General features: G+C 72.1%; 36 protein-coding genes and 2 pseudogenes (1 of these 38 running past the window's edge). 23 read left to right on the forward strand and 15 right to left on the reverse strand.

Annotated elements, in window-relative coordinates:
* Positions 1-380 precede the first annotated feature (380 nt).
* Complete coding sequence (locus P3T41_RS22555; protein ID WP_280691808.1) at positions 381-677, forward strand: integrase core domain-containing protein; 297 nt, start codon at positions 381-383, stop codon at positions 675-677.
* 453 nt (positions 678-1,130) lie between these two features.
* On the opposite strand, the gene P3T41_RS22560 is transcribed toward P3T41_RS22555, so the two are convergent.
* A complete protein-coding gene (locus tag P3T41_RS22560) occupies positions 1,131-2,060 on the reverse strand; it encodes an MMPL family transporter (RefSeq protein ID WP_348533683.1) in 930 nt (309 codons plus the stop codon).
* Here P3T41_RS22560 and P3T41_RS22565 point away from each other — a divergent pair.
* The 5 genes and pseudogenes from P3T41_RS22565 to P3T41_RS22585 form a co-directional block, all read left to right on the forward strand.
* Positions 2,026-2,529: pseudogene (locus tag P3T41_RS22565) on the forward strand (response regulator transcription factor); the annotation flags it as partial. The gene P3T41_RS22560 and the pseudogene P3T41_RS22565 overlap by 35 nt on opposite strands.
* A 225-nt stretch (positions 2,530-2,754) precedes the next feature.
* Positions 2,755-2,949 (forward strand): hypothetical protein, encoded by a 195-nt coding sequence (locus tag P3T41_RS22570; protein WP_280691810.1) that lies wholly within the window; start codon positions 2,755-2,757, stop codon positions 2,947-2,949.
* 298 nt (positions 2,950-3,247) lie between these two features.
* A complete protein-coding gene (locus P3T41_RS22575) occupies positions 3,248-3,985 on the forward strand; it encodes a class I SAM-dependent methyltransferase (RefSeq protein ID WP_280691811.1) in 738 nt (245 codons plus the stop codon).
* 81 nt (positions 3,986-4,066) lie between these two features.
* Positions 4,067-4,273 (forward strand): hypothetical protein, encoded by a 207-nt coding sequence (locus tag P3T41_RS22580; protein WP_280691812.1) that lies wholly within the window; start codon positions 4,067-4,069, stop codon positions 4,271-4,273.
* A gap of 895 nt (positions 4,274-5,168) precedes the next feature.
* Positions 5,169-6,257 (forward strand): alpha/beta hydrolase, encoded by a 1,089-nt coding sequence (locus P3T41_RS22585; protein WP_280691813.1) that lies wholly within the window; start codon positions 5,169-5,171, stop codon positions 6,255-6,257.
* On the opposite strand, the gene P3T41_RS22590 is transcribed toward P3T41_RS22585, so the two are convergent.
* From P3T41_RS22590 to P3T41_RS22615, 6 genes are all read right to left on the reverse strand, one after another.
* The gene (locus tag P3T41_RS22590; protein ID WP_280691814.1) at positions 6,247-7,557 is read right to left on the reverse strand and encodes an FAD-dependent oxidoreductase; all 1,311 of its coding nucleotides are present in this window, start codon (positions 7,555-7,557) and stop codon (positions 6,247-6,249) included. The genes P3T41_RS22585 and P3T41_RS22590 overlap by 11 nt on opposite strands.
* Positions 7,554-8,345, reverse strand: coding sequence for an ATP-binding cassette domain-containing protein (locus P3T41_RS22595; RefSeq protein WP_280691815.1), 792 nt, complete (start codon positions 8,343-8,345; stop codon positions 7,554-7,556). The genes P3T41_RS22590 and P3T41_RS22595 overlap by 4 nt, the downstream gene beginning before the upstream one ends.
* Complete coding sequence (locus tag P3T41_RS22600; RefSeq protein ID WP_280691816.1) at positions 8,342-10,192, reverse strand: dipeptide/oligopeptide/nickel ABC transporter permease/ATP-binding protein; 1,851 nt, start codon at positions 10,190-10,192, stop codon at positions 8,342-8,344. The genes P3T41_RS22595 and P3T41_RS22600 overlap by 4 nt, the downstream gene beginning before the upstream one ends.
* 7 nt (positions 10,193-10,199) lie before the next feature.
* Positions 10,200-11,168: an ABC transporter permease gene (locus P3T41_RS22605; RefSeq protein WP_280691817.1), complete on the reverse strand. Its 969-nt coding sequence runs from the start codon at positions 11,166-11,168 to the stop codon at positions 10,200-10,202.
* Positions 11,169-11,181: 13 nt separating this feature from the next.
* Complete coding sequence (locus P3T41_RS22610) at positions 11,182-12,765, reverse strand: ABC transporter substrate-binding protein (RefSeq protein ID WP_280691818.1); 1,584 nt, start codon at positions 12,763-12,765, stop codon at positions 11,182-11,184.
* An 87-nt stretch (positions 12,766-12,852) separates the two neighbouring features.
* Positions 12,853-13,887 (reverse strand): ketoacyl-ACP synthase III, encoded by a 1,035-nt coding sequence (locus P3T41_RS22615; RefSeq protein ID WP_280691819.1) that lies wholly within the window; start codon positions 13,885-13,887, stop codon positions 12,853-12,855.
* Positions 13,888-14,240: 353 nt separating this feature from the next.
* Between P3T41_RS22615 and P3T41_RS22620 the strand changes: the two genes are divergently transcribed.
* The 10 genes from P3T41_RS22620 (at position 14,241) to P3T41_RS22665 (ending at position 46,781) form a co-directional block, all read left to right on the forward strand.
* Positions 14,241-15,947, forward strand: a complete 1,707-nt coding sequence (locus tag P3T41_RS22620) for a DUF885 domain-containing protein (RefSeq protein WP_280691820.1) — start codon at positions 14,241-14,243, stop codon at positions 15,945-15,947.
* A gap of 291 nt (positions 15,948-16,238) precedes the next feature.
* On the forward strand, positions 16,239-16,574 hold the full coding sequence (locus P3T41_RS22625; protein ID WP_280691821.1) for a DUF5132 domain-containing protein: 336 nt from the start codon (positions 16,239-16,241) through the stop codon (positions 16,572-16,574).
* A 239-nt stretch (positions 16,575-16,813) separates the two neighbouring features.
* Positions 16,814-19,060, forward strand: a complete 2,247-nt coding sequence (locus P3T41_RS22630) for an ABC transporter ATP-binding protein/permease (protein WP_280691822.1) — start codon at positions 16,814-16,816, stop codon at positions 19,058-19,060.
* A gap of 107 nt (positions 19,061-19,167) precedes the next feature.
* Positions 19,168-43,089, forward strand: coding sequence for a non-ribosomal peptide synthase/polyketide synthase (locus P3T41_RS22635; protein ID WP_280691823.1), 23,922 nt, complete (start codon positions 19,168-19,170; stop codon positions 43,087-43,089).
* 5 nt (positions 43,090-43,094) lie between these two features.
* The gene (locus P3T41_RS22640) at positions 43,095-43,310 is read left to right on the forward strand and encodes an MbtH family protein (protein WP_280691824.1); all 216 of its coding nucleotides are present in this window, start codon (positions 43,095-43,097) and stop codon (positions 43,308-43,310) included.
* Between the two features lie 10 nt (positions 43,311-43,320).
* Entirely contained in the window at positions 43,321-44,580 is a 1,260-nt protein-coding gene (locus P3T41_RS22645; RefSeq protein WP_280691825.1) for a cytochrome P450, read from the forward strand.
* Between the two features lie 30 nt (positions 44,581-44,610).
* On the forward strand, positions 44,611-45,354 hold the full coding sequence (locus P3T41_RS22650; protein ID WP_280691826.1) for an SRPBCC domain-containing protein: 744 nt from the start codon (positions 44,611-44,613) through the stop codon (positions 45,352-45,354).
* A 12-nt stretch (positions 45,355-45,366) separates the two neighbouring features.
* On the forward strand, positions 45,367-45,567 hold the full coding sequence (locus tag P3T41_RS22655) for a hypothetical protein (RefSeq protein WP_280691827.1): 201 nt from the start codon (positions 45,367-45,369) through the stop codon (positions 45,565-45,567).
* Positions 45,561-46,340 carry an alpha/beta fold hydrolase gene (locus P3T41_RS22660; protein ID WP_280691828.1) on the forward strand — a complete coding sequence of 260 codons (780 nt, stop codon included), beginning with the start codon at positions 45,561-45,563 and terminating at the stop codon, positions 46,338-46,340. Before P3T41_RS22655 ends, P3T41_RS22660 begins: the two co-directional genes overlap by 7 nt.
* A 306-nt stretch (positions 46,341-46,646) precedes the next feature.
* Positions 46,647-46,781: a hypothetical protein gene (locus P3T41_RS22665; RefSeq protein ID WP_280691829.1), complete on the forward strand. Its 135-nt coding sequence runs from the start codon at positions 46,647-46,649 to the stop codon at positions 46,779-46,781.
* Between the two features lie 216 nt (positions 46,782-46,997).
* On the opposite strand, the gene P3T41_RS22670 is transcribed toward P3T41_RS22665, so the two are convergent.
* The 3 genes from P3T41_RS22670 to P3T41_RS22680 all read right to left on the reverse strand — a co-directional run bounded on the left by P3T41_RS22670 (position 46,998) and on the right by P3T41_RS22680 (position 49,341).
* Positions 46,998-47,885, reverse strand: coding sequence for a DUF1963 domain-containing protein (locus P3T41_RS22670; RefSeq protein WP_280691830.1), 888 nt, complete (start codon positions 47,883-47,885; stop codon positions 46,998-47,000).
* Positions 47,886-47,926: 41 nt separating this feature from the next.
* Positions 47,927-48,730, reverse strand: a complete 804-nt coding sequence (locus P3T41_RS22675) for a hypothetical protein (RefSeq protein ID WP_280691831.1) — start codon at positions 48,728-48,730, stop codon at positions 47,927-47,929.
* Positions 48,731-48,801: 71 nt separating this feature from the next.
* The gene (locus tag P3T41_RS22680; protein WP_280691832.1) at positions 48,802-49,341 is read right to left on the reverse strand and encodes a DUF6368 family protein; all 540 of its coding nucleotides are present in this window, start codon (positions 49,339-49,341) and stop codon (positions 48,802-48,804) included.
* Positions 49,342-49,475: 134 nt separating this feature from the next.
* On the opposite strand from P3T41_RS22680, the gene P3T41_RS22685 reads away from it, so the two are divergent.
* Positions 49,476-50,000, forward strand: a complete 525-nt coding sequence (locus P3T41_RS22685) for a DUF2199 domain-containing protein (RefSeq protein WP_280691833.1) — start codon at positions 49,476-49,478, stop codon at positions 49,998-50,000.
* Entirely contained in the window at positions 49,997-50,530 is a 534-nt protein-coding gene (locus P3T41_RS22690) for a CbrC family protein (protein ID WP_280691834.1), read from the forward strand. Before P3T41_RS22685 ends, P3T41_RS22690 begins: the two co-directional genes overlap by 4 nt.
* 369 nt (positions 50,531-50,899) lie before the next feature.
* On the opposite strand, the gene P3T41_RS22695 is transcribed toward P3T41_RS22690, so the two are convergent.
* Positions 50,900-51,538 (reverse strand): GNAT family N-acetyltransferase, encoded by a 639-nt coding sequence (locus tag P3T41_RS22695; protein WP_348533684.1) that lies wholly within the window; start codon positions 51,536-51,538, stop codon positions 50,900-50,902.
* A gap of 265 nt (positions 51,539-51,803) precedes the next feature.
* Here P3T41_RS22695 and P3T41_RS22700 point away from each other — a divergent pair, with 265 nt between their 5' ends.
* On the forward strand, positions 51,804-52,496 hold the full coding sequence (locus P3T41_RS22700) for an SMI1/KNR4 family protein (protein WP_280691835.1): 693 nt from the start codon (positions 51,804-51,806) through the stop codon (positions 52,494-52,496).
* A 137-nt stretch (positions 52,497-52,633) separates the two neighbouring features.
* On the opposite strand, the gene P3T41_RS22705 is transcribed toward P3T41_RS22700, so the two are convergent.
* Complete coding sequence (locus P3T41_RS22705; protein WP_280691836.1) at positions 52,634-52,789, reverse strand: hypothetical protein; 156 nt, start codon at positions 52,787-52,789, stop codon at positions 52,634-52,636.
* Between the two features lie 1,592 nt (positions 52,790-54,381).
* On the opposite strand from P3T41_RS22705, the pseudogene P3T41_RS22710 reads away from it, so the two are divergent.
* Positions 54,382-54,492: pseudogene (locus tag P3T41_RS22710) on the forward strand (ISAs1 family transposase); the annotation flags it as partial.
* Positions 54,493-54,676: 184 nt separating this feature from the next.
* A complete protein-coding gene (locus P3T41_RS22715) occupies positions 54,677-54,856 on the forward strand; it encodes a hypothetical protein (RefSeq protein ID WP_280691837.1) in 180 nt (59 codons plus the stop codon).
* A 193-nt stretch (positions 54,857-55,049) separates the two neighbouring features.
* On the opposite strand, the gene P3T41_RS22720 is transcribed toward P3T41_RS22715, so the two are convergent.
* Complete coding sequence (locus P3T41_RS22720; protein WP_280691838.1) at positions 55,050-55,562, reverse strand: RICIN domain-containing protein; 513 nt, start codon at positions 55,560-55,562, stop codon at positions 55,050-55,052.
* Between the two features lie 162 nt (positions 55,563-55,724).
* On the opposite strand from P3T41_RS22720, the gene P3T41_RS22725 reads away from it, so the two are divergent.
* The gene (locus P3T41_RS22725) at positions 55,725-55,892 is read left to right on the forward strand and encodes a hypothetical protein (RefSeq protein ID WP_280691839.1); all 168 of its coding nucleotides are present in this window, start codon (positions 55,725-55,727) and stop codon (positions 55,890-55,892) included.
* Between the two features lie 2 nt (positions 55,893-55,894).
* Here the strand turns inward: P3T41_RS22725 and P3T41_RS22730 are convergent, their stop codons facing one another.
* On the reverse strand, positions 55,895-56,161 hold the full coding sequence (locus tag P3T41_RS22730) for a hypothetical protein (RefSeq protein WP_280691840.1): 267 nt from the start codon (positions 56,159-56,161) through the stop codon (positions 55,895-55,897).
* 287 nt (positions 56,162-56,448) lie between these two features.
* On the reverse strand, positions 56,449-57,327 hold the full coding sequence (locus P3T41_RS22735; protein WP_280691841.1) for a helix-turn-helix transcriptional regulator: 879 nt from the start codon (positions 57,325-57,327) through the stop codon (positions 56,449-56,451).
* A gap of 105 nt (positions 57,328-57,432) precedes the next feature.
* Here P3T41_RS22735 and P3T41_RS22740 point away from each other — a divergent pair, with 105 nt between their 5' ends.
* A protein-coding gene (locus P3T41_RS22740; RefSeq protein ID WP_280691842.1) for an SDR family NAD(P)-dependent oxidoreductase crosses the window boundary here: on the forward strand, positions 57,433-57,671 show its 5' portion. 460 nt of this gene lie beyond the right edge of the window; 239 of the gene's 699 nt are visible here — the first part of the coding sequence; the start codon lies at positions 57,433-57,435; its stop codon lies off the right edge, out of view.

The following is a 57,671-nucleotide window of genomic DNA, read 5'->3' on the forward strand; positions in this document are numbered from 1 at the left end:
CTCGTCGACCAGCTCCGGAGGAAACGCCCGCGTCAGCACTCCCAACGCGATCCGATCCGAGAACCGATCAACCCCCGACGACTTCAACTGACCCGGCCTTGGCATACCCCACCCAACGACCAGAACCCACCAAAGTCACCGGTATTGCCCTTAGCTCGGCGGTGAACCTCACGATCGGGTGCGGGGTGTTCGTGCAACACGAAACTCGCGGGCAACTTGATGCCCGTCTCCCTGCCCGATAGCGGGCGACGTCGGGCAGACCCAGAACGTACGACAACCGCGCGCAGAGCGAAGGACCTGTTCACGGTGAAGCGGCCCCTCCGGTGTCGGTCTGCACAGCAAGCCTGTTGTGCTCCCGCCAGCACGCCGGCATCCAGGTCGTGCTCTCCGGTATCCGCATGCCGCGGATGAACTCCATCATGGAGCGCTGGGTGCAGACCTGCCGCCATGAGCTGCTGGATCGGACCTTGATCTGGAACGAGTGCCACCTGCGGCACGCGCTGCGCGAGTTCGAGCACCATCACAATGCGCACCGGCCCCATCAGGCCATGAACCAGGCGGCGCCCCTACGCGCGGTCCCCGAACCGATCACCGATCCCAGGCGAATCGCCCGTCTGGACATACGCCAACACGACCGACTCGGCGGAGTGATCCACGAGTACCGGCATGCCGCCTGACCTGGGCGGATGAGATATTCGGCAGGCGCAGGGTGGGAAACGGTGAACGCCCGCTCCTTGCCGAAGGCCAGGAACAGGCGCCGATGACCGCTGCCCGGAAAGCCGGCAGCGTGTACAAAGAGTGTGTCCGAGGCCGGAGTTGTCCCATTGGCCAACCTGGAGCGGGCGTCTGCGGTGCTGGGACTGGATTGATGAGCTCGCCGCCGATCCCTTCACGGGCGAAGCCACCTCTGGTAGGGCGCCGTCAGAGCTCATGAAATCGGACTGGAGTACTAGGCGCACCACGCTGCCGGGCGCCCCCGTGAGCTGCTGCACAAGAGCGCACGCCTGCGGCGCCGATTCCTGCGGGAAGAGCCCTGGGATCCCTGTCCCGTCAGCGGGCCGGGTACGCGCGATTCATGAGGTGCGCACGCGGAGGAACGCCCCGTTGGGCCGGCACGTGTTGTCGGTCGCTCACGAGTGGCGCACAGCCCGCTTCTGACGGATGGTCAGGAGCTGGCTGTGCGGTGCCCCGGGGGTGTCAGCGGTCGGTGGTGGTGATCCAGTAGGGGTCGGGGTCCGCGCCCGGGGCGGGTGCGCGGCGTACTCCCGGTGCGGCGCCTGCTCCCGTGCCGGGGGGCGGGCTGCCGGTCGGCCCGAGCGGACCGGCCACCAGAGGCTCCGGCCGAGCAGGACCGCCAGCGAGGGCACCAGCACGATCGAGAGCAGGAAGGCGGAGAGCAGGATGCCCAGCGCCATCGCGAAGCCGACCTGCTGGGTCGACGACGACGGGGTGACCGCGAGGGTGCCGAAGGAGCCGGCCAGCACCACGCCCGCCGTCGCGATGGCCGGCGCGGTGTGCCGCACGGCGCGGGCCACCGCGGTCCGGGCCGGCACCGGCTGCTCCATCTCCTCGCGGATCCGGTCGCTGATCAGGATGTTGTAGTCGGTGCCGAGGGCGACCACGAAGAGGAACAGCACCAGCGGCAGGGTGAAGTCGACGCCCGGCCGGTGCATCGCGTGCTGGAAGAGCAGGGCGGCGGAGCCGAGGGTGGCCGCGAAGCCGAGGCCGACCGAGATCATCAGGATCAGCGGTGCCAGCAGGCTGCGCAGCAGCATGAACAGGATCAGCGCGATCAGCACGGCCGCCACCGGGAAGACCAGTTTCAGGTCGTGGTCGACGGCGGCGGAGACGTCGGCGAAGATCGCCGGGGTGCCGCCCACGTGCGCCACCAGCCCGGCCGGCGTCGCCTTGGCCACCGCCGCGCGCAGCGGGCCGGAGACCAGCTCACGGGCTTGCGAGGACTGCGAGTCGGCGGTCAGGAAGACGTCGATCCGAGCCGCCTGCCCGCTCTGGCTCAGCACCGGCCAACTGCCCGGCTGCCGCGTGCTGGCGCTGAGCACGTTCGACCTGGACGAGTACGTGGTCGCCGCCCTGCGCGCGGGTGCCTACGGGTTCCTGCCCAAGGACGTCTCACCGGAGGAGCTGCTCGCCGCGGTGCGCACCGTGCACACCGGTGAGGCCGCCGTGGCGCCGCGCCTGCTCACCCGGCTGATCTCCACCTACGTCACCGCGCCGCACCGCACCCGACCGCCGGCCCCGGTAGCGGGCACGGGCGCCGGACCGGGCGAGCTGACGCCCCGCGAGGTCGAGGTGTGGCGCCTGCTCGCCACCGGACTGGACAATGCCGAGATCGCGCGGGCGCTGGAGCTCAGCGTCTCCACGGTGAAGAACTACATCACCAGCATCTTCGGCAAGTTGAGCGTCCGAGACCGCGCCCAGGCGGTGATCGCCGCCTACGAGTCCGGCCTGGTCGCGGCCCGCCCGGCGGCCACGGCGGCTTCTGCGGCTCCGACAGCTTCGCCGAACTGACGCCCGCCGCCGCGGGAACGGTGTGCCTGCCGAGAATGCCATCCATGTAGCTCAGAGCCTGCTTGGTGGCTGCGGCAGGATGATCACTCATGCTGCTTCGCCTGGCACTGCGGGTGCCGATAAATCATCCGGCCAGGTGGGGGCTTTGATCACTGGTCTCTGGCCGTACTGGTTGGTCGCCCGCTGTCTTCCTCTGGACACGGCACGGCGGCATCATGATCCGTCGTGCTGCTGCGCCTGGCCTACCTCGCCGTGACCAACACCTTCACGCTTCTACGGCTGCTGCCGATGAGCGAGCGGGACAAGGACATCGAGATCCTCGCGCTGCGCCACCAGTTGCTGGTCCTGCAGCGCCAGGCATACACCCGTACCGACCGGCCACCCGGCCTGATCAACTCCACGCTCAGCAGTGCGAACTGAGGGAACAAGACGGCCAGAAGGTCAGCGACAGACACCCATCATGATCGACAACTTTCAAGATCCACGGGCGGCTTCCACGGAACTCGCGCCAGAGCCTAGGACGTCTGGGTGGGCGGACAGCTCATCTCCCTGGGCGGTGTGATCAATCGTCACCCGAGAGGGCCAGTGGGGTTCGGTCTGGCCGGGTGCTGGAGCGTGGCTTCCCCAACTGTCACGGCTCTGTCTCAAGCCCGGCCCGCTTGTCACAGCTCCGTCCCGAACCCAGGACGCCGGGGCAAGGCATGCCAGGGTGAACCGCATGCCTAGTACCACTTCTGAGAGTCCTGCCGGGCCGGAAAGCCGGGCCGTGGCCAACGACTACGACAGCTTCGCCCAGGCCTATGAGACCGGCACCGAGGCGAACCTCATCAACGGCTACTACGCCCGGCCCGCGATCCTGGACCTGGCCGGGGACGTGACCGGGCGGCGGGTCCTCGACGTCGGCTGCGGATCCGGCCCCCTGTTCGCGTCGCTGCGCGACCGGGGCGCGATCGTGACCGGCTTCGACTCCAGCGCCGGGATGCTGGAACTGGCCAGCAAGAGGCTCGGCCCCGATGCCGCCCTGCACCTCGCGGATCTGGGCGACCCACTGCCGCTCCCCGACGGTGCCTTCGATGACGTTGTCGCGTCCCTGGTGCTCCACTACCTCGAGGACTGGACGGCACCGCTGGCCGAGTTGCGGCGCGTGTTGAAGCCCGGCGGCCGGCTGATCGTTTCCGTCAACCATCCCTCGGCCTTCAAGATCATCAACCCGGCCGAGGACTACTTCGCGACCGTCCAGTGGTCCTACGACTGCGACTTCGCCGGCCAGAAAGTCGTCCTGACGAACTGGCACCGGCCGCTGCACGCCATGACGGACGCGTTCACCGCCGCCGGCTTCCGGATCGCCGTCATCAGCGAACCGCCCGCTGCACCAGGTGCCGAGGAGCTGTTCCCCGAGATCGCGGCCAGGCCGAGGTTCCTGTGCTTCCTGTTCTTCGTCCTCGAGGCCGTCTGACCAGTGAGTGAGCTGGAGTGACGGCCCGTTCGAGTAGCCCCGCGCCCGCCTGTGGAGCAGGCGCCGCCGGTGGATCCTGCGGTGCCGGCCGAGCAGGCCGTCTCGAAGCTGGAGTTGCCGAAGCCGGTGGTCCGGATGTCGCCGTCGGAGCTGGCGAATCAAGTGGTCGGTGTTCCCGTCTGGTTGTGGGTTGAGGGGTCCTCCTGGGCGCCGGTGAAATCCAGTGCTGCGGTGCTGGGAGCCCTGAGTGTGGCCGCCGGTCAAGCCGGTCAGCTGGTGGGGGACTAGGAGCCCGCTGTCGTGCTGCTGGGCTCCGAGCAGCGCGGGGGCGGGAGCTGATGGCCGTGATGGTGGTGGGTTCGGCGAAGGGCGCGGCCGGGGCCAGCACGACCGCCCTGGCTTTGGCGGCCGCATGGCCGGGCGAGGTGCAGCCGCTGGTCCTGGAGGCTGATACAGGGCAACTGGTCCTACGGCGAGGCGTACTGTCGCTGCCGCTTCCCCGCCGAATACGCCCTCGCCAACCGCATCCAGCACCCCCGCAACGTCTACCTGCGCGAGAAGGACATCCTCGGCCCGCTCGACCACTGGCTCGCGGAGATGTTCGCCCCGCACCGCCTCGACGACACCATCGACCTCCTCGCCGCCGCCCTCGAAGCCGGCGCCGACCCCGCACTCGTCACCGAGTGGGGACCCAGACCCAGGCCACCCGCACCCGCGCCGAAGCCGAACTCCGCACAGCCCAGCTCGCCCGCTCCACCCAGCTCACCCGCGACGACACCGCCGCCCTCGCTCGGGCCAACAGCGACCTGGTCGCCGTCCTCCGCGACGCCGAACCCGCCGACCGAGCCGTGCTCTACCAGCAGCTCGGGCTGATCCTGACCTACGGTTCTGGAAAGCAAGAAGTGCTGGTTGAGATGAATCTCAACCAGCACTTTTCCGGAACCCGTGGGCTCACTGCCGGTGTCCGAGGGGGGACTTGTGCCACCGTCCATCCTGGAGTGCGCTTCTGCGGTGCTGGATCTCGACGGCCCTTGAATGTTCGCGGCGCGGCCTTCTGGAGGGCCGATGGCTCTGCTGATGCGCTGCGTCTCGCGGAGTCGTGGCGCGCGAGCCCGCGTTCGGAGGTACAGATGAGTGGAAGGCATGGGTGGCGGTAGGTTTCGAGTGCTGCGCTGGAGGGCCGATGCGCCGGGACGGACGGGTGGCGAACTTCCTGCTCGCGCTGCTGAGCCGTGACTGGGCGGGAGTGCCGGTCGCACTGGCGGTGGCAGGGGTGGGCGGCGGTCTCGTCGGGTTCGGCTCGGACTGGGTGGTGGTGCTCGGTGGTCTGCTGGTGACTGTCGGTGTGGTGCTGCTGGCCGGGGCTGTTCGGCACCTGGTGCTGGTGACCCGTCGCGCGGAGGCTGAGCGGCCGCCGGGACGGCTGGTCGACGTGGGCGGCCACCGGATCCACGTCCTCGCCGAGGGGGACGCCGGGGGCGGGCTGACGGTGGTCTGGATGCCGGGTGGACACGCGCCCGGAGAGGAGTTCGGGCAGCTGCACGCGATGCTGGCGGCCTCGACCCGCTCGGTGCTGGTCGACCGGTTCGGCACGGCTTGGAGCGATGTCGGGCCTTTCCCCAGGACGACGGCGGCCGAGGCGGAGGAGCTGCTGGCGGCGCTGGAGGGGGCGGGGGAACGGCCCCCTTATGTGCTCGTAGGCCACTCCCTCGGCGGGCTGCTGGTCGCGAACGCAGCCAGACGGCGGCCCGACCTGGTGGCGGGAGTCGTGCTGCTGGATCCGACGCCCCTGGAGGTCATCGCGTTCGCGCCGCCCAACCCGATGGTCGCGGGCATGCGCGGGGCGCTCCTGCTGACGGCGCTGCGGCACCTGTTCGGCATTCACCGGAGCCGTGGCCGTGGCAGCCGGACCGGCCAGTACTGCGCGGCCGCGTCGATCTTCACGGAGCTCTCGCCTGCCGGCCTGGCGGGAGTGGGCTGGGAGACCGTGGTCTATGACGGGGACCTCGGCGACCTGCCACTGGTGCTGGTCATACCCCGTGACCTCACGGGTGGCGAGACGGTGCTGGCCGCCGCCCGGGACGCGGCCGAGGCCGAGCGGATCGGCCGCTTCTACCTCGGGGCCCGGACCCGCTACCTCGCGGCGTCGACCGCGTCCCGGGTGGTGTACACGCCGGCGGGCACCGGCCACGACTTCCCGACCGAGGCGCCCGGGTTCGTGGTCGGGGTGGTCGCGGACCTGGTGCGGGAGCTGCGCACGTTCAGCCCATGACCGTGCGGGCGGAGCCGGGCCGGGCCGGGCGCCGGCGGGAGAAGGCGCCCAGGTCCACGACGTTGCCGGTGTGCTCGCAGCGGTAGCGGACCGGGTCGCCGTCGTGGTCGTGGCCGGCCTCGACCAGGTCGACCAGGGTGGCGAGGAAGCGGCCCACCAGCGGGGCGTTCTTGAACTGGTTGCCGCTCGTGCCCATGGCGACGTAGTAGCCGCCGAGGGCGGTGCGGTCGTAGATCGGGGTCCAGTCGTCGGCGACGTCGTACACGCCCGCGACGCCGACGGGCCGGTTCGGGATGCCGATCTCCGGGAAGCGGCGGGCTGCCCGGGTGACCTGGGTCCGGAAGCGGTGGGCGGTGGGGCGGGGGTCGGCTTCGTCCGGGTCGTCGATCCACTCCGGCAGGTCGCAGGGTGGCTCGGTGCCGCCGACCAGGAGGTGGCCGCTGGAGGCCGCTCGCAGATAGGTGCCGAGGTCGAGGTCGGCGACGACGGGGCCGAGACCGGGACCGGCGGTGTGGCCGCTCGGTGCGACGATCTGGTGGACCTCCTCGCGCAGCGGGCGCACGCCGATCGTGAAATCGTCGCCGACGCCGGACAGCCGGTTGAGGCCCCCCGACCACGGGCCGGCGGCGTTGACCACCACCGGGGTGGCGATTCGCGTTCCGTCGGCCAGCCGGATGCCCGCCACCCGGTCCGCGTGCCGGTCGACGGCCACCACGGTGTGGTGGAACAGGAAGCTCGCGCCCAGCTCACCCGCCGCGTCGGCGAGGTTCTGGGCGGCGAGCTGCGGGTCGTCGACGAACCCGGCGTCCGGGGTGAAGAGGGCGCCGAGCTCGCCGGTCGGTGCGTCGAAGAAGGCGTCGTCGTCCACCGGCTTCGGCGGCCAGTACCGCCCGGTGTCGATCCCGGGGAGGCGCCGGCACAGCGTAGGGGCGTCCCACCGTTCGTACTGGACGCCGGCGCGGTCGAACAGGGCGGTGACCCCGGACGGTGTGACGGCGGGGGAGTCGAGCAGCACCGCGCCGCTGCGGTGGAAGGCCGCGAGCGGGCGGCGGCCGGTGAGCCGCAGGTGGTCGGGCCAGGACGTCCAGAGGTGTTGGGCCTCCCAGGCCGTGGCCACGCCGTCGAAGGTGGAGTAGTTGAACCGGATGATCGCACTGGAGGCGCTGGTGGAGCCGTGGCCGGCGGCGCCTGCCTTGTCCACGACGACCACCTGCCGCCCGGTGCGGGCGAGTTCGAGGGCGATGGCGGCGCCGATCACCCCGGCTCCGACGACGACCGCGTCCGGTCGGTTGGTGCTCATGACGGCCCCTCATCGGGCAGGGAGGTACGCAGGCTGGGCACGGAGGCGAGCAGCGTTCGGGTGTAGGGGTGCCGTGGGTCGCGCAGCAGGGCCTCGGTGGGGGCGGTCTCGACGATCCGACCGTGCCGCATGACCGCCACCGCGTCGGAGACGTAGCAGACCGCCGGCAGGTTGTGGCCGATGAAGAGCATGGACAGGCCGAGCCGCCGCTGGAGGTCGCGGATCGTGTTGAGGACGGCGGCCTGCACCGAGACGTCGAGCGCCGAGGTGATCTCGTCGGCGATCAGCAGTCCGGGCTCGACGGCCAGGGCACGGGCGACGGCGACCCGCTGGCGCTGGCCGCCGGACAGGTGCCGAGGCAGGCGGTCCGCGAACCGATGGTTCAGGCCGACGAGTTCGAGCAGGGCGGTGACCCGCTCGGCACGGGCCCGCCGGTCGAGCCGGTGGAAAACGGTCGCCGCTTCGCCGAGCGTCTGGTGGACGGTCATCCGGGGATCCAGCGCGGTGTCCGGGTCCTGGAGGACGATCTGGACCAGGCGGCCGAGCCGACGCCGGTCGCCGACGGTGCGGGCCCGGACCTCCCGGCCGTCGAGCAGGACCCGACCCCCGTGCACGGGGGTGAGGCCGACGATCGCGCGGGCCAGGCTCGACTTCCCGGAGCCGGACTCGCCCACGAGCCCGAGCGTGGTGCCGGGCGGGATCTCCAGCGAGACGCCGTCCACGGCGGCGACGGGGCCGCGCGGGCCGTGGTGGCGGACGGTGAGGTCGGTGAGCTGAAGGGCGGTCATGACGCGACCACCTCCGCCGCCACCGGGTTCCAGCAAGCCACCCGGTGGACCGCGTCGAGGCCCTCCAGCGGCGGGGCCTGCTCGGTGCAGTGGTCCCGGCGACGTGGGCAGCGGGACTCGAACGGGCAGCCCGGGGTGGGCGCGAGTGGCTCGGGCAGTGCGCCCTCCACCGTCGGCAGCGGCCGGTCGCGGTCAGCGGTGAGGTTCGGCACCGAGGCGACCAGGGCCCGGGTGTAGGGGTGCCGGGTGCCGGTCGAGAGCCGGTCGGCGGGCAGGGTCTCGACGATGGTCCCCGCGTACATCACCGCAACGCGGTCGCAGAACTCGCCCACCAGCGCGACGTCGTGGCTGATGAACAGGACGGCGGCGCAGGTGTCCCGCCGGATCTCGGACAGCAGCCTGGTGATCTGCCGCTGCACGGTGACGTCGAGTGCGGTGGTCGGCTCGTCGGCGATGATCAGACTGGGCCGCACCATCAGCCCGGCGGCGATCATCACCCGCTGGCGCTGGCCGCCGGAGAGCTGGTGGGGGCGTGCCCGCAGCACCGCTGGAGGGAGGGCGACCCGGCGCAGGGCGTCGGAGGCATCCGTCAACGCCTGGGCGCGGCTCGTGCCGCGATGGGTGCGGACGGTCTCGGTGAGCTGGGTCGCGATGCGCAGCGACGGGTTGAGCGCCGAGGCCGGGTTCTGGAAGATCATCGCCAGGCCGGTCGCGAGGTGGCGTTCGCGCTCCTTCGGCGTCATGGCGGCGAGGTCGGCGCCGAGCAGGCGCAGGGTTCGCCGGGAGATCCGGGCCCGGTCCGGAAGCAGGTCGGCGATGGCGAGCGCGGTGAGCGATTTGCCGGAGCCGGATTCGCCGACGAGTCCGACGATCTCACCGGGCCGCAGGGACAGGCTCACGCCGCGCACCGGTCGGATCACACCGGCCGGGGTGGGGAGTTCGACGGTGAGGTCCTCGACCTGGAGTACGAGACCCTCCGTGGCGGGCCCGCTCGTGGCGATCGGCGCAGCAGGCGTACGGGGTGCCGGGCTGCGCCGGGCGACGCCGCCGGCCAGCACCTCGCCGAGCAGTTGGAACGCCACCGCCGCGTAGAGGACGGCCAGGCCGGGGGCGAGGGCGGGCAGCGGCTCGGCGTAGATGCGGTCGAGTCCCTGGTTGAGCAACTGCCCCCAGTCGTAGCCGGGCGGTTGGACGCCCAGGCCGAGGAAGCTCAGCCCGGCGAGCGCGACGAGTGCGGTGCCCGCGGCCGTGGTGGTGCTCAGCAGCAGGGGTTCGGCGATGTTGGGCAGGACGTGCCGCCACAGCAGCCGGTGCCGGCGCAGGCCGAGGACCCGGGCCGAGGCCAGGTGGTCGGTGCCCGCGACGGCTGCGGCGAGCGTCTGGGCGAGCCGGGCGAATCCGGGTACCCCCGCGACGGCGAGGGCGAGCATCGCCCCGTCGGCGCCCGCGCCGAACACGACCGCGAGGAACATCGCGACCAGCAGTGCGGGGAAGGCGAGCAGGAGGTTGATCAGCCCGGTGAGCAGCCGGCGGGCGCGGCGGCCGACGACGGCGGTGGACGCGCCGAGGAGGATGCCCCCGGTCGCGCCGAGCAGGACCGCAGCCAGCGCGAGCAACAGGGAGGGCCGGGTGGCCGTCAGGACGCGGTCGAGCACGTCCCGTCCGAGGTTGTCGGTGCCGAACGGGTGTGCTGCGGACGGGCCTTGCAGCACCGCGGCGGGGTCGGGCCGGTCGGCCGCCGCGCCCCAGAGGAGCGGGCCGGCCAGCGCGAGCACGACCAGGGACGCCAGCATGGCCGCCGTGGCCCAGGCCATCGGCGAGCGCGGATACCTGAGGGGAAGGGACATCGGATCCTCAGCTCTCCCTGATCGCCGAGCGCGGGTCCAGCAACGCCAGCAGCACGTCGACCAGGAGGCCGGCGAGCAGGACGGTCGTGCCCAGGATCAGCACCATCGCCTGGACCACCGGGTAGTCCTGGGTGACCACCGACTGCGCCAGTGCCGAGCCGATGCCGGGCCAGGCGAACACCTTCTCGACCAGCACCGTGCCGGCGATCAAGGCGGGCAGCAGGCTTCCGGCGACCGTGAGCGCGGCGGTCGCCATGTTCGGCGCCGCGTGCAGCAGGTAGCGGCGGGCGGGGGACAGCCGTTTGCTCCGGGCAGTGCGCAGGTAGTCCTCGGACAGCACCTTCAGCGCCTCCACCCGGACGATGCGCACCAGGACGGCCGTGGGCGCGAGGCAGAGCGCGAGGACCGGCAGGACGAAGGACTCGGCGCCTGCCGAGCCGGCCACCGGGAACAGTTGGAGGCCGACGGCCAGGAACGCGGTGAGCCCGGCGGCCAGGACGAAGTCCGGCACTCCGGCCAGCCCGGCGGTCAGTACCGTGAACGCCAGTTCGCTGCGCGGGTGGCGGCCGTCGCGGGTGCGGACGGCGGCGAGCAGTCCGCAGGGCAGGGCGACGGCGAGGGTGACGAGGAAGGCCAGGCCGGCGATCTCCAGGGTGGCCGGCAGCCGGGTGCGGACCAGCTCGGCGACCGGGGTCCCGGTGACCAGCGAGGTGCCGAGATCGCCGTGCGCGAGGCCGCTCAGGTAGCCCCGGTACTGGGACAGGAACGGCGCGTCGAGCCCGAGTTGGTGTCGGCGCGCGGCCACCAGGGCGGGGGCGGCGTCGACGCCGAGCGCGGCGCGGACCGGGTCGCCGGGGACGAGGCGGATCATCGCGAACGACGCGGTGAGCACGACCCCGAGGGAGAGGAGCAGCCGGGCCGTGCGGCGGGCGAGGAACGCCGTCCAGGGATTGCGCAGCAGATGGGGCAAGGACACGGTGGGCCCCCGGTCACTGGTGGAGGCGGATGCTGGTGGGGACGAGCCGGCCGCCGAAGGTGGTGGCGAAGGTGGTGCTCCGGCCGTACACGGTGCTCCGGCCGTCCGCGATCGGCAGGGCGTCGACCGAGCGGAAGAGGGCGGCGGCGGCCCGGTTCCAGGTGCCGCAGCCCTCGGTGTCCGGCTCCCGGAGGGCCTCGGCGACCAGGGCGTCGTACTCGGGGTCGGCGACGCCCGCGAAGTTGAGGCCCTGGGCGGGGGTGGGGCCGGAGAAGAACGGGATGAAGCCGACCGGCAGGGCGAAGCCCGGCGAGGTGCCGACCACCACGTCGAAGTCGCCGGTCTGGTACATGGCGTTGACGAGCGCGGGCAGGCCCTCGGTGACCAGCTTGACGTCGGCGCCGAGCGCCGTCCAGGTCCGGGCCATCAGCTCGGCGGCGGGCGGCAGGGTCGGTCCGAGATCGGGGCTGGTGATCAGGCGCAGCCGCAGCGGTCGGCCGTCCTTGGTCAACCGGCCGCCCGGGTCGCGGGTCCAGCCGGCGGCGCGCAGGGCCTCGGCGGCGTCCTGCGCCGGCAGGTTCGCGGCCGCGAGGTCGGCGTGGCAGACGGCGCCCTCGGCGCCGAAGTCGGTGGCGGGCCGACCGGTGCCGCCGACGGCGACGTTGGCGAGGCCCTGCCGGTCGAGCGCGGACACCAGGGCCCGGCGCAGTGCCGGGTCGGCCAGCGGCCGGCCGGGGCGCTGGTTGAAGAAGGTCAGCCCGACGACGGTCGCCACGTCGGTGGTGGACAGGCCGTGGCCGGTGAGCCGGGCGCGGTCCGGCCCGTTCACGTATCCGATGTCGACGCCCCCGGTGAGCAGCAGGTTCGCGGTGGTGGACGCCTGGGGCACCACCGAGATGACGAGGCGGGCCGGCAGGCCGGGCTCCGCGGTGGTCGCGCCGGCCGGGCCCCAGGTGTAGCCCTCGCGGACGGTGAACTCGTACGGCCCGCCGGGGGAGTAGCGGCTCAGGACGTACGGGCCGGTGCCGTGGGTGGCGCGGTCGAGTGACCGGGGTCGGTCGAGGCCGGCGGGGCAGACGATCGGCAGCAGGCCGAGGGTGCGGGTGAGGAAGGGGAAGGGGGTGGCGGTGGCGGCGGACACGGTGCGGGTCCGGTCGTCGGCGGTCGCGGTGTAGGGGACGTCGGGCAGGACGGTCTGGGCGCCGGCGAGCTGGTTGGCCGGGTCGCCCGCGTACGTCAGCGCCCGGGCCACCGCCGAGGCGGTGAGGGGGGTGCCGTCGGAGCAGGTGATGCCGGGGCGGAGAGTGAAGGTGGCCGTGGTGGTGGTGGCCTGCCAGGAGGAGGCCAGACCGGAGACCACGGTGCCGTCGGGGGCGAGGTCGACCAGCGAGTCGTAGGCGTAGCGGGCCTGGGCAGCGCCGAAGGTCGAGTACGGGTCGAAGCTCGGCGTCTCACTGGCCGCGGCGATCCGGACGGTCCCGTGCTCGACGGGCGGAGTGCTCGTCGAGGACCGCGCGGTGCCCCCGCAGCCGGCCACCGCGGCGGCCGTGACGGTGGCGGCGAGCGCACGGGCGGTCGGCCGGGTGCGACGGAGCATGGGCGTCATGGTGCCACCGAGTTCTGCCAATGGCGAGTCAACTCGCTTGTGTGATAAGAGTGTTCGATTGTGACGGGGTGATCGTGGTCAGGCGTGCCGGAGGCAGAGAGTGCCCCACTGGAAGCCCGCTCCGATCCCGGACAGGACGTAGGTGTCGCCCGGTCGCAGGCCGCCCGCGGTGACGGTGGAGTGGAGCGCGGTGAACAGGCCGGCGGATCCGGTGTTGCCGAGCCGGTCGACGGTGACGGGGACGCGGTCCTGAGGGACGCCCATGGTCTTCACGGTTTCGGTGAGGAGGTTCAGGTTGGCCTGGTGCAGGAAGAAGTGCCGGATCTCGTCGAGCGGCACGCGGGCCTGCCGGGCGGCGCTGGTGATGCTCTCGGGCAGGCGGGTGGTGGCGGTGTTCCAGACGGAGCGGCCGTCCATGCGCAGGTAGTGGGCGCCGGTGGCCAGGGTGGCTGCGCTGGTGGGCAGCCGGGAGCCGCCGGCCGGGACCTGGACGTCGTAGGAGAGCTGGGAGCCCAGGTCGTAGGAGAGCAGGCCCGCGCCGGCGGTCTCGGAGCGGGTGAGCACGACGGCGGCTGCGGCGTCGCCGAAGAAGACGCCGGTGGTGCGGTCCGTGGGGTCGGTGATCCTGGAGGCGCAGTCGGCGGCGAGGACCAGGATGGTGGTGATGGAAGGGTTCTGGAGCAGGTGGGCGGCGATCAGCACGGCCTGGACACCGGAGGCGCAGGCCGCCTGGGTGACGTCCAGGGACAGGGCCCGGTGGGCGCCCAGGGCATCCTTGACGATCAGCGCGGTGGAGGGCAGGGGCTGGTCCCCGGTGTAGGTGGCGACGATCACCGCGTCCAACTGGGTGGGGGCGGTGCCCGCCGCCTCCAGGGCCTGGTGTGCGGCGTCGACGCACATGTCGGAGGTGGCCAGATCGGGGGCCAGGCGGCGCCGTTCACGGATGCCGGTGCGGCTGGTGATCCATGCGTCGCTGGTGTCGAGGGAGCGAGTCAGCTGCTCGTTGGTGACGACGGCCGGGGGCAGGTGCACGCCGGTCCCCGCGACGGCGAACGGGGCGGGCAACCCCGCGCCGGTTTGGTGGTGCAGGGGCTTGTCCTGGGTGACGGTCATGCGACGGTGCTCCGCTCGGGCGGGATCAGGACCTCCGGGGCGGTGCGGACGCGGCCGGAGGCGTCAGGGGTCACCGAGCACGCTACGTCGGGCGGTCCAGGTGATGAGGGCGCCGCAAACCCGGGAACCGGCTGCGGCACACGCACACCCGACCCTCCTGGCGCGCCGGCTGGGGACGAGTAGGCTCACCAGAACGTCCGTGCGCACGGTGACATCCCGGCGCTCCGGTTGATGCGGTGGCCTTCTGTACGGGTCGGGGGCGAAGCCCGTCGCCGCATCCGTTCGAGGGATACGGTGGCTGCTGTTTCGTGGACCGGGCGGGGCGGCCGGCCCGTCACCGGCACACTGGCCACATGAGCGCGAGGACGAACGAGCCGGGCGGGGCGACGAGCCATCTGGCGGACCGCTACTGGGAGTTCCTGCTGGAGCGCGATCCACTGCTGAGAGTCCGCCAAGGGCTCCCGGTCGAGACGCTCCCCGGAGCGTCGGCCGCCGAGGCCGAGGAACGGGCGCGGTTCGCCGAGGAGGTGCTGGCCCGGGTACGGGCGCTCGACGGTGCGGAGCTGTCCGGTACCGATGCCGACACCGCCGCGTTCCTCACGGGGTTGGCCGAGCAGGAGCTGCGGTCCCACCGCTGCTACTGGCTGACGCCCGCGGCCACGCCGTACCGGCTGTTCCCGCTGTCGCAGTACGTCGACGCGGTCCTGTGCCCGTTCCGCTTCGCCGAACGACCGGATATCGAGCGGTACTTGTCGCTGCTGCACGAGCTGGCCCGGGTGGTCGGTTCGATCGCCGACAAGGCGGCGGAGCAGGCTGTACGCGGTTTCCGGGTGCCAGCCCCGGCCCTGGCCGGGGCGCGCGCCACCGTCGTCGGCCTGCGGGCGTCCGTGGCGCGCCGGGTGGAGGTGGACGACGACCGGCTCGGCGGACTGGGCCGCGCCGACCGCGGACGGCTCCGCGACGGGGTGCATCGGCTGGTGGAGGCGGAGTTGACCCCTGCCTTCGACGTCCTGCTCGCCGTCCTCGACGACCCGGACTACCTGCGCGAAGCGCCGGGGGCCGTCGGCTGGGCACAGTACGCGGGCGGGGAGGAGGCGTACCGGGAGTTCGTCCGGATTCACAGTGGGGGCGACACGCCGCCCGAGCGGCTCCACGAGCTCGGCCGCGAGCAGTGCCGGGAACTCGCCGAGCGGATGCGGGAGGTCCGCACGGCCCTCGGATTTCCGGGCCCCGAGGGCGCGTTCCACGAGCGGCTGCGCACCGAGCCCCGTCTGTACGCCCGGACCCCCGAGGAGGTCGAGGCCCGCTACCGCGGCTACCTCGACCGGCTCGCCCCGCTGCTGCCGCGCTGGTTCGCGGTCCTCCCGGCCGCGCCGTACGGACTGGCGCGGCTGGATCCGGCACTGGAGGCGGGGATGACCTTCGGGTACTACGAGCAGCCGACTCCGGACGTCCCGGTCGGACGCTACCGCTACAACGGCTCGGACCTGGATCGGCGCTCGCTCCTGGGCTCGGCGTCCCTGATCCACCACGAGCTCGCGCCGGGGCACCACTTCCACCTCGCGCGGCAGGCGGAGAACCGCGCGCTGCCGCAACTGCGCCGCGAGGTGGCCGAGTTCGGCGCGTTCAACGAGGGCTGGGCCGAGTACGCGGCCGGCCTCGGCTGGGAGATGGGCCTCTACGACGATCCTTGGGACGCCTACGGGCGTCTCGCGCAGGAGCGGTTCACCGCACAGCGCCTCGTCGTCGACACCGGGCTCAACCTAGGGACGATGAACCTGGAGCAGGCCCGGGACTTCATGCGCGCCAACTCCACCGAGGCGGACGGCCAGATCGCCTCGGACCTGCTGCGCTATGCGACCGACCTGCCCGGGCAGGCGCTCTCCTACCGGGCGGGCTACCTGGAGTTCACCCGGCTGCGGGCCGACGCCGAGGCCCGCCTGGGCGTCGGCTTCGACGTACGGGACTTCCACGAGGCGGTGCTGGGAGGAGGCGGGCTGCCGTTCCCCGACCTGCGCGAGCGGGTGGTACGAGAATTCGGCAATCCCAATAAATCATAAAAGTCGGACGAGATGCCCACGTGATAAGTAGGCATGCGGCACTCCGTGTCACCGAGACCGTTCAAGAGCACTCGCATGAGTGAAAATCGCCGGAACTGTTTGGCCTCGATGCACATGGCTCGACTACGGTGGCGGAAGAGCGGGCGGTGGACCCCATCGATGAGGAATTCGGGCCGATGGCCGAATTGCGAATTCCGGAAATGGGTGCTTCCGTCCGCACGTTGTGCGCGCTCCGGAGTTCGCAGTACCGGGGTCCCCTGTCATGCGTCTGCGTAGAGAGGTTGGAGCATCATGCCGCCCGTAGTCCCGCCCTTCCTGATCGGCCTCATCGTCGCGCCACTGGCCAAGCGTCTCCTCAAGCCGCTGGTGCGCGGCGTCGTCAAGACGTCCGTCGGCATCGCCATGGAGGTGAAGAAGGCGGCCCAAGAGGCCGGAGAGAACATCCACGACCTCGCGGCCGAGGTGGCTGCCGACGTGGTGGCCGCGCAGATCGTCGCCGGCGACGGTCACCCGGTCGCCGAGAGTTCCACCCCGAACGGCGAGAAGGAGGGGACCGCCGACCGGGCCGAGGGCGAGGCGAGGACCCCGAAGATCCGCGCGACCGCAGGCGTCGGCAAGACGCACTAGCGTTCTGTCCTGCGGTCCGACCCACCGCCTGGGTGCATGTTTCGACCGATCTCGAAAGATGCGTCCAAGCGGCGGTCGGCCGCCTGTCAGCTGAATCGTTCTCCCGCCAGATATTCCACTCCGTCGCAGTGTTCCGCCATGCCCGATGACGGATTTCCAGCGACCCCCGCAAACAGGTGATCGTACACATGCCATCTCTGCTGAGTGCCGCAGCCGGGAATCGTTTCGTGGATTCGGATGTGCGCCCACGCTCGGTCATTCCGGGCCGTCAGCGCTGGGACGTCAAGCCGGTTCTCGGACGGCCCCGGACGGCCGAAGTCCTCGCTGCCACCCTGCGGCGCGTCCCCGGGATCACCGAGGCGCAGGCAAGTCCGGTCACCGGTGGGGTCCTCGTGCGGCACGACGCGCGGGTGCGTGCCGCGGATGTCGGCCGGATCGTCCGCAGAGCGGTCGCCGTGGTCACGCAGGGGCCGACCAGGACAGGACGCCCGGCGCCGGCCCGACCCGCCGCCGAACCTGCTTCGCGTCCGGACCGCGGCCTCGTCGCGCGCCCGGTCCTCGCCGTCGGCGGCGGGGTGGCCGCCGGGATCGCGCTGATCCGAGGGTCGGCGCTGAGCAGGCAGCTGGTGGCACTCGGCGGGGTCGCAGCCGCGACCGTGGCCGTCGTCCGGCAGGCATGGCTCAGAACGGCCGACACGGCCGACGAGCCGGCCGGGATCGGAACCGAACGCCACCCCTTGCTGGAAGTCGTCGGACCGCACCGGCGCCGACTCTTCCGGGCCTCCTCGCTCTCGGTCGCCTGCCAGGTCTCGGAGATGGTGCTCGCCACCTTCCTCGGCTGGACCGCGCTGGTCCTCATCAAGGGCGAGGCCGCGCCGTTGGTCCGCATCGGTCTGACCACCGCGTCCGCCCAACTCTGGGGCCTGGCAGGGCTGGTGGCCATCGCCTGTGCCGCCGTCGCGGGCCTGTCCTACTCCTCGAACCTCCAGTGGCGTCAGCTCGGCCAGGACATCGAGCACGACTGGCGGACCCGGACGTACGACCACGTGCAGCACCTCGAACTGCAGCACCTGGAAGGCGAACGGACCACCCGGATCGCCGGCGTGCTCAACGACGACGTCCGCCAGCTGGGCGCCTTCTTCACCACCTCGGCCAACGACGTGCTCCAGATGGGCACCAGCCTGGCCATCCTGGTGCCGGTGTTCCTGCTGCTGGCACCGCAGATTGCCTGGATCGCCTTCCTGCCCATCCCGGTCATCGCCTGGCTGTCGCTCCGCTACCAGGAGAAGGTCACCGCCGACTACGCCGTCTCCGGTGAGCGCCGGGCCAGGCTGCACAGTCAGCTGGTGAACACGCTGGAGGCCGGCGCCACCGTCAAGAGCTTCTGCACCGAGGACTACGAAGCCGAGCGCATCGACCAGTTGAGTGCGCAGGCCCAGGAGAGCAACGAGCGGACCGACCGGAGCACGATCCGCCACGCCGAGACCGTCCGGGTCTGCACGACCAGCTCGATGGCCGGCACCCTGCTGATCGGCGGCCGGTCGGTGCTCAACGGCAGCCTGCCGTTCGAGGTGTTCAGCCCGTTGATCGGCCTGCCCCAGATGGTGCTGCTGCGGATGAACCGGCTCGGCGGCATCGTCGACCAGTACCAGCGCACGCTCGCCGCCTACGACCGGGTCCACCGGCTGCACGCCCTGCCCGTCGAGGCCGAAGGCACCGGCGGACCGCTCGACACCGGGAAGGTACGGGGCGAGATCGTCCTCGACGACGTGACCTTCGCCTACCCCGGCCGGCCGCCGGTGCTGGAGGACCTCTCGCTGACCATCCCCGCCGGGCAGGTCACCGCCCTGGTCGGTGCCACCGGCTCCGGCAAGACGACGGTCGCCAAGCTGCTGATGCGCTTCCAGGACGCGGAGTGCGGCAGTGTGCTGCTCGACGGGCGGGACGTGCGCGACCTGCCGCGCCGGGACCTGCGCCAGGCGATCGGGTTCGTCGCGCAGGAGCCGTTCCTCTTCGACGGCAGCATCGCCGACAACATCCGCTACGGAAGCTTCGGGGCCTCGGACGAGGCCGTGGTCGAGGCGGCCATGATGGCTGAGGCGCACGCCTTCGTCGCGACGCTGCCCGACGGCTACGACACCCTGATCGGCGAACGCGGTGCCGCGCTCTCGGGCGGCCAGCGCCAGCGGATCGCCCTGGCCCGGGCGATCCTCAAGGACTCACCGGTCGTGATCCTCGACGAGGCCACCTCCGCCGTGGACAACGAGACCGAGGCAGCCATCCAGCGCGCCCTGCGGAGCTTCGCGGCCGAGCGGACCATGGTCGTCATCGCCCACCGGCTCTCCACGGTCCGCCACGCGGACCGGATCTACGTCATGGACAGGGGCGGCGTGGTGGCCGAACAGGGCACCCACGACGAACTCCTCGACCTGCACGGACTCTACGCATCCCTCTGGCAGCTCCAGGCCGGCGATCTCGCCGCCTGACCGCACCGGCCGCGCCACCTGACCACCCACTGCGTGACGTCACCGCGATCCGGTGTGCTCCGGCGCATCCTGCGACCACGCCTGCCCACACTTCTGGAGGTACCCCCTTGTCCCGTCGCGATGGCGAGGCCCTTCCCCTGACAGCTGCCCAGCGCGAGATCTGGCTCGCCGAGCAGCGGTCCAAGGCCCCGATCCCGGGCTACCGCGTCGGCGAGTGCCTGGAGATCCACGGACCGGTGGACCGGGAGCTGTTCGAGACCGCGCTGCGCCGGGTGGTCGACGAGGTCGACGCCCTGCACGTGAGCTTCGTCGACGACGGCGAGGGCCCGCGCCAGGTCCTGCGGGAGACTTGGGACTGGGCGCCGGCGCACCTCGACCTCGGCGGGGAACCCGACCCCCGTGCGGCGGCCCTGGAGTGGATGGAACGGGACCTGCTGCGCCCGCTCGACCTCGCCCGTGACCCGCTGTTCGGGCACGCGCTGATCCGGCTGTCGCCGACCGAGTACCTCTGGTACCTGAACTACCACCACGTGGTGCTGGACGCGCTGAGCAGCTCGCTGGTCCGGCAGCGGGTCGGCGAGGTGTACTCGGCGCTGGCTGAGGGCGGCGCCGTGCCGCCGTGCCCGTTCGGCGCGCTGAGGGACCTGGTCGACAGCGACGCCGCCTACCGCGCGTCCACCGACTTCGCCGCCGACCGCGCCTACTGGACGGAGCGCTTCGCGGACCGGCCCGCCCCCACCCGGCTCACCGACGCCTCCCCGACCGACCCCAACCTGGCCCTCCGGCTGGCCGAGGAACGGGAGCTGCGGCGTCCGGACGCCCTGCGGGCGGCAGCCGACCGGGCCGGCGTCCGGTGGTCCCGGCTGCTGATCGCGGCGACGGCGCTCTACGCCCACCGGCTGACCGGCACCCAGGACGTGGTGCTCGCCATGCCCGTCACCGCCCGCCGGGGCGCCGACCGCGACCTGACGGCCGTGCCCGGCACGATGTCCAACGTGGTGCCGCTGCGGCTGACGGTGCGGCCGGACATGCCCTGGCGCGAGCTCGTCGCCCAGACGGTGCGGGAGGTCGAGACGGCCGTCGCGCACGAGCGCTACCGCAGCGAGGACCTGCTGCGCGACCTCGGCGCGCCCGGCGGCATCGGGACGGCGTTCCCGCTGATCGTCAACATCATGGCCTTCAACTCCCGGCCGAGCTTCGCCGGGCACCCCGCCTCCGTGCACCACTTCGTGTCGGGCTCGACCACCGACCTCGCCGTCTGGGTGTTCGACTACCGGGACGGCAATCCGCCGCTGCTGCGCCTGCACGGCTCGCCGGAGGCGTACGGCCCCGACCACCTCGCCGCCCACCAGCGGCGGTTGCTCGCGCTGCTGGACACCATCGCGGACTGCGACCAGGACATGCCGCTGGGCCGGATCGAACTGCTCACCGCCGAGGAGCACCGCGAGTCGGCGGAGGTCGGCACCGGGCGGGCGGCCCAGGCCCCGGCCGCGAGCCTGCCGGAGCTGTTCCGGGAGCACGTCCGGGCGACCCCGGACCTCACCGCGCTGGTCTGCGGCGACGTCTCGCTGACGTACGCGGAGCTGGACGCCCGGGCCAACCGGCTGGCGCAGGCCATGATCAACCGGGGCGCGGGCCCGGAGCGGCTGGTGGCGGTGGCCCTGTCGCGCTCGGCCGAGCTGGTGGTGGCCGTCCTCGCGGTGCTGAAGACCGGCGCGGCGTACGTCCCGGTCGATCCGGAGTACCCGGCCGCCCGGATCGTCCACCTGCTCGACGACGCCCGACCGACCCTGCTCGTGACCGACTCCCGCAGCGCGCAGCGGCTGCCCGGGGCCGGTCTGGTCGGCCGGCTGGTGCTCGACGACCCGGAGACGGCCGCGCTGGTCGCCGACCGCCCGGCGGCCGACCCGATGGTGGCCGTCGACCCGGGCCACCCGGCGTACGTCATCTACACCTCCGGCTCCACCGGACGGCCCAAGGGCGTGCTGGCGACCCACGGCGGGCTGCTCAACCTGCTCACCGACCTCCGGCAGGTGCAGTTCGCGCCGCTGCTGAAGGAGGGGCGGCGGCTGCGGGTCGCGCTGACCACCTCGGTGTCCTTCGACGCCTCCTGGAACCAGCTGCTCGCCCTCTTCGGGGGCCACGAGCTGCACGTCCTGGACCACGCGACCTGGACCGACCCGGACGCCTTCGTCGACTACGCCGCGCGGAACGCACTGGACTTCGTCGAAGCCACCCCGTCCTACCTCCAAGTCCTGGTCGCCCACGGTCTGTTGAGCGACCCGCGGTGGCGCCCGGCGCTGGTTGCGGCGGGTGGCGAGGCCGTCCCGGAACGGCTGTGGGAGCAGCTGCGGGCGGCCGAGGACGTCGCCTGCCTCAATCTCTACGGGCCGTCCGAGTGCACCGTCAACTCGGTGGCCGCGCTGGTGGGTTCGAGCCCGCGCCCGGTCATCGGCCGACCTGTCACGGGCGCCCGGCTGCACGTGCTCGACGGCGCCCTGCGGCCGCTGCCGACCGGCGCGGCGGGTGAGCTGTACATCGCGGGCGCGGGGCTGGCCCGTGGCTACCTCGACCGGCCGGGCCTGACCGCCGGGCGGTTCGTGGCGGACCCGTTCGGGCCGTCCGGATCGCGGATGTACCGCACCGGGGACCTGGTGCGGTGGAACCCGGACGGGAACCTGGAGTTCCTCGGCCGCAGTGACGACCAGGTCAAGATCCGCGGCTTCCGGGTCGAGCTCGGCGAGATCGAGGCCGTCCTCGCCGAACACCCCCAGGTCGCCCGGGCCGCCGTGACGGTGCGTGCCGAGGCGGAACCCCGCCTGGTCGCCTACGCCGTTCCTGTGGCGGGTCAGGTCGTCCAGCCGGACGCCCTGCGGGCCCGGCTGCGGGAGCGGTTGCCGGAGTACATGGTGCCGTCGGCGTTCGTGGTCCTGGACGCACTGCCGCTGACCCCGAACGGCAAGCTCGACCGCCGGGCCCTCCCCGCGCCCGAGTCGCAGCCCGCCACGCCAGGCCGCGCTCCGCGCACCGCGACCGAGCACCTGCTCGTCGGGTTGTTCGCCGAGGTCCTCGGGGTGTCCGAGCCCGGGCTGGACGACAGCTTCTTCGACCTCGGCGGGCACTCGCTGCTGGCCACCCGGCTGGTCGCCCGGGCGCGGACGACCCTCGGCGTGGAGCTGCGGCTGGGCGACCTGTTCGACGCTCCGACGGTGGCGGAACTGGCGGCGGCGGTGGACGTCGCGGGCCGGGCGCGGCCCGCGCTCGACCGGCGCGAGCGGCCGGAGACGGTCCCGCTGTCCTTCGCGCAACGCCGACTGTGGTTCCTGCACAGCTTGGAGGGCCCGAGCGCCACGTACAACATCCCGCTGGCGCTGCGGCTGTCCGGAAACCTGGACCAGCGGGCCCTGGAGGCCGCCCTGGCGGACGTGGTCGAGCGGCACGAGAGCCTGCGCACCACCTTCCCGACGGTCGACGGCGTGCCGTGCCAGCGGGTGCTGGACCCCGACGAGGCCCGGCCGCGGCTGCGGGTGACCGAGGTCGGCGAGCGCGGGCTGCCTCCCCTGCTGGCGCAGGCGGCCCGGTACGGCTTCGAGCTCGCCGAGGAACCGCCGCTGCACGCCGAACTGTTCCAGCTGGGACCGCAGGAGCACGTACTGCTGCTCGTGGTGCACCACATCGCCGGTGACGGCTGGTCGATGGGGCCGCTCTCGCAGGATCTGACGACCGCCTACGCGGCCCGATCCGACGGGGCGAAGCCGCAGTGGTCGCCGCTGCCGGTCCAGTACGCCGACTACGCCCTGTGGCAGCGGGAACTGCTCGGCGACGCCTCGGACCCGGACAGCCTGCTGAGCGGTCAACTGGCCTACTGGAGCGAGCAGCTGGCGGGCCTGCCCGAGCAGCTGGAACTGCCGTTCGACCGGCCCCGGCCGGCGGCGATGTCCTACCGGGGCGCCCACCTGCCGGTGCGGATCGATGCCGAGCTGCACCAGGGCCTGCGAGCGCTCGCCCGGGACGGCGGGGCCAGCCTCTTCATGGTGCTCCAGGCCGGACTGGCCGCCCTGCTGGGCAAGCTCGGCGCGGGCACCGACGTCCCGATCGGCACGCCGATCGCCGGGCGCACCGACGAGGCCGTGGACGACCTGGTCGGATTCTTCGTCAACACCCTGGTGCTGCGCACCGACCTGTCGGGCGACCCGTCGTTCACCGAGCTGCTGGGCCGGGTGCGTGCCGACGCGCTGGCCGCGTACGCGCATCAGGACGTGCCGTTCGAGCACCTGGTGGAGGCGCTGAACCCGGCCCGGTCGCTGTCGCACCACCCGCTGTTCCAGACCATGCTCGCCCTGCAGAACGCGCCGCTGGGCGCGTTCGAGCTGCCGGGGCTGCGGGTGGCGACCGACCTGGTCCACACCGGGACGGCCAAGTGCGACCTGACCTTCATGGTGACCGAACAGCCCGGTGCGGACGGGCTGTCGGTCCTGGTGGAGTACAGCACCGACCTGTTCGACGCGGCCACCGTGGCGGGGATCGTCGAGCGGTGGCTCCGGCTGCTGCGGGCCGTGGTCGCCGACCCCGGCCGGGCGATCGGCCGGGTGGACGTCCTGTCCGCCGACGAGCTCCGCGCGCTGCTGCCGGCCGGTGAAGGCCGGGACGGCGAGCTGTCGGTGAGCGGTATCACCGCGCTCTTCGAGCGGCAGGTACGGGCGAACCCGGCCGCGACCGCCGTGGTGAGCGGCGAAGTGTCGCTGACGTACCAGGAGTTGAACGCCCGGGCCAACCGGCTCGCGCACGTCCTGATCGAGCGGGGAGTGGGGCCGGAGCAGCTGGTGGCGGTGGCCCTGCCGCGCTCGGCCGAGCTGGTGGTCGCGATCCTCGCGGTGCTCAAAGCCGGCGCCGCGTACGTGCCGGTGGACCCGGAGTACCCCGCGGCACGGATCGCCTACCTGCTCCAGGACGCCCGGCCCGCGCTGCTCGTGACGACCAGCCGGATCGGCGACCTGCCGGGCGCGGAGGTGGTGGACCGGCTGCTGCTGGACGCCGAGGGACTGGACGGGCTGCTGGACACGGACCCGGCGGTCCCGGTCGACCCCGGGCACCCGGCCTACGTCATCCACACCTCCGGCTCCACCGGCGACCCCAAGGGCGTCGTGGTCCCGCACCGGAACGTGGTGCGGCTGTTCGACACCACCCGGGAACTGTTCGGCTTCTCCGCCGAGGACGTCTGGACGCTCTTCCACTCCTACGCCTTCGACTTCTCGGTGTGGGAGCTGTGGGGCGCGCTGCTGCACGGCGGCCGGCTGGTGGTCGTGGACCACGAGACCAGCCGCTCGCCCGGCCGGTTCCTGGAACTGCTCGCCCGCGAGCGGGTGACCGTGCTCAACCAGACGCCGTCCGCCTTCTACCAGCTGATCCAGGCGGACGTCGAGGCGCCTGAGACCGGCCGTGAACTCGCCCTGCGCACGGTGGTCTTCGGCGGCGAGGCGCTGGAGCCCGCCCGGCTCGCGAGCTGGTACGAGCGGCACCCGGACGACGGGCCGCGGCTGGTCAACATGTACGGCATCACCGAGACCACGGTGCACGTCACCCACGCGGCACTCGACCGGTCCGGCATCCCGGCCGGCCAGATCGGCACCGCGATCCCGGACCTGCGGACGTACGTCCTCGACGACGGCCTGCGCCCGGTCGCCCCGGGCGTCGCGGGCGAGCTGTACGTCGCGGGCCCGGGCCTGGCGCGCGGCTACCTGAACCGGCCCGGTCTGACGTCCGGGCGGTTCGTGGCCGACCTGTTCGGGCCGGCCGGCTCCCGCATGTACCGCAGCGGCGACGTGGTGCGCCGGGCGGCGGACGGCAGCCTGCGCTACGTCGGCCGGGCCGACCAGCAGGTGAAGGTGCGCGGCTTCCGGATCGAGCTCGGCGAGATCGAGGCGGCACTCGCCGCGCACCCCGGCGTCGCCCAGGTCGCCGTGCTGGCCCGGCAGGACCGGGTGGACGACACCCGGCTGGTCGCCTACCTGGTGCCCGCCACCGGCACCGCACCGCGCCCGGCCGACCTGCGCGCGCACCTGGCCGGGCGGCTGCCGGAGCACATGGTGCCGTCGGCGTTCGTGGTGCTGGAGGCGCTGCCGCTGACCGCCAACGGCAAGCTGGACCACCGGGCCCTGCCCGCTCCCGACCTCGCCCCCACGGGCACCGGCCGCGCGCCGCGCACCCCGCAGGAGCAGGTCCTCTGCGAGCTGTTCGCCGAGGTCCTCGGGGTGGCGCCGGTGGGTGTCGAGGACGGCTTCTTCGACCTGGGCGGGCACTCGCTGCTGGCCACCCGGCTGGCCGCCCGGATCCGCGCGACGCTCGGTGTCGAGATGGAGCTGCGCACCCTGTTCGAGGCGCCGACCCCGGCCGGCCTGGCCGCCGCCCTGGTGGCCGCCGGTCCCGCGCAGGCGGCGCTGGCGCCGTTCCTGCGGCCCGAGCAGCTCCCGCTGTCGTTCGCGCAGCGGCGGCTGTGGTTCCTGCACCAGCTGGAGGGCGACAGCGGGAACTACCACATCCCCCTGGCCTGGCGGCTGTCCGGCCGGCTCGACCGGGAGGCGCTGCAGGCGGCCGTGACGGACCTGGTGGCCCGGCACGAGGCCCTGCGGACGGTCTTCCCGGTGGTGGACGGCGTGCCGTACCAGCGGGTGCTGGACGTCGTGGCGGCCCGCCCGGGTCTCGCCGTGCGCCGGACGACGGAGGCCGGGCTGTCCGGCGCGCTGACTGTGGCGCTGACCCACCCGTTCGACCTCGAAACCGAACTGCCGCTGCACGCGGAGCTGTTCGAGCTGGCGCCGGACGAGCACGTGCTGCTGCTGGTGCTCCACCACATCGCCGGCGACGGATGGTCTCTCGGTCCGCTGGCCGCCGACCTCGCAGAGGCCTACGCGGCCCGCTGCCGGGGCGAGGAGCCGCGCCGCGCGCCGCTGGCCGTCCAGTACGCCGACTACACCCTGTGGCAGCACGAGCTGCTCGGCGAGGCCACCGACAGCGGCAGCCCGTTCGCCCATCAATCGGCCTATTGGACAAGGCAGTTGGCCGACCTGCCGGAGCAGCTGCAGCTGCCCGCCGACCGGCCCCGGCCGGCGGTCGCCTCGCATCGGGGCGGTTTCGTCCGGGCCGAGCTGGACGCGGAGCTGCACCGCGGCCTGCGCGAGCTCGCACGCACCACCGGTACCAGCCTGTTCATGGTGCTCCAGGCCGGGCTGGCGGCGCTGCTGCACCGGCTCGGCGCGGGCGACGACGTCCCGGTCGGCAGTCTGACGGCCGGCCGGACGGACCAGGCGCTGGACGAGCTGGTCGGCTACTTCGTCAACACCCTCGTGCTCCGGACGGACACCTCGGGCGACCCGACCTTCGCCGAGCTGCTCGCCCGGGTCCGGGACACTGCGCTGGCCGGGTACGCCAACCAGGACCTGCCGTTCGAGTACCTGGTCGAGGCGCTCAACCCGTCCCGGTCGCTCTCCCACCACCCGCTGTTCCAGGTCATGCTGGTGCTGCAGAACAACGTCCGCGCCGAGTTCGCCCCGCCCGGCCTGCGGGCCGCCGAGGTGGAACTGACCACGACCACGTCCAAGTTCGACCTGCTCTTCTCGCTCGCCGAGCGGCACGCGGAGGACGGCTCCCCGGCCGGGATCGACGCGTTCGTCCAGTTCGCGAGCGACCTGTACGACCCGGCCACCGTCGAAACGATGGCCGCGCGCTGGGTGCGGCTGCTGACCGCGGCCGTCGCCGACCCGCAGCAGCGGCTCGGCCGGTTCGACCTGCTGTCCGCCGAGGAGCGCCGCGAGCTGCTGTCGGCCGCCGGTGACCTGGCACACCCGTCGCCCGCCGCGAGCCTGCCCGCCCTGTTCCGGGCCGTGGTCGAGGAACGGCCCGAGGCGGTGGCCGTGGTGAGCGCGGATCTCACGCTGACATACGGTCAGCTGGACGCCCGGGCCAACCGGCTCGCGCATGCCCTGATCTCCCGGGGGGTGGGTCCGGAGCAGCTGGTGGCGCTGGCCCTGCCGCGCTCGGCGGAGCTGGTGGTCGCCATCCTCGCGGTGCACAAGGCCGGGGCCGCGTACCTGCCGATCGACCCGAAATACCCGGCGGCCCGGATCGCGTACCTGCTCGACGACGCCCGGCCGGCCCTGCTGGTCACCACCGTCGGCCTCGACGCGACCCTGCCGGGCGCGGCGGGGCTCGACCGGCTGCTGCTCGACGCCGGAGCCGAGTCGGACGGGCTGGCGGACACCGACCCCGGGATCCACGTCGAGCCCGACAACGTGGCGTATGTGATCTACACCTCGGGTTCGACCGGTCGGCCCAAGGGCGTGATGGTGAGCCACCTCGGCGTGCCGGGTGTGGTGGCCGCGAAGGTCGAGCGGCTCGGCATCGACGCCGGCAGCCGGGTGCTCCAATTCGCGTCAGCGAGCTTCGACGCCTCGGTATGGGAGATCTTCGCGGCCCTGCTGAGCGGCGCGGCCCTGGTGCTGGCGCCCGCGACTGAGCCGGTCGCCGCGCTGACCGACGCAAGTCTCGCGCTCACCCATGTGCTCGTGCCGCCGTCCGTGCTGGCGGCGCTGCGGCCGGAGGACGTGACCGTCTCCACGCTGACGGTGGGGGGTGAGGCGTGCACGCCGGATCTGGTGGCGCGGTGGGCGCCGGGGCGGAAGATGATCAACTCGTACGGTCCGACGGAGACAACGGTGGCCTCGACGATGAGCGCACCGCTGTCGCCAGGGGCGGGTGTGCCGCCGATCGGCCGTCCGATCGCCGGTTTCCGGGCGTACGTGCTGGATGAGCGGTTGTGCCTGGTACCGCCGGGCATGGCCGGGGAGCTGTACGTCGCGGGCCCGGGCGTGGCGCGGGGGTACCTGAACCGGCCCGGGCTCACCGCCGGGCGGTTCGTGGCCTGCCCGTTCGGCCCGGCGGGCCAACGCATGTACCGCACGGGCGACCTGGTCCGCCGGCGCGCCGACGGCGAGCTGGAGTACGTAGGCCGCACCGACGACCAGGTGAAGGTGCGCGGCTTCCGGATCGAACTCGGCGAGATCGAGACGGCATTGGCCGAGCACCCGCGGATCGGCCAGGTCGCCGTGATCGCCCGGAAGGATCGTGCAGAGGACACCCGCCTGGTTGCCTACCTGGTGCCCGCCATCGGGGCGGAGCTCCAGCCGGACGAGCTGCGCGCCCACCTGCGCGAGCGGCTTCCCGACTACATGGTGCCCGCCGCGTTCGTCTCCCTGGACGGCCTGCCGCTGACCGCCCACGGCAAGCTGGACCGCCGGGCCCTGCCCGAGCCGGACGTCACCGGGTTGCGGACCGGGGGGGCTCCGCACACCCCCCAGGAGCAGGTCCTCGCCGGGCTGTTCGCCGAGGTGCTGGGCCTGCCGGAGGTCGGCCTCGACGACGACTTCTTCGACCTGGGCGGGCACTCCCTGCTCGCCACCCGCCTGCTGGCCCGGGTCCGCGCGACCCTGGGTGTGGAGCTGACCCTGCACGCCCTGTTCCGGACCCCGACGGTGGCCGGGCTGGCCGCCGGGCTGGGCGGCGCAGGGCGGGCCAGGCCCGCCATGGAGCGGGCGGCGCGGCCCGACCGGGTCCCGCTGTCGTCCGCCCAACGGCGGCTGTGGTTCCTGCACCAGCTGGAGAGCACCGGGTCGAGCTATCACATGCCGCTGGCGTGGCGGCTCTCCGGCCCGCTGGACCGGGTGGCCCTGGAGGCGGCCCTCGGCGACGTCGCCGACCGCCACGAGACCCTGCGCACGGTCTTCCGCGTGGTGGACGGCGTCCCGTACCAGCAGGTGCTGGCCGCCGGGACGGTGCGGCCGGAACTGCCGGTCACCCCGGCCGACGAGACGAGCCTGACGGAGCTGCTGGCCCGCGCTGCCGTGCGCGGCTTCGACCTCGCGGCCGAACCGCCCCTGCGCGCCGAGCTGTTCGAGCTCTCCGCCGACGAGCACGTGCTGCTGCTGGTGGTGCACCACATCGCCGGTGACGGCTGGTCGCTCGGCCCGCTGGCCGCCGACCTGGCCACCGCGTACGCGGCGCGTCGCCGGCACGAGGAACCGCGATGGGCGCCGCTGCCGGTGCAGTACGCCGACTACACCCTGTGGCACGAGCGGCTGCTCGGGGACCGCGACGATCCCACGAGCCTGTTCGCCCGGGAGTCGGCCTACTGGACGGAGCGGCTGGCCGGCCTGCCCGAGCAGATCCGGCTGCCCGCCGACCGGCCCCGCCCGGCGACGGCCTCCTACCGTGGTGGGCACCTGGCGATCGACCTGGACGCGGAACTGCACGGCGCACTGGTGCGCCTGGGCCGGAAGCACGGGGCCAGCGTCTACATGGTGCTGCAGGCCGCGCTGGCGGCGGTGCTGGACAAGCTCGGCGCCGGCGACGACATCCCGGTCGGCAGCCTGATCGCCGGCCGGACGGACCAGGCGCTGGACGACCTGGTCGGCTTCTTCGTCAACACCCTGGTGCTGCGGACCGACACCTCGGGCGACCCGTCGTTCGCCGAGCTGCTGGCCCGGGTCCGGGAGGGCGCGCTGGCCGCGTACGCGCACCAGGACCTGCCGTTCGAGCACGTCGTCGAGGCCCTCAACCCGTCCCGGTCGCTCGCCCGCCAGCCGCTGTTCCAGGTGCTGCTCGCGCTGCAGAACGTGCCCCGCACCGAGTTCGAGCTGAGCGGTCTGGGCGCCGAGATCCTTCTGGTCCGGACGCCCACGGCGATGTTCGACCTCGGCTTCCACCTGCTGGAGCGCGGCTCTGCCGGCGGGCCGGCCGAGGGCATCGTCGGGCGGGTCGAGTACAGCGCCGACCTGTTCGACCACACCACGGTGGAGGCGCTGGTCGCCCGGTGGCTGCGCCTGCTGGCGGCGGTGGTCGCCGAGCCGGACCGGCCGCTGAGCCGGATCGACGTCCTCACCGCCGAGGAGCGGCACGAGCTGCTGGTGGCACGCAACGACACCGCCCGACCGGTTCCCGCCGACGCCCTGCCAGCCTTGTTCGAGGCACAGGTCCGGGCGACCCCGCAGGCCCCGGCGGTGGTGTTCGAGGACACCGTGCTGACGTACCGCGAGCTGAACCGCCGGGCCAACCGCCTGGCGCACGCGCTGATCGCCCGGGGGGTGGGGCCGGAGCAGGTCGTCGCCCTGCGGCTCCCGCGCTCGGCCGAGCTGGTGGTCGCCGTCCTCGCGGTGCTCAAGACGGGGGCCGCGTACCTGCCGATCGACCCGGACTACCCGGCCGCCCGCATCGCGTACATGCTTCAGGACGCGCGGCCGGCCGTCGTCCTCGACGACCTCGCGGCCGTCACACCGGACGGGGAGCAGCCGGAGCACGATCCGGCCGTCTCCGTGGACCCGCGGCACCCGGCCTACGTCATCTACACCTCCGGCTCCACCGGCCGGCCCAAGGCCGTGGTGATGCCCGCCGCCGGCCTGCTGAACCTGCTGGCGTGGCACCACAACGCTGTCGGCGGCGAACCCGGCACGCGGACCGCGCAGTTCACCGCGATCAGCTTCGACGTCTCGGTGCAGGAGCTGCTCTCCGCGCTCCTGTACGGCAAGACCCTGGTCGTGCCGACCGAGGAGCAGCGCCGTAGCGCCGAGCTGTTCGCGCACTGGCTCGACCGGCACCAGGTCGCCGAGCTGTTCGCGCCCAACCTGGTGGTCGAGGCGCTGGCCGAGGCCGCCGAGGAGGCCGGGCTGGAGCTGCCGAGTCTGCGGCTGGTCGCACAGGCCGGCGAGGCGATGCGCCTCGGCGGCGCGGTGCGCCGGTTCCAGGCCCGTCGCCCGGGCCGGACGCTGCACAACCACTACGGGCCCGCCGAGACCCATGTGATCACCGCGTACCCGCTGCCGGCCGACCCCGCCGACTGCCCGCTGCCGGTGCCGATCGGCCGACCGATCGCCAACTGCCGCGCGTACGTGCTGGATTCGGCCCTTCAGCCGGTCGCCCCGGGGGTGACGGGCGAGCTGTACCTGGCCGGGGCGGGGCTGGCCCGCGGCTATCTGAACCGGCCTGGGCTGACGGCTGGGCGGTTCGTGGCCGACCCGTACGGTCCGGCAGGCTCGCTGATGTACCGCACCGGGGACCTGGTCCGCTGGCGCGCCGACGGCGAGCTGGAGTTCGCCGGCCGGGTGGACCACCAGGTGAAGGTGCGTGGTTTCCGGGTCGAGCCGGGCGAGATCGAGGCGGAGCTGACCGCGCACCCGGGCGTCGCCCAGGTCGCGGTGCTCGCCCGCGAGGACAAGCCGGGCGAGACCCGGATCGTCGCGTACGCGGTGGCCTCGACGCAGCAACCGGCCACCGGGGAGGCACTGGCGGCGTACCTGCGCGAGCGGGTGCCGGACTACCTGGTGCCGTCGGCGTTCGTGCTGCTGGACGCGCTGCCGCTGACGCCGAACGGGAAGTTGGACCGGGCGGCGCTGCCCGCTCCCGACCCCGGCTCGGCCGGAGCCGGGCGGGCGCCGCGCACCCCGCAGGAGCAGATCCTGTGCGAGCTGTTCGCCGAGGTCCTGGGCCTGCCGCGGGTCGGGGTCGACGACGACTTCTTCGACCTCGGCGGGCACTCCCTGCTCGCCACCCGCCTGATGTCGCGGGTCCGGGCGACTCTCGGCGTCGAGCTGGAGCTGCGCGGCCTGTTCCGGACGCCGACGCCCGCCGGGCTCGCGGCCGGGCTGCACGGCGCGGGCACCGCGCGGCAGGCCCTGGTGCCGCGGCCCCGTCGCGAGCCGATGCCGCTGTCGTTCGCCCAGCGCCGACTCTGGTTCCTCCAGCAGTTCGGCGCACCGAGCGCCACCTACCACATGCCGCTGGCGCTGCGGCTGTCCGGCGACCTCGACCGGGCCGCCTTGAGCGCCGCGCTTGCGGACGTGGTGGCCCGGCACGAGACCCTGCGTACGGTCTTCCCGCAGACGGCCGGAATCCCGCACCAGCGAGTGTTGGACGCCGCCGAGGTCGCCGTCCCGCTGACGGTGCGTGCGGCCGGCGAGGCTGAGGTGCCGGCCCTGCTGCGCGAGGCGGCGGTGCGCGGCTTCGACCTGACCTCGCAGGTGCCGCTGCGGGCCGAGCTGTTCGCGGTCGCGCCGGACGAGCACGTGCTGCTGCTGGTGATGCACCACATCGCCGGTGACGGCTGGTCCATGGGCCCGCTGGCCCACGACCTCGCCACCGCCTACGCCACCCGGCAGGGCGGCGGGACACCCGCGTGGCCGGCGCTGCCGGTGACGTACGGCGACTACACCCTGTGGCAGCACGAGATCCTCGGCGACGAGCACGACGCCGACAGCGTGTTCGCCCGCCAGGTCGGCTACTGGAGCGAGGCGCTGGCGGGGCTGCCCGAGCAACTGCAGCTGCCTGTCGACCGGCCGCGTCCGGCCGCCATGTCGTACGGCGGCGACCTGCTGGACATCCGGATCGACGCCGAACTGCACGCTGCTCTGGTGGAGTTGGCGCGGCGCTCGGGTGCGACGCTGTTCATGGTGCTGCAGGCGGGTCTCGCCGCGCTGTTCACGCGGTTGGGTGCGGGGACGGACGTTCCGATCGGGAGTCCGATCGCGGGGCGTACGGATGAGGCGCTGGACGAGTTGGTCGGGTTCTTCGTCAACACGCTGGTGCTGCGGACGGACACGAGTGGTGATCCGTCGTTCGTGGAGCTGTTGGGTCGGGTGCGGGAGACGGCGCTGGAGGCGTTCGCGCACCAGGACGTGCCGTTCGAGCACCTGGTGGAGGTGTTGAACCCGTCCCGGTCGCTGTCGTACCACCCGCTGTTCCAGACCGGGCTGGTCGTGCAGAACGCGCCGGGCGGCGACTTCGACCTCCCCGGCCTCCGGGTCTCCGGGGTGGCAGTGCCCACCGGGACTTCGCGGCTCGACCTGACCTTCGGCCTCGCGGAGGAGTACGGGCCCGACGGCGCGGCGGCCGGGCTCAGCGGCGCGGTCGAGTACAGCACCGACCTGTTCGACCGCGCGACGGTCGAGACGTTGGTCGCCCGCTGGACCAGGCTGCTGGCCGCGGCCGCGGTCGCTCCGGACCAGCGGATCGGCAGGATCGACCTGCTGTCCGCCGAGGAGAGCGGTGAGCTGCTCCCCGCCGTGGAGGAGGGGGAGGCCACGGCGAGCCTGCCGGAGCTGTTCGCGGTGCGGGTGGCGGCGGTGCCGGATGCGGTCGCGTTGGTGTGCGGCGGCTTGGAGTTGACGTATCGGGAGTTGAACGCTCGGGCTAACCGGTTCGCGCATTCGCTGATCGCTCGGGGTGTGGGGCCGGAGCAGTTGGTGGCGGTGGCGTTGCCGCGGTCGGTGGAGTCGGTGGTGGCGGTCCTGGGTGTGTTGAAGGCCGGGGCGGCGTACCTGCCGGTGGATCCGGCGTACCCGCGGGCGCGGATCGCGTTCATGCTGGAGGACGCGCGGCCGGTGGTGGTGGTCGACGATCCGGCGCTGGTGTCCGAAGGGGACTGGCCGCAGACCGATCCGGAGATCGCGCTGGATGTCCGGCATCCGGCGTACGTGATCTACACCTCGGGCTCGACCGGCCGCCCCAAGGGCGTGGCGGTGAGCCACGCCGGCGTGTCGGGCCTGGTGGCGGCGCAGGTCGAGCGGCTCGGCGTGGTGCCCGGCAGCCGGGTGCTCCAGTTCGCCTCGCCCAGCTTCGACGCGTCCTTCTGGGACCTGTGCAGCGCCCTGCTGACCGGTGCCGCCCTCGTCCTGGCCCCGACCGAGGCCCCGCTGGAGTCCCTGACGGACCGCCGGCTCGACGTCACCCATGTGACGCTGCCGCCCTCGGCCCTGGCCGCGCTGGACGGCGCGGAGCTCACGGCCACCACGCTGGTGGTGGCGGGTGAGGCCTGCTCGCCGGAACTGGTGGATCGCTGGGCGCCCGGCCGGCGGATGGTCAACGCGTACGGTCCGACGGAGACGACGGTGTGCGCGACGATGAGCGAGCCGCTGTCGCCGTCGGCCGGTGTGCCGCCGATCGGCCGACCGGTCGCGGGCTTCCGGGTGTACGTGCTGGACGAGCGGCTGCGGCCGGTGCCGCCGGGCGTGCCGGGGGAGCTGTACGTCGCGGGGCCGGGTCTGGCGCGCGGCTACCTGAACCGGCCGGGTCTGACGGCGGGACGGTTCGTCGCCTGCCCGTTCGGCGCGGACGGGGAGCGCATGTACCGCACCGGCGACGTGGTGCGCCGGCGCACCGACGGACAGCTGGAGTACGTCGGCCGCGCCGACGACCAGGTGAAGGTGCGCGGTTTCCGGGTCGAGCCCGGCGAGGTCGAGGCGGCCCTGGCCGAGCACCCCGCCGTCGCGCGGGCCGCCGTCCTCGCCCAGGACGACCGGCTCATCGGCTACGTGGCCGTGCGTCCCGACGTGGCGGTTCGCCCTGACGAGCTGGCCGCGCACCTGCGCGGCCGCCTGCCGGATTACCTGGTCCCGGCCGTCTTCGTGGTGCTGGACGCGTTGCCGCTGACGCCGAACGGGAAGCTGGACCGGGCGGCGCTGCCCGCTCCCGACCTCGGCTCGGCCGGAGCCGGGCGCGTGCCGCGCACGCCGCAGGAGCAGATCCTGTGCGGGCTGTTCGCGGAGGTGCTCGGGCTGGCGCAGGTCGGTGTCGACGACGACTTCTTCGAGCTGGGCGGGCACTCCCTGCTCGCCACCCGGCTGGCCGCGCGGGTGCGCTCGGTGCTCGGCGTGGAACTGGAGCTGCGCGCGCTCTTCCAGGCGCCCACCGTGGCGGGCCTGGCCGCGGCGCTGAGCGAGGCGGGCCGCGCCCGCCCGGCGCTGACCGCGCATCAGCGGCCCGAGGCTGTGCCGCTCTCCTTCGCCCAGCGCAGGCTCTGGTTCCTGCACCGGATGGACGGCACCACCGCGACCTACCACATTCCGCTGGCGCTCCGACTGACCGGGACGCTCGACCGGGCGGCACTGGACGAGGCACTGGCCGACGTGGTGGACCGGCACGAGAGCCTGCGGACGGTCTTCCCGGAGGTCGACGGCGTACCGTGCCAGCTCGTCCTGCACCCCGGCGCGGCCCGGCCCAGGGCGCGGCTGACCGAGGTGTCGGAGGCCGAGCTGACGGAGCGGCTCACCGAGTTCGCCCGGCAGCCCTTCGACCTGGCGGCGGAACCCCCGCTGCGGGCGGAGCTGTTCGCGGTCGCGCCGGACGAGCACGTGCTGCTGCTGGTGATGCACCACATCGCCGGCGACGGCTGGTCCACCGGGCCGCTGGCCCGCGACCTGGCCGAGGCGTACGCGGCCCGGTGCGAGGGCCGCTCGCCGGGTTGGTCGCTCCTGCCGGTCCAGTACACCGACTACACGCTGTGGCAGCGCGACCTGCTCGGTGACGCAGCCGACCCGAAAAGCCGGTTCGCCGAACAGCTCGACTACTGGAAGCACCAGTTGGCCGGTCTCCCGGAGCTGCTCCCGCTGCCCACCGACCGGCCGCGGCCGGCCGTCGCGGGCTGGCGCGGGGACCAGGTCGGCCTGCAGCTGAGCCCCGAACTGCACGCGGCGCTGACAGAGTTGGCGCGGCGTACCGGCACCAGTCTGTTCATGGTGTTGCAGGCGGGTCTCGCCGCGCTGTTCACGCGGTTGGGTGCGGGGACGGACGTTCCGATCGGGAGTCCGATCGCGGGGCGTACGGATGAGGCGCTGGACGAGTTGGTCGGGTTCTTCGTCAACACGCTGGTGCTGCGGACGGACACGAGTGGTGATCCGTCGTTCGTCGAGTTGTTGGGTCGGGTGCGGGAGACGGCGCTGGAGGCGTTCGCGCACCAGGACGTGCCGTTCGAGCACCTGGTGGAGGTGTTGAACCCGTCCCGGTCGCTGTCGTACCACCCGCTGTTCCAGACCATCCTGGCCGTGCAGAACGCGCCGATGGGCCGGTTCTCGCTGCCCGGCCTGGACGTCACCACCTACGCGGTGGCCACCGGAACCGCCAAGTTCGACCTCGGTCTGAGCCTCGCCGAGCAGTTCGGTCCGGACGGCGGTCCGGCCGGGATCGTCGGCGTGGTGGAGTACACCACCGACCTGTTCGACCGGTCGACGGTCGCCGCCCTCGCCCGGCGCTGGACGCTCCTGCTGGAGACGGTCACCGCCGATCCGGAGCAGCCGATCGGAGGGATCGACCTCCTCGACACGGACGAGCGGCACCAACTGCTGGAGCGGGGCAACGCGACAGCCCGTGAGGTGGGCGCCGTCCCGGTGCCGCAGGCCTTCGCGGTGCGGGTGGCGGCGGTGCCGGATGCGGTCGCGTTGGTGTGCGGCGGTTTGGAGTTGACGTATCGGGAGTTGAATGCTCGGGCTAACCGGTTCGCGCATTCCCTGATCGCTCGGGGTGTGGGGCCGGAGCAGTTGGTGGCGGTGGCGTTGCCGCGGTCGGTGGAGTCGGTGGTGGCGGTCCTGGGTGTGTTGAAGGCCGGGGCGGCGTATCTGCCGGTGGATCCGGCGTACCCGCGGGCGCGGATCGCGTTCATGCTGGAGGACGCGCGGCCGGTGGTGCTGGTCGACGATCCGGCGCTGGTGTCCGAGGTCTCCGACTGGCCGGAGACCGATCCAGTGGTCGCGCTGGATGTCCGGCATCCGGCGTACGTGATCTACACCTCGGGCTCGACCGGCCGCCCCAAGGGCGTCGTGGTCGGCCACGGAGGCGTGGCCAGTCTGGTGGCGGCCCAGATCGAGCGGTTCGCGATCGAACCCGGCAGCCGGGTGCTCCAGTTCGCCTCGCCCAGCTTCGACGCCTCGGTGTCGGAGATCTTCACCGCCCTGCTGCGCGGCGCGGCCCTGGTGCTGCCCGCAGCCGAGCCGGTGGCCGCGCTGACCGATCCGGGCCTGGCGGTCACCCACGTGACCGTGCCGCCGTCCGTCCTGGCCGCCCTGCCGGAGGACTCGCTGTCCGTGTCCACGCTGGTGGTGGCGGGTGAGGCATGCCCGCCGGAACTGGTGGACCGCTGGGCGCCCGGCCGGCGGATGGTCAATGCGTACGGTCCGACGGAGACGACGGTGTGCGCGACGATGAGCGACCCGCTGTCCCCGGCGACGGGTGTGCCGCCGATCGGCCGTCCGATCGCCAACGCCCGCGTGTACGTGCTGGACGAGCGGCTGCGGCCGGTGCCGCCGGGCGTGCCGGGGGAGCTGTACGTGGCCGGCGCCGGGCTGGCGCGCGGGTACCTGAACCGGCCCGGTCTGACGGCGGGGCGTTTCGTCGCCTGTCCGTTCGGCAACGACGGCGAGCGGATGTACCGCACCGGCGACGTGGTGCGCTGGCGCACCGACGGACAGCTGGAGTACGTCGGCCGCGCCGATGACCAGGCGAAGGTGCGCGGCTTCCGGGTCGAGCCCGGCGAGGTCGAGGCGGCCCTGGCCGAGCACCCCGCCGTCGCCCGGGCCGCCGTCCTCGCCCAGGACGACCGGCTCATCGGCTACGTCGTCCCGCGTCTGGAGGCGCTCCGGGACAGCGGCCACGAAGCCGACCACGTGAGCGAGTGGCAGGACATCTACGACGCCCTGCCCATCACCCCCGAGGAAGCCGTCTTCGGCCAGAACTTCGTGGGCTGGAACAGCAGTTACGACGCGAGCCCGATCCCGGTCGAGCAGATGAGGCAGTGGCGGGACGCGACCGTCTCCCGCATCCTGGCCCTGCGCCCCCGCCGGGTGCTGGAGGTCGGCGTCGGCACCGGTCTGCTGCTCTCGCAGATCGCGCCGCACTGCGAGACGTACTGGGCGACGGACTTCTCCGCGACCGCGATCGACGCGCTGGCCGCCCAGGTGGCCCGACAGGGGGACCTGGCCGAGCGCGTCGTGCTGCAGACCCGCCCGGCGCACGACACCGACGAACTGCCCACCGGGACGTTCGACACCATCGTGATCAACTCGGTGGTGCAGTACTTCCCGTCCGCCGAGTACCTCGCGGACGTGATCGTGAAGCTGATGCGGCTGCTCGCCCCCGGCGGCGCGCTCTTCATCGGCGACGTCCGCAACCTGCGGCTGCTGCGCCCGCTGGCCACGGCCGTCCAGCTGCACCGGAGCGGTGCCGACGCCGACCTCGCGACGGTGCGCCGCGCCGTGGAGCAGGCCCTCCGGGTCGAGAAGGAACTTCTCGTCGACCCGGACTTCTTCACCGCCCTGCGGGAGCACGGTGCGGACATCGGCGCGGTGGCCGTGGAGGTCAAGCGCGGCCGGCACCACAACGAACTGAGCCGCTACCGCTACGACGTGACGCTGCACAAGTCGCCGGCCGCTCCGGCAGCCACGAGCCGGCCGGTCGAGCTGGAGTGGGGGCGGCAGGTCGCCGGCCTGGCCGGGCTGCGCGAGCTGCTCGGCCAGCCGCTCGCGGACGTGCTGCGGGTCACCGGGGTGCCCAACCTCCGGGTGGTGCGGGAGTCCGCCCTGGCCCGCGCGGTGCAGAACGGGGACAGCTCGCTCGCCGAGCTGCTGGAACAGCTGCACGCCCCGGAGGAGGGCGTCCTGCCCGACCCGGACGACTTCCACGCGCTCGGGCGGGAGTTCGACCTCCGGGTGGGAGTCACCTGGTCGCCGACGCAGGCCGACGCCGTGGACGTCGTCTTCGCCGACCCGCGGGCGCACCACGGCTCCCCGGTCGAGCCGTACCTGCCGGCCCGGGCCACCGGCAGGACCCTTTCGTCGCTGACCAACCGTCCGACCGACAGCCGCGACACCGCCGCCCTCATCGGCGAACTCCGCGACTGGCTGCGCGGGCGGCTGCCCGACTACCTGGTCCCGTCGGCGTTCGTGGCACTGGAGACGCTTCCGCTGACGGCCAGCGGCAAGCTCGACCGCCGCGCACTGCCCGCTCCCGACCTCGGTTCGGTCGGAGCCGGGCGGGCGCCGCGCACCCCGCAGGAGCAGCTCCTCGCCGAGCTGTTCGCCGAGGTGCTCGGGCTGGCGCAGGTCGGTGTCGAGGACAGCTTCTTCGACCTGGGCGGACACTCGCTGCTGGCGACCCGCCTGGCCTCCCGGGTCCGGGCGACCCTCGGCGCGGAGCTGGAGGTCCGGACGCTGTTCGAGACCCCGACCGTGGCCGGGCTGGCGGCCCGTCTCGACGGCTCCGGAACGGCGCGGCCCGCGCTGACCGCCCAGCCGCGTCCCGAGCTGCTGCCGCTGTCCTTCGCCCAGCGCCGCCTGTGGTTCCTGCACCGGATGGACGGGCCGAGCGCCACCTACAACATGCCGCTCGCACTGAGCCTGACCGGCGGACTCGACCGGTCGGCCCTGCACGCCGCGCTGGCGGACGTGATCGCCCGGCACGAGAGCCTTCGGACGGTCTTCCGGGAGACGGACGGCGTGCCGTACCAGGTCGTGCTGAGCGCTTCGCAGGCATACCCGGAGTTGCCGGTGGTCGAGTTCGACGAGAGCCGGCTGGCCGAACGGCTGGCGGACACGGCCCGCCGCGGCTTCGACCTCGCCGCAGAACCGCCGGTCCGGGCGGAGCTGTACGCGCTCGCCCACGACCGGCACGTGCTGCTGGTCGTGGTGCACCACATCGCCGCCGACGGCTGGTCGATGGGCCCGCTCTCCGGCGACCTCGCGGCGGCCTACGCGGCGCGCTGCCGGGGCGATGAGCCGCAGTGGTCCCCGCTGCCGGTGCAGTACGCCGACTACACCCGTTGGCAACGCGATCTGCTCGGCGACGCCGCCGACCCGGAGAGCCTGTTCGCGCGGCAACTGGCATACTGGAAAGATGAGTTGACCGGTATGCCGCAGCAGGTGCAGTTGCCCGCCGACCGGCCCCGCCCGCCGGTGGCCTCCCAGCTGGGCGACCGGGTCGTGGTCAGGATGGACGCCGAACTGCACCAGGCCCTGCGGGACCTGGCCGCCGAGCGCGGCGCCAGCCTGTTCATGGTGCTCCAGGCCGGTCTCGCCGCGCTGCTCACCCGGCTCGGTGCCGGCACGGACATCGCGATCGGCAGCCCGATCGCCGGCCGTACCGACCAGGCGCTGGACGAGCTCGTCGGCTTCTTCGTCAACACCCTGGTGCTGCGCACCGACACCGGCGGCGACCCGGGCTTCGCCGAACTGCTCGGCCGGGTGCGGCAGAAGGCGCTCACCGCGTACGACCACCAGGACGTGCCGTTCGAGTACCTGGTCGAGGTGGTCAACCCGGTGCGGTCGCTGGCCCACCACCCCCTGTTCCAGATCATGTTGGCCCTGCAGAACGCGCCGCTGGGCGAGTTCGCGCTGCCGGGGCTGGAGACCGGCCACCTGGAGGCGCCGACCGGAACCGCGCGGGTCGACCTGACCTTCAGCCTGGCCGAGCAGTTCCGCCCGGACGGCGGCCTCGACGGCCTGATCGGCGCGGTGGAGTACGCCACCGACCTGTTCGACGCGCCCACCGTGGAGCTGCTGTTCGACCGCTGGGCGCGACTGCTGCGCACGGCGGTCGCCGACCCGGACCGGCCGATCAGCCGGATCGACGTCATGTCCGGCGAGGAACGCCGCCGGCAGCTGTCCGAGTCCACGGGCGTCGCCGCCGAGCTGCCCGAGGCCGCGGTACCGGAACTGTTCGCCCGCCAGGTCCGGGCCACCCCGGACGCCGTGGCGGTCGTGGCCGGCGGCACCGAGCTGACCTACCGGGAACTCGACATCCGGGCCGATCACCTCGCTCGGGCGCTGATCCGTCAGGGCGTGCGACCGGAGACACCGGTGGCGGTCATGCTGGAGCGCTCGGCGGAGCTGGTCGTGGCGATCCTGGCGATCATCAAGGCGGGCGGCGCCTACGTGCCGCTCGACTCGCGCTTCCCGTCGTCCCGCATCGACCTGATCCTGCGGGAGACCGGGGCCGCGCTGGTGCTCACCGAGGACGTGCTGACCGCGCTGCTCCGGGCCGAGCCCGACCCGTCCGAACTCGAAGTCCCCTGCGACCCCCGGCAGCTGGCGTACATCATGTACACCTCCGGATCCACCGGGCGGCCGAAGGGCGTGGCCGTCACCCACCGCGACGTGGTGGGCCTCGCGCTCACCCCCGAATGGCGCGGCGGCGGACACGAGCGGGTGCTGATGCACTCCCCGACCGCCTTCGACCTCTCGACGTACGAGCTGTGGGTGCCGCTGCTCAACGGCGGCCGGGTCGTGGTCGCACCGCCCGAGCGGCTCGACCTCGACCTGCTGCAGCAGACGGTCAGTGAGCACCGGGTGACCGGGCTGTGGCTGACAGCCGGCCTGTTCCGCCTGGTCGCCGAGGAGCGGCCGAGCCTGCTCGCCGGGGTCCGCGAGGTCTGGACCGGCGGTGACGTGGTCTCCCCGGCCGCCGTCGCCCGGGTGCGCGCGGCCTGCCCCGGCATCGAGGTGGTCAACGGCTACGGGCCGACCGAGGCCACGACCCTGGCCACCTGGCACCCGGTGCGCACCCTCTGCGAGGACGCCGCGACCGTGCCGATCGGTGCTCCGATGGCCAACATGCGTGCCTACGTGCTCGACGAGCACCTGCGGCCGGTGCCGACGGGCATGGTCGGCGAGCTGTACCTCGCGGGAGTGGGCGTGGCCCGCGGCTACCTCGGCCGCCCGGGTCTGACGGCCGAGCGGTTCACCGCGGACCCGTACGGGCCGGCCGGGAGCCGGATGTACCGCACCGGCGACCTGGCGTGGTGGCGGGCCGACGGTGGGCTCGAGTTCGCCGGACGGGCCGACCACCAGGTCAAGCTGCGGGGCCTGAGGATCGAGCCCGGCGAGATCGAGGCCGTGCTGGCGAGCTGCCCGGGCGTCGCCCAGGCGGCCGTGGTGGCCCGCGAGGACCAGCCGGGCGACAAGCGGCTCGTCGGCTACCTGGTGGCCGCCCCCGAGGGGGTGCCCGAGGCGGGCGAGCTGTCCGACCGGCTGCGCCGCGAACTGCCCGACTACATGGTGCCGTCGGCGTTCGTCACCGTGGACGTGCTGCCGCTGACCGCCAACGGCAAGTTGGACCGGGCCGCCCTGCCCGCCCCCGACTACGGTGCGCCGGGCGGCGGACGCGGCCCGCGTACGCCGCAGGAGCAGCTGCTGTGCGACCTGTTCGCCGAGGTCCTCGGCCGGGAGCAGGTGCGGATCGACGACAGTTTCTTCGACCTGGGCGGGCACTCGCTGCTGGCGGCCCGCCTGGTCTCCCGGGTCCGCGAGACCCTCGGCATCGAGGTGGGCCTGCGCACGCTGTTCGAAGCGCCGACCGTGGCCGGGCTCACCGAACGCCTGGTCATGAACGACCCCGGCGACGCGCTGGACGTGGTGCTGCCGCTGCGCACCACCGGGAACGGGACACCGCTGTTCTGCATCCACCCCGGCGGCGGCATCAGCTGGTCGTACAGCGGGCTGCTGAACCACGTCGGTCCCCAGCATCCGCTCTACGCGATCCAGGCGCGCGGCCTCGGCCGGCCCGAACCGCTGCCGGCGTCCTACGAGGAGATGGCGGCCGACTACGTCGACCAGATCCGCAAGATCCAGCCGGAGGGCCCGTACCTGCTGCTCGGCTGGTCCGCCGGCGGGCTGATCGCCCACGCGGTCGCCTGCGAGCTCCAGTCGCGCGGTGAGCGCACCGCACTGCTGGCGATCCTCGACGCCTACCCGGTGAAGGACGTGCAGTTCGAGGAGGTGCCGGTGCCCACCGAACGGGACGTGCTGGTCGGTGTGCTCGACGTCGACCCGGACGAGCTGGGCGACCGGGCGCTGACCTACGGCGAGGTCGCCGAGGTCCTGAACCGGCGGGGCAGCGCGCTGGCCGGCCTGACGGAGCGGCAGATCGAGGTCATCGTCCAGATCATGATCAACAACGCGAAGCTGGCGGTCGACTTCGTCCCCCGAAGGTTCGACGGAGACCTGCTGCTCTTCAACTCCACGATCGACCGGACCGAGGACAACGCCGGGCCCGGGATCTGGCGCCCCTACATCGCCGGCCGGATCGACTCGTACGAGATCGCCACCCGGCACAACCGGATGACCCAAGCCGGCTCGCTGGCCCAGATCGGACCGATCCTGGCCGCCAAGCTCGCCGAGGCCACCGAGGCCACTGGTGTCACCCCAACCCACAACCAGGAGGACTGATTCCCATGACCAACCCCTTCGACGACCAGGACGGCACCTTCCTCGTGCTCGTCAACCCGGAGAACCAGCACTCGCTGTGGCCGCAGTTCGCGGACGTCCCGTCCGGCTGGACCGTCACCCACGGCCCCGACACCCACGCCGCCTGCCTGGAGCACGTCGAGCAGTCCTGGACCGACATGCGGCCCAAGAGTCTCGCCGACGCCATGGAAGCCCAGCGGTAGCGCGGCCGACGTGACCTCCACCGACACCCTGGACGAGGCCCGCGGCAGCGCGGGCCTCGCCCGGCCCGGCGACCTCGCCGCGGCGCTGCGTACGCCCGAGGCCCGCCGGGACCCGTACCCGTTCTACGCCCGCATGCGGCGCGAGAGCCCGGTCCACCGCAGCGCCGAGGGCATCTGGCACCTGACCCGCTACGCCGACGTCGAGGCGGCCCTGGGCGACCTGCGGCTGTCCAACGACCGTGACCGGATGACCCGTGCCTACGGCGCGCTCGGCGGTGACCTGAAGGCCTTCAGCCGGCTCACCGAGCGGCTCGGCCGGGTGATGACCAACACCGACCCGCCGGACCACGCCCGGCTGCGCAAGCTCGCCAACCGCGCGTTCACCGCCCGACGCGTCGAAGCCCTGCGCGAGGGCATCCAGCGGATCGTCGACCGGCTCGTCGACGAGGCGCTCGCGGCGGGCCCGGCCATGGACCTGATCGAGGCGGTCGCCTCCCCGCTGCCGCTGTCCGTCGTCTGCGAGCTCTTCGGCATCCCGCCCGAGGACCGCCCGCAGGTCAAGACCTGGTTCCGCCGCTTCGGCCGGATGAGCGAGGACATCGACAAGTCCGAGGCGGCGATCGAGCAGTACGAGGAGTACCTCGCCCGACTCGTCAGCCAACGCCGGGCCGAGCCGGGCGACGACCTGATCAGCGCCCTGGTCGCGACGCAGGCGCAGGACGACCGGCTCACCGACTCCGAGCTGCTGTCCACCTGCTTCGTCCTGATCACCGCGGGCGACGAGACCACCACCCACCTGGTCGGCAACGGCATGCTCGCTCTGCTGCGCCACCCCGACCAGTTGGCCCGGCTTCGCGACGACCGGGCGTTGATCGGTAGCGCCGTGGACGAACTGGCCCGCTACGACACGCCTACCCAGGCGATCGTCCGGGTCGTCGCGGAGGATGTCGAGATCGGCGGGCGGACCCTGCGTGCGGGCGAGCTGGTGTACCTGTTCCTCGCCGCGACCAACCGCGACCCCGAGCGCTTCGAGGACCCCGACCGGCTCGACCTGTCCCGCCCCGGCAACCGGCACCTCAGCTTCGGCAACGGTCCGCACTTCTGCCTCGGCGGCCCACTGGCCAAGCTCCAGGTGGAGGTGGCCGTCAGCACGCTGGTCCGCCGACTGCCGGAGCTGCGGCTGGCCGACGAAGCAGCCGGCGGGGAGGCCCTCGAATGGCGGCCCAACCCGCTGCAACGGCGGCTGACCGCCCTCCCGCTCACCTACTGACACCTGAACGATGACGAAGGAGAACCGACCATGACCAGAGAGTTCGAGGTCCGCAAGGAACAGGACCTGCCCGCGACGCCCGAACAGGTCTGGGCCGCGGTCGCCACCGGTGCCGGCAACCTCGGCTGGCTGTACCCCATGGAGGTCGAGCCGCGCGTCGGCGGAAAGGCCACCCGGTCCGACAGCACCGTCGTGGTGTGGGAGCCGCCGAGCCACTTCGCCGTCCGGGCGACCCTGGGCGACGAGTTCTCCAACACGCTCAGCTACCGGATCGAGCCGGTGGACAGCGGAACGAGCCACCTGCGGATGGGAATCCACTGGGTGCACGAAGGCGTCTGGGACGAGATCTGGGACACCAAGGCGGACGCGGCCGAGAAGCACGTCCACTTCTACCAGCACGGTCTCGCCGAGTACCTGCGGCACTTCGGCGGCCGCCCCGCCGTCTACGTCAAGGCCCAGCGCCCCGAACCCTCCGCCGACCCGGCCGACTTCGCCGCCCTGCGTCGCCGCCTCGGCCTCGCCGAGGACGCGGCCGTCGGAGACCGGCTCGAACTCCACGTCCCCGGCCCGGACGGCGGTCCGGAAGAGGTGGTCGTGGACTGGCTCAGCCCCGACTTCGTCGGCCTGCGGGGCCCGGACGCGCTGTACCGCTTCTTCAACGGCAGCACCTGGAACTGGCCGCTCTGGCTGGCCCACCACCTGTTCGCCGAGGACGCCGACGAGCAGCAGGCCACCAAGGCGTGGACCGCCTGGCTCAACGACAACCAAGCCTAGCTAGGACTCCCGATGGAAACCTCGATGGAAACACTGCTCTACGCCGCCGAACTCGTCGAGGAGAACGGCACCTACAAGCTCGTCTTCCAGGACGTGGTGCGGGACACCGTCCAGACCACCCCGGTCCCCAAGTCCATGGTGGACAAGCTCCCGACCTTCCTCGCGGCGCTCAGCGCCAAGCTCAACTCCGCACCGTCACGCGGCCGGTGGTAGCCGTGGGCCACCCGGCCACCCGGCCGTCAGCAGCCCGGAGCGAGGCCGCCGCCTGGTTCCGGGTGCACCGGCGCGCACAGCAGCCGAGGCTCCGACTGGTCTGCTTCCCGCACGCCGGCGGCGCCGCCAACTTCTTCGACAGCTGGCCCGCACTGCTGCCCGCCGACGTCGAGCTCCTGGCAGTCCGCTACCCGGGACGGCAGAACCGGCTCCTGGAGCCCTTCGCACCCGACCTGCCGACCCTCGCGGACGAGATCCACACCGCCCTGGAACCGTACCTAGACCGGCCGGTGGCGCTGTTCGGCCACAGCATGGGCTCGGCGGTGGCCTACGAGGTCGCCCTGCGGCTCGACGGCCGCGGCCGCACGCCCACCCGCCTGCTGGTCTCCGGCCGCGTCGCCCCGCACCGCGCCGCGCCCACCGACCTGCACACCCGTGACGACGAGTCACTGATCGCGGACGTCCGGCAGCTGGGCGGGCCCGGGGCGGAGGCCTACGACAACCCGGAGCTGCGTGAGCTGACCCTCCCGGCGCTGCGCGCCGACTACCGGCTCATCGAGACGTACCGCCCACGGCAGCCGAAACCCCTGCGCGCGCCCATCACCGCGTACGCGGGGGAGAGCGACCCCGACTGCCCGCCGGACGGTGTCCGCGCCTGGTCCGAACTGACCGTCCCCGGCGGCTTCGAGCACCGCTGGTTCCCGGGCGGACACTTCTACCTGACCCTGTCCGAGGCCGAGCTGCTCGCCGACCTCACCACCCGGCTCGCCTGACGCAGGCGGCTCGGCCGGACTGCCGGCACGGCAGCGAACCTCAGCCCGCAGCGCCCGCTGACGGCTTGACACTGACCGGCCGCGCTCCGGTGGCCACGCAACCGTCCCTCCACTTCGCTGGATCTTCAAAGACGTGGGGAGAGCCGGGAGCGGTGAGCAAGCGGGCGGGCCCGCCGACCGTCAGGTCGGCGGGCCCCGGTGGCCGGCGTCCGGCACGGCGGGTCCAGTGGGTGCTGGCGGGCGGTCTTCAACGAGTACCGATACGCAGCTTGAGCAGCGGCGATCACTTTCCGAGCCTCACAGGCATTGACCGAACAACAGATCGCCGACCTCGTGCACCAGGCCGGCAGCATGGTCGACGTCCTGCGCGACGCCAACCCCGAGACCAAGCGGCAGACTTACGCCGCCCTCGGCCCGCGCTGCGACTACAATCACGCATAACGCAAAATGCAGGTCAGGATCGCTCCAGACCTGCATTCCCTGGCCAACCATGTTGGCCAATGGGTCGTGTCCGAGGCCGGACACAGACCGTGAGCCGACGGCGATCCGGGGTGTTGGGGGAGCTGGATCTGGGTGCTCCATGGTGATCGCGGGACTGTCGATCGCGATCGAAGTCCGGGTGACTTCAATGTCAGTGTGTCATCGCATGATGGTGAGTCAGGCGCAGTCGAAGCGATGGTCAGTGGGGCGGTCGGGGCAGGTGCGACACTCGAAGATGTAGACCCCGCCGGCGTCGCCGAGCATGAGCCCCGCTGCGTCCAGGGCCGCCTTGCCGGCGTCGCCGCGGGTTTCCTGCCCGTCCACGAGTGTCCGGTCCTCCATGGGGAGCCAGGTTCGCCATGCCTCGCCGGAGTACTCCCAGCTGGCGACGGTGAGTAGGTGTTCCATGGGGTCGTCGCATGTTGGGCAGTCGGGCCAGTCGGGCTCCTGCGTCCAGCCGGGGTAGCCGCCGAGTTTGGTGCCCTCGGCGGTGGAAAGGTCGCCCCAGTAGGTCACGCCGGACTCCGCCTCCAGCTGGTCGAAGCGGTCTCGTAGCGCGTGGAGCAGGCCGAGAGGCAGGTCGTTGCGGGGGTACTCCGTGAACGGCTCCGGATGGACCACACACGGCTGGGGGACGTACCGGGGCTCGGCGTCGGTCGGTGCGGGTGGCGGGTCGATGACCGTCTCGACGCTCGCAGCGGCGCGCCAGAAGACCTGCGGCGTGGGTTCGCACTCGTCGTGCTCGAAGGGGCACCACAGCACTTGCAGCAGGTCCGTCCCGTCGGGGAACGAGAGCTTGGGTGCGTCGTGGCGGTAGATCTGGATGACGGGCACCAGCGCACTGCCGCCCGGTGACCTGGGCCCGTTCGCCGGGCCGTAATGACGATCGGTGCAGTGCGGCCATGGTTCGTTGGATGGCCATCGCAGCGGGCCGCCCACCGAACTCTCGTCCACCTCGGGAGCCCCCGGACGCGGATGCAGCCGGGTGGTCGTGCGGCGCAGCGGGACCAACTCGGGGAAGAGCTGCTCGATGTCCACGGGACGTGGCGGGGTGTGGCGGGGCATCAGGGTCCTTCAAGGTGCCGGGAAGATGGCGGGTCAGGGGGTCAGTTCAGGTCGAGGACGGGACGGGCGGAGAAGTCCTCGTACATGGATTCGCCGTCATCGCCGTGCAGGAACTCGGACATAGCCGGGTTGCGGTTTGCTGTGGCCAGGGCCAGCCATGTCACGAGGGTGCCGTAGCCGCCGCATTCTGTCTCCCCACCGTCGCCGCCGTGGACGGCGGATGGGTCGCTGGTCAGCTCCGCCTGGTAGGTGTCGTAGGCGATCCGTAGTCCGAGGACGTTGCGCTGGCGCTGCGGTCCGTCGGGGGCTTCGTAGGGGGAGCGGTCCAGCGGGCACTGGTCGCCCCAGCGGAACAGCGTGCCCGCTCCGGCGGCGCAGGCGTGCTCCCACTCGTCCGGGCTCGACAGTCGCAAGCCCCGCTCGGCGAGTAGCGCCGGCATGTTGGCGAAGGCGGTGGTGAACGCCTCGGGCTCCAACGCCACCAGCACCGTGGGGACGGTGACGGTCCGCAATGGGCTGAGCACCTCGGCCAGGTGGTCGCGCAGGTCCGTTGCGAAGCCGAACCCGCCAGCCAGTGTTTCCGTCTGGTAGCTCTCCAGCTGCTCGGGTGTCGGCTGCCACCGGTCCAGATCGAAGCCCACCGTGACGTCTCCGCCGGGGACGAGCGCGAACTGCCGGCCGCCCTGGTCGATCACCGCGCTGTGGAATGCGGCGCCGAGGTGCGTGACGGTGCGGACTTCGACCACCCGTCCACCCACCTTCCGTGCGGCCTCGTGCGCGTGACGGTTGGCGGCGTGGTGGTCGAGGGCGCGCCAGCGGTGGAAGGTGAGGTCAGCGAGTGGCATGGCCAGCAGTCTGGCATCAGGCACCGACACCCGGGTGCTGCCGGGCGGCCGTCGATCCCTTCCCGTGTGCGTTACTTGACCAGGCGGAAGTCGGGGTGTGCGGCCCAGGTCCGAAGGAGCTGCGCGGTGCCGAACGTAGTGGCGCCGAAGGCCTCGGGGAGGGTGGCAATCAGGCCTGGCAGGGTGGCCATGACCGGCAGGTTGCTCTGGTGGAACTCGACGTGGGCGACACCCCCGACGATATCCATGATCGATGCGGTCAGATGTGCCGTGACGGCATGGTCTACTTCCCGGTTGCACATCGCGATGACGTTGACGCCGTGGGTCGGAGTGAAGCCGATCAGCGGTTCGAGATCGGGGTTGTCCGCGTGCTCGGCTGTGAACGTCTCCTCATCTCCGATACCGGCCAGAGCCACCAGGAACGGCCGGCCTCCTGCCGGTGCGTCACCGTTCGCGATGGCCAACCGATCCGCGAGCACCTGGAGATCAAAATGTCCAGGGCGCTCCTCTTCGACCCGTTCGCAGATCTCGCTCAGTAGCGCACGCAGACGTACGAGGTCCTCGTCTGGGACCGCTCCTGGCAACTCGATTCCCACTACCGGTCCAGCCATGCCGGCGAGTCTACGATCACGGCCTACCCCCGGACACCCGGATTCTCGGCGCCATGTCACCGGAGCTGAGCTGCTGCTACGCCGGGCCTGGGCGAACTCGGGGCTGGCCGTCCGGGGCGCTAGGCTCCCGAACCATGTCCAGCACTGCGCATACCTTCACCTGCTCCTGTTGCCACGGCGAGCATGCTGGGCCAGCACTCTCCCATAGTGCGAAGGCCCCGGATCTGTGGCACCCGCAGTACGCCGAGGACACGGACAGCATGCTCACAGCAGACCTGTGCAGCATCAAGGGGCAGGCGCTCTTCATCCACGGACTGATCGAGATACCCGTGCGCGACACCGGCGAGATCTTCTCCTGGGGTGTCTGGTCCTCCCTCAGTGCCCCGAACTTCGCCCGAGCCGTCGAGCGCTGGCAGGACGAGGACCGTGACCAGGAGCCGGCGTACTTCGGCTGGCTCTCCACCGAACTGCCCCTCTACGGTGTCTCCACGATGATCCTGAAGACGCAGGTGCACACGCGTCCCCTGGGCAGGCGCCCCTTCATCGAGCTGGAACCCACCGACCACCCGCTGGCTGTCGAACAGCGTGAGGGCATCACCGCAGCCCGCGTCGCCGAGATCGCCGAACTGGTCCTGCGCCAAGGCAGGATCGAGCCGTGACCGCGCTGCCCACCTTCCCCTACCACCCCGATCCGCTCGCCACCGGATCGCTGCGTCCAAGCGCCGAGCCGTGCTGCTGCTGCGGACAACCCGGCGGCCTCCTCTACGTTGGACCGATGTACACCGCGCAGGAGGCGCCGGGGCGGGTCTGCCCGTGGTGCATCGCCGACGGGTCGGCGGCCCGCCGATTCGATGCGGAGTTCACGGATGCCAGCGAACTCACCGGCCTGCCCGACGATGTCGTCGAGGAGGTGTGCAGCCGCACCCCCGCCTTCAGCTCCTGGCAGCAGGGCCGCTGGCTGGCCCACTGCGCGGATGCCGCCGCGTTCCTGGGCCCGGTGGGCATCGAGGAGTTGCGCGCACACCCCGAGGCCCTGGAGATGATCCGCAGTGAATTCGCGGACCCACGCCGGAAGGAGCACTTCCTCCAGTCGTTCCTGGAGGCGCTCCACGCGGACGGCAACCCGACGGCCTACCTGTTCCGTTGCCGCGCCTGCGGCGAGCACCTCGCCTATGCGGACGGCACTTGAACGCGCTTGCCGGGAGCAGACCCGCAGGCACCGTGGTCAGGGGGGAGCCGATGGCGATAGAACTCGGATTCGGGCCGGCTCGGGCAGTTGAGATGATCAGTCCATGGAGCATTGGCGACCGCGCCGGGACGAGTTCCCGCGACCGCCGTATTCAGGGGAGCGTTCGAGACGCACATGACCGTGTGCTGCGACGCCGCCGCGCCCCACAAGCGCCCAGGAACGATCAACGATGGGTGCGGCTCCTCTGGGGGGAAGGTGGAAGCCGGGTGCCTGCCGGTTCGGGTCGCACGGGGCTCTGACATCCGACGGGGCCCGGGCGGTGGCGTTGATCGGTACGCCAGGCTTCCCGTTCGGCCCGTACCTCTGGCGTCAGGAGCGGTAGATGCACTCCGCGATCGTTGAGTGCTTCTTCCAGCCCAGGGTCTCGTACAGCGCGCGTCCGGCGTCCGTCGCGCCGAGAACGCCCGTGTCCGCACCGCGTTCCACAGCCCGGTTGGCGAGAGAGCGCATCACGAAGCCGCCCAGTCCCTTACGGCGATGGCTCTCTGCCGTGATCACCCGGTCCACCACCGCGGTCTCGCCGACTACCGCCATCTGCCCCTGGGCCGCGGGCTCGCCCGCTGCATCCAGTACGCGGACGTACACGACGTCGTCGACAGCCTGAACGGTGGCGGTGTATCCCTCGGGTGTGGCCAGCTTGGTGGCTGTCAGGTCGATGGCCATCAGGTGGCCGGTCTCTTCCCAGGCCACCACCCATCCCGGCGACAGCCAGGGCTCGACGTCCTCGGGCTCCGCGGGCATTTTCAGCCAGGTTCGTGGCGCCGCCACCGAGACGGCCGCACTGCGGACCAACGACTCATCGGTCACGGGCAGGACATGGCGCCCTACTTCGGCGGGGTTATCGGCCACCTCGATGTATAGCCCCCAGGGTTGCTCGATCGGCGGGGGTGTGCGCCGGGATATCGCCCAGCCCGCCGCCCATGTCCTGACCGTGTCCGCAAGCATCATGTCCTCCCGAACCAGTGGCGCATCAACTGATGGTAATGACCTCAATGCAGTATGGGACCTTACTCCTCATCTCTGCGTAAGTCACGCATCTGACCAGCGGCTCTTACGCCAATGCCCGGTTGGCGCCCACAGGGCAGTGAGCCAGGCCTTCGTGCCCAAGTCGGCAGTCCCCCAACTCCACCCCCCTTCCCTCCAGAGGAGCCACACCCAAATCGAATGTCGGCGACAGGCACTCATGTCCGTGCTCGCCGTCGACAGGAGAGCCGTGAACACGCAGGTGGACTGGTCCGGAGTCCGGGAACGCGTCATCGCGATGGAGGAAGCCGAACGTCGAGCCCGTGGTCGTGAGCCGTCTCGATGCCCGACATTCGAACCTGTCCTGACACCCGCCGAGATCGCGGAGGTCGAAGCACGGTTCGGCGTCACGCTCCCTGACGAGTACCGCACGTTTCTGGCGGAGGTCGGGGCCGGTGGCCCGGGCCCGGCACTGCACCTCACATCGTTGTGCCGGATCGACGGGACATGGGGATGGCTCTGGGACGGGGGGTACCACTGGCTGCTGGACCCCAGCGGGCCGTTCGTCGAAACGGAAGGCCGGGCTACTGTCAGCCCATGGAAGCAGGACCATCCCCTTGTTCGCGACCGCACTGAGCACTGCGGACTCCTGGGCGGCCGCGTCCTTCAGGAACCTGCCCTCGTAGAGCGCCTCCAGCAGTGCCGCCACGTCCTCGGCGGGCGCCCGGAGTTGAGGCGCAGCTGCTCGGTTTGCGGACCGGGTCCCGTCGACCAGCCGGATGATCCGCCAGAGCGAACCGTCCGGATCGTCGAACGGCGAGGCGATGCCGTAGATGTCCCCACCGACCTGCACCGACCCGTCCGCCCGCCGCAACGCCTGATGTTCACGCTTGACGCGCGGCAATCGGTAGGGCAGTTGGGGCTGCGGCGCTCCGTCGGCTGACAAGGGGCTCCGTTCGTGCAGCGACTGGAAGGAGCGGTGATGATATGCACGGCCTTCAGTGCACGGTACATAGCAGTCTGTTCGTTCGCCGAAGGGATGTGGCTGTGCGTCAATTGTCCAGTCGAGATGACGCTAACTCAGTCTTCGGTCGTGGCACGTAGCTTGACGGATTGCGCGGTGATCGCCGTGAAGAAGGCCTGCTCGGTGGTTTCGTCGGAGTTCACGCCGGCCCGTTCCGAATCGACGATCATGACGGTTGAGCCCAGGCGAGTGATCAGGATCTTGCTGTACATCGGGTGGCTCCGGGACGTCTCCGTCGTGGCCGTGAACTCGACCGTCGCGGAACCGTCCCCGGCATCGGAGGGAACGGGCACGGGCGTGAGGTCCCGGACCGTCTCGCCCTCGGCACCGCCAGCCTGGTCCGGAGCGCGGGTGTACGCGCGACACACCTGGATGCGAGCCCTGACATCGTCGACCGCGTTCTGCGCGGCGGCCTGATCCTGAAACGAATGGAGGAACAGGAGGACCCCGGAGAACTCGGCGTCATCGGCGAAGGTACGTGTGGCTCCCGAGATCGTCCCGTAACCCAGTTCGGTGGCTCCGATGTAGTCGATCAGTTGCCGAAAGGCCAGGCCGCCAGGGGTGAACGTTCGGGCCGGGTGGGCAGTACGTGGGACTCGGATGTGGTTCCGAGGCCGGTGTATCCGGGCTGTGGGGTTCCAGAACTCGGCTTGCCTATGTGACCGGCGACGATGCGAACCGCGTAGCGATCGGGGCAGGATCGTGTCGCTGCGCCTCGTCTATCTGATCTTCACCCGGCTGCTGAGCTGGTTCATGCTGCTCAGTCGTTCCTCGGCGTCGAAGGACGTCGAGCTGCTCGTTCTACGCCACGAGGTGGCGGTGCTTCGCAGAAGGACTCCGAAGCCGCGCCTGGACTGGGCGGACCGTGCGGTCCTTGCCGCACTGGTCCGACTGCTGCCCACGAATCTGCGTCGACACCGTCTGGTCACTCCCGGAACCATCCTGCGCTGGCATCGTCGGCTGGTCAGGAAGAAGTGGACCTATCCGAGCCGGGCCGGCCGCCCACCGGTCGACGAGACGATCGCCGCGCTCATCGAACGACTGGCCACGGAGAACGCCGCTTGGGGGTACAAGCGCATCCAGGGCGAACTGCTCAAGCTCGGCTACCGCGTCGGAGCGTCCTCCACCAGCACAGCTACAGGCGTGCGGCGAACTTCCCGTCAGGGCGTTTGTGCAGCCAGCCGCGCTCCGCGAGCTTGGTCAACCTCGCGCGCAGCGGCTCCAGTTTCCCGCGCACCTCCACCTCCAGGCCCAGTTCCTCGCCCACCGCCCTCACCTGCACCGCGCCGCCAGCGGCCCGCACGATCGACAAGATCCGCCGGTAATCACCAGGCAGCGCGCTCTCGTCCGGGCACTCGCCGCGGTGCGGAACCAGCAGCGCCGCACGCCCCGCCACCTGAGCCTTCACCGGAGCTTCCGCTACAGCCGCCTCCGCCTCGGCCCGATCCTGCTCGGCCAACCGCCGCAAGACCCGTTCGGCGATCACCAACTCATCGCGCTCCGCCTGGACTTCCCGTAACTGCTTGCCCAACTCCTCGGCGAGGGCGTCCAGCTCGCTCCGGCGAGCCGTGATCCGTTCCAGTTCAGACATCCCGCACCCTCCCCGCCACCCGGCAGCGGTCCGCATGGTGACGGATCGTAGGCGGCCTCCCGCGGCCAGCGCAGCAGAACCCGAGAGCTCCCACGACCGGCCAGTCAGACGATCTTCACCGTGGACACACCGGCCGCTGGCCAGCGTGAGCACGCCGACATCGACGCACACCAGGCCCCGTGACCTGCAACGTTCACGCTGCACACGGCTCAGTGGACCATCGAGAACCGGCTTCACCTCGTTCGCGATACCACCTTCGGCGAGGACGCCTCGAAGATCCGCACCGGCCGCGGCCCCGAGAACATGGCAACCCTGCGCGACCTGGCGATCAACACGCTCCGCCGGCACGGGCACCGCAACATCGCCGCCGGCCTCCGCCATGTCTCCTACGACCCCTTCAGTCAGCAGTCCAGAAGCTGCCTCAGCACGCCGTCCGATTCCCCGTTCAATCAACGGGGCAGCACGCCAAAGCACTCAGCACCCACGCCGTCACACCGAGAACTCACACGTGCCCCGCAAGCACAAGGAACTGCTGGTGCTGGCCGCTGAAACCACGGTGGAGGTCAGCCCGGGGCTGTTCATCGCCAACAGCCGCAGCAGGCGCGCCGACATCCCCACCGAGCGCGCCGCACGGCTCACGGAACTCGGGAGTAGCCGGCACATCCCGCGTCCCGGGGCCGGGCTGTAGCAGCGACCGGCCCCGGGACGCATACCGTGGGCTCGCCCGCTCAGCGGTGGCCAGTCCTCGGGGTAACGTCAACGAATACCGCCGAACGCCCGAACCAGCGCGCGAGGCGCCCCGGGTCGCTGCCCAGCAGGTGGGCAGCGACCCGGGGCGCTAGATGGGGCGAGCGAGCCGCGTGAGGAGCGTGGGACAGGCGTCAGGCGATCGTGAACAGCTGGTTGACGGCGCCCGTGCAGGTCCACTGGTCGATGCCGGCCCCGTCGTTGACGCCGGCGCCCCAGACGTCCAGGCACTTACCCGCGAAGGTGTGGATCTGGAATTGGCCGTTGCCAACCAGCACCTTCGTGAACTGCTGGTTGGGAGCGCCTGTGCAGGTGTACTGGTCGATGCCGGCCCCGTCGTTGACGCCGGCGCCCCAGACGTCCAGGCACTTGCCCGCGAAGGTGTGGATCTGGACCTGGCCGTTGTTGGCCGGCACGATCGTGAACTGCTGGTTAGGGAAGCCTGTGCAGGTCCACTGATCGATGCCGGCCCCGTCGTTGACGCCCGCGTCCCAGACGTCCAGGCACTTGCCCGCGAAGGTGCGGATCTGGTTGGTTCCGCTGGAGTCCGCGGGCGCCGCCATCGCGGTCGGCGCCACAGCGACGGCCGAGGCTGTGAAGGCCAGGGCGGCCAGGGCGCGAAGCGCGGTCTTGGTGGCAGAGTGCATGATCTTCTCCTTGGTTCCTGGGAGCGAATGCGTGCTGACACGGCCCCTGACGGTCCATCAGTGGCCACTCAATAGGCATGGGCATGGAACAGCCCGGCGGGGTGGGGTCCCGGCGGGTGATCCAGGGCGCTTGAGCACGTACAGCAGAACATCGGCCCTGGTATGAGCGCCACGAAGAAGCACACGACGAACTTCCGGAAGTTCGGCCGGAAGAACCGTGCGGTGATGCCGTCCGGCCGGTGGCTTCGTTCACGTGAAGTAGCAGCGATTGGTCAGTGGTTCGGGCAGCAGTTGGCGATCTTGGGTGCTGCGGATGTTCACCAGAAATGACGTCACCGACGACCCGCAGCTTCGCCGGATTCCTTCGCCTGGACCTCGTGCTCGGGCCGTGCGGGCGGCTCGGGGACCGGAGGCTGCGGGGTGTCCTCGTCGGGTAGGGCGAGGATGGTCTTGCGGGTGATGCGCAGGTGCTCCAGTTCCTGCTCGACCTCGCCCAGCCGGGCGGAGAGCTCGGCGATCTGCTCGCGCAGCCGCTCGGCACCGGCGACGACCTGCTCTTCGTGGGTGGCCAAGCGGGCGAGTAGGGGTTCCAGGTTCACGCGCCCACCACCTGCGGGTCCCGCCAGGGCGGCGGAGACTGGCGGTGGGTCAGCCTCCGGGACATCACGTCGATCATCGCCCAGTGCACCCGGCAGACGGAGGAGGAAGGCGAGCTGACGAGGGTCAGGCCGTGTTCGACGGGTCCGGCGATCGGCCAACGGCGTCTCGTCGCGCCGTGCCCCACGGCCGACCCCCGCCGTGGAGTTGGCCGCTTGAAAGGTTCCCCACGACGCGAAGCGATTGGCAGGGGACCGTGAGCCGCCGGTCGGCCGACGCGCGGCGCGGATCAGTTGCGCGTGCCGGCCGGTGGGCCGACGACGGTGGTGAGCTGGAGTTTGGTCTCGTCCTCGCTGCCCGGCGCGGCGGTCATGATGACGATCTTGAGCTCGGTGTCGCCGTCGGTCAGGACATCGCAGTCCACCGTGACCGGGCCCACCGACGGGTGGTCGACCGTCTTGCGGACCTCGCGGTTCGCGGTCACCTCTCCCTTCGCCCACAGCTCGGCAAACCTCTCGCTGCCTGCGTTCAGGTCGCGGACCAGCGCGGCCAGGCGACTGTCCCGAGGGAAGCGGCCGGTGGCGCGGCGCAGGTCGGAGACGAGGGCGGCGTCGGTGGTGTCGGGGTCCGTATCGGTGACCGGCCACCGCACGAGGGGGGTGTGATCGGCGCCCAGCGGGAACCTGTCGCGGGCGAAGTTGCGGATCCGCGGCGGCGAGGCCAAGGGGTCGCCCAGCAGGGCGGCCCACCCGTGGTTCCACCACACCAGTTGCCAGTCCGCCGCGAACACGGCAACCGGTACGTCTCCGAGGCGGACGAGCACTCGTTGCATACCGGGCGGGAGATGGTCGCAGATCGTGCCGTCCGCGGGCGGCACGATCTGGGCCAGGCGGTAGAGGTGGTCCCGCTCGGCGGTGGACAGCTGGAGGGCGCGCGCCAGGGACGCCACCACCGACGCCGAGGGTGTCGTGGCCCGCCCCTGCTCCAGACGCACGACGTAGTCGACCGACACTCCGGCCAGGTCGGCCAGTTCCTCGCGCCGCAGCCCGACAGCCCGGCGCTTGCGGACGACCGGCAGCCCGGCGGCCGACGGGGGAAGCCGGTTCCGCCACGTGCGGATCGCCGCGCCCAGTCCGGCCCCAGGGGGTGTCGTCGTCATGCACTTCATCCTCCTGCATCCCCGATCACCTGCGGGGGCGCGAGGGTGGTACTGGTCTTCCCACCGTCGAAGCGTCTCTGGTTCGGCTCCCTCGTCCAGGCAACCATCGAAGGCATGACGATCACTTTCATCACCGGAGCCAACAAGGGCATCGGCCGCGAGACCGCTCGCCGCCTCATCGCGTGCGGTCACACCGTTCTCCTGGGAGCCCGCGACCGTGAGCGGGGTGAGGAGGCCGCCGCCGCGCTGGGCGCACGCTTCGTCCCCATCGACGTGACCGACGACGCGTCCGTGGCCGCCGCCGCCGCGGACGTCGCCGAGCACGAGGGCAGGATCGACGTCCTGATCAACAA

The organism is Kitasatospora sp. GAS204B, assembly GCF_029892155.1.
In the GTDB taxonomy this organism is placed as follows: domain Bacteria; phylum Actinomycetota; class Actinomycetes; order Streptomycetales; family Streptomycetaceae; genus Kitasatospora.

What these genes read in the sequence shown, in the direction of transcription:
- P3T41_RS22575 (WP_280691811.1), top strand. Translation starts at nt 3,248, where the DNA reads ATGCCTAGTACCACTTCTGAGAGTCCTGCCGGGCCGGAAAGCCGGGCC.
- P3T41_RS22585 (WP_280691813.1), top strand. Translation starts at nt 5,169, where the DNA reads ATGCGCCGGGACGGACGGGTGGCGAACTTCCTGCTCGCGCTGCTGAGC.
- P3T41_RS22590 (WP_280691814.1), bottom strand. Translation starts at nt 7,557, where the DNA reads ATGAGCACCAACCGACCGGACGCGGTCGTCGTCGGAGCCGGGGTGATC.
- P3T41_RS22595 (WP_280691815.1), bottom strand. Translation starts at nt 8,345, where the DNA reads ATGACCGCCCTTCAGCTCACCGACCTCACCGTCCGCCACCACGGCCCG.
- P3T41_RS22600 (WP_280691816.1), bottom strand. Translation starts at nt 10,192, where the DNA reads ATGTCCCTTCCCCTCAGGTATCCGCGCTCGCCGATGGCCTGGGCCACG.
- P3T41_RS22610 (WP_280691818.1), bottom strand. Translation starts at nt 12,765, where the DNA reads ATGCTCCGTCGCACCCGGCCGACCGCCCGTGCGCTCGCCGCCACCGTC.
- P3T41_RS22615 (WP_280691819.1), bottom strand. Translation starts at nt 13,887, where the DNA reads ATGACCGTCACCCAGGACAAGCCCCTGCACCACCAAACCGGCGCGGGG.
- P3T41_RS22620 (WP_280691820.1), top strand. Translation starts at nt 14,241, where the DNA reads ATGAGCGCGAGGACGAACGAGCCGGGCGGGGCGACGAGCCATCTGGCG.
- P3T41_RS22625 (WP_280691821.1), top strand. Translation starts at nt 16,239, where the DNA reads ATGCCGCCCGTAGTCCCGCCCTTCCTGATCGGCCTCATCGTCGCGCCA.
- P3T41_RS22640 (WP_280691824.1), top strand. Translation starts at nt 43,095, where the DNA reads ATGACCAACCCCTTCGACGACCAGGACGGCACCTTCCTCGTGCTCGTC.
- P3T41_RS22650 (WP_280691826.1), top strand. Translation starts at nt 44,611, where the DNA reads ATGACCAGAGAGTTCGAGGTCCGCAAGGAACAGGACCTGCCCGCGACG.
- P3T41_RS22655 (WP_280691827.1), top strand. Translation starts at nt 45,367, where the DNA reads ATGGAAACCTCGATGGAAACACTGCTCTACGCCGCCGAACTCGTCGAG.
- P3T41_RS22670 (WP_280691830.1), bottom strand. Translation starts at nt 47,885, where the DNA reads ATGCCCCGCCACACCCCGCCACGTCCCGTGGACATCGAGCAGCTCTTC.
- P3T41_RS22675 (WP_280691831.1), bottom strand. Translation starts at nt 48,730, where the DNA reads ATGCCACTCGCTGACCTCACCTTCCACCGCTGGCGCGCCCTCGACCAC.
- P3T41_RS22680 (WP_280691832.1), bottom strand. Translation starts at nt 49,341, where the DNA reads ATGGCTGGACCGGTAGTGGGAATCGAGTTGCCAGGAGCGGTCCCAGAC.
- P3T41_RS22685 (WP_280691833.1), top strand. Translation starts at nt 49,476, where the DNA reads ATGTCCAGCACTGCGCATACCTTCACCTGCTCCTGTTGCCACGGCGAG.
- P3T41_RS22695 (WP_348533684.1), bottom strand. Translation starts at nt 51,538, where the DNA reads ATGATGCTTGCGGACACGGTCAGGACATGGGCGGCGGGCTGGGCGATA.
- P3T41_RS22705 (WP_280691836.1), bottom strand. Translation starts at nt 52,789, where the DNA reads ATGTACAGCAAGATCCTGATCACTCGCCTGGGCTCAACCGTCATGATC.
- P3T41_RS22720 (WP_280691838.1), bottom strand. Translation starts at nt 55,562, where the DNA reads ATGCACTCTGCCACCAAGACCGCGCTTCGCGCCCTGGCCGCCCTGGCC.
- P3T41_RS22725 (WP_280691839.1), top strand. Translation starts at nt 55,725, where the DNA reads ATGAGCGCCACGAAGAAGCACACGACGAACTTCCGGAAGTTCGGCCGG.
- P3T41_RS22735 (WP_280691841.1), bottom strand. Translation starts at nt 57,327, where the DNA reads ATGAAGTGCATGACGACGACACCCCCTGGGGCCGGACTGGGCGCGGCG.